The organism is Microcoleus sp. Pol1C5 (genome assembly GCF_036701115.1).
Taxonomy (GTDB): domain Bacteria; phylum Cyanobacteriota; class Cyanobacteriia; order Cyanobacteriales; family Microcoleaceae; genus Microcoleus.
The window spans coordinates 1-57,671 of record NZ_JAUBQE010000007.1 but is presented as its reverse complement, the minus strand read 5'-3'; the positions used below and the strand labels follow the sequence as shown (position 1 = coordinate 57,671).

Here is a 57,671-nt window from a genome sequence, read left to right as displayed (position 1 = left end):
TACCCCGCCGGAGCAACCAATTAGATTCATCAGTGTCGGTCGTCTCTTACACTGGAAAGGGGTGCACTTAGGACTCCGTGCATTTGCGGAGGCGAATCTGGAACAATCGGAATACTGGATTGTCGGAGACGGTCCGGAAAGGCAGCGCTTGGAAACTTTGGTAAGAGAATTGGGACTGGCAAATAAAGTATTTTTTTGGGGAACTTTATCTCGCACTGAAACTCTTTCTAAAATGGGGGAGTCTCACGTTCTCCTCCATCCGAGTTTGCATGACTCTGGAGGTTTTGTGTGTACGGAAATGATGGGTGTTGGCCGTCCGACGATTTGTTTGGATTTGGGCGGACCTGCTACTCAAGTGACGGAGCAAACGGGAATTAAAGTGGCTGCTACTGATCCCGATCGCACTGTGCAGGGTCTAGCAGAAGCTATAGTGTGTTTAGCCAAAGATCGTGAATTGCGATCGCGCTTGGGTCGATCGGGTCAAACCCGCGTCAGGGAAATCTATGATTGGGATGTTAAAGGTCTATTCTTCGCCCAATTGTGCGAAGATGTATTCGATGGAAAATCAGGATAACTTCTGATTTGTTCGATCGCGCAAAACAAAGAAAACTATATTTTTTCAGGCGGTGAAACGTGGGCGTTGCAATCATTACTGGCTCGGCGGGTTTAATTGGCTCTGAGGCGTGTAAGTTCTTTGCCAAACAAGGCTTAGATATAGTTGGAATCGACAATAATATGCGCCAGTTCTTTTTTGGTGCTGATGGTTCTACAAACTGGAATCGCCAACTTCTCGAAAAGTCTTTGGGTACCAAGTATTATCACTTAGATGTGGACATTCGCGACTATGAAGCGATTACCAATATCTTTCAGCGGTACGGCGAGTCAATCGAATTAGTAATTCACACAGCAGCCCAGCCCAGCCATGATTGGGCTTCCCGTGCTCCGAAAATAGACTTTACCGTCAATGCCAACGGCACTCTCAATCTTCTAGAAGTAACTCGTCTGTACTGTCCCAAAGCTGTTTTTATTTTCACTTCTACAAACAAAGTATATGGCGATACGCCTAACAGTTTGCCTTTAATTGAATTAGAACACAGGTGGGAAATTGAACCCGGGCATACTTACGAAGGCGGCATTCGGGAAGATATGTCAATAGATCAGTGCTTGCACAGTTTGTTTGGTGCTTCTAAGGTAGCTGCTGACGTTTTAGTTCAAGAATACGGTCGATATTTTAATATGAACACCGCTTGTTTTCGCGGCGGCTGTTTGACTGGTCCAAATCACTCAGGAGCTCAATTGCACGGTTTCCTCGCCTACTTGATGAAGTGTGCTGTCACGGGAACTCCTTACACTGTGTTTGGCTACAAAGGCAAGCAAGTCCGCGATAACATTCACAGCGCGGATTTAATTTCGGCATTTTATGAATTTTATAAAGCTCCCAGAAGTGCCCAAGTTTATAATACAGGAGGAGGCAGGTACAGCAATTGTTCGATGTTAGAAGCTATCCAAATGTGCGAGGCAATTGCGGAACGCAAGTTTAATTGGACTTATGCTGAAGGGAATCGAATTGGCGATCACATTTGGTGGATTAGCGATAATTCAAAATTTTCCAGTCACTATCCCAACTGGAAAATGAAATATGACGTTAAACAAATCTTACAGGAGATTTATGAATGTAACCGCGAGCGTTGGCTGAAAGAGGATTCCAATGATTGAGCGGGGCAAACAGAATGTGCTGGGAATTTAGGTAAACGATTGAAGAATACAAAGTTAAACAAATCTTAGGGGAGATTTATGGCTGTAACCGCGAGCGTTGGCTTAAAGAGGTGTTCCATGATTGATAAAGGGAAAAAGAATGTACTCGGCATATTAGTAAATGCCGTTAATTATGAAGCGGCTGTTAGCAAAATTATTGCGGCAGCCAGCGCCGGAAAACCAATGTCAGTTTCTGCTCTCGCTGTTCACGGGGTAATGACTGGGGTTCTCGACAGCACTCATCGTTATCGGATTAATCACATTGACTTAGTATTGCCAGACGGACAGCCGGTGAGGTGGGCGTTAAATTGGCTATACCATACGGAATTGCCCGATAGAGTTTGCGGGCCGAATGCGATGTTACAAATCTGCGAACGTGCGGCAGAAGAAGGATTACCTATCTATTTGTACGGCTCTCAAGCTTCTGTACTCGAGGCTTTATGTTGCAATCTCTGCCAGCGTTTTCCCAAGTTAATTATTGCTGGAACTCAGCCTTCTAAATTTAGACAAGTTTCGCCCCAAGAGAAGCAAGAAATTGCACAGCAAATTCGCAACAGCGGTGCAGCAATTACTTTTGTCGGTTTGGGGTGTCCGCGACAAGAAGTCTGGGCTTACGAATACCGGGATGACTTATCAATGCCGCTGATTGCTGTAGGTGCTGCTTACGATTTTCATGCCGGTAATTTAGCTAAATCTCCTGAGTTTTTATCTAAGATAGGTTTGGAATGGCTGTTTCGGATGATGAAAGAACCTCGGCGCCTTTGGCAGCGGTATGTTTTTTTGAATCCGCTTTATATCTGGCTGTTTTTGCTACAAGCTTTAAAAATCAAAAAGTTCGACCCCACAGACGCGACGGCGCCTGTAGAAGAAGTATTATATGGTTGAAATTTAAAAGTTTCTTGTGCATTATGGGTGCTCACAAGAAAAAAGTAAAAAAGCAAACACATCGTAACTAATCGTTTTGAGGTGCAACTGCGATCGCATATTCAAGAAAACTTATATCAAATCCGGTGGCATCGGAATTATAGTGGGATATCTTAAGCTCGCTACCCAAATCGCGAGCTTAAGATATCCCACTGACATGATCCAAATATATTATGCCGATGCAACCGCAAACGATATTACGCCAGAAAGCAATTTTTACATTATCTATGCAGTAAGCTGCGGACTGCACACCTTACATACAAAGTTGGTGTATCAGTCTCGATCGAGTCAGGTGGATTGCTGGGTCAATAGTCGCATTTGGTGTGACTGTACTCCTGGCATGGGCGACGCTCTCAGGGGATAGCCAAAGTATGGCGAGTGTGTAACCAAACTTGATAATCAAACCAAAAATTTATTGCCCTTACCTCGATCGAGCTATGGTTTTTGGGCCACAATCCGGATCGAATCGTACTTGTTTTCATCAGCAGCAAAAATTGTTTTCAGCAGTAGCTTCCAAGCTTGGACTTTACTGTTTTCTTTGGGCTTTACTATCTGATGAGATGCCATTGAATCGAACAGACGGAAAATTTTTCTTTCATCATTGATCCAAGTGTTGTCGAATTGGCGATAGTAGCCATTAAATTGGGTAGAAATTATCTCAAATCCTACTTTTTCACAGATAGCGCGAAAGCTCTGCGGTGTGAAAAAATACAAATGCCTTGGTACATCTAGATGCATCCATGTAATCCCTGATAATTTCAGCCCAATACAAGAGTTATTTGGTACTTCCATCACCAATTTGCCACCATGCACGAGCAACTGCATGGCATTGCGGAGTGCAAGTAAAGGATCTCTGGTATGTTCGAGTACATGGTTCATCACAATTATGTCGTACTGTCTAGACTGGACTTCCGGGGGCAAAGATTCCGCAGTACCATAAAATACATTAAGGCCTCGCTGCTGCTGGGCCAAAACCAAAGCTTGTCGATCGGGTTCTACGCCCCAGACTTTGTGACCATCTGCTTGCAGTTCTTGCAGCAGATGTCCGTTGGCGCAACCAATTTCTAAGATCGACGAGGAAGCAGTCCCGAACTGTTGCTTCCACCATTTACTTGTGACATCTACTCCGCGATCCAAACGCCAAGCTAGATGGGTACGCAATTTATCGAAGAAAGAAATAGAAGAGGCAGATACAAAGCCTGTAAAGTCTATATGATGAGTATAATACTCATCGATGTCGTAGAAGCTGGCGATTTTGTTGAGTTCGGGTAGAGGATGAATGCATCCAAGTTGTGATTTTTCGCACCAGTACAATTGAAATGACTCTTTATTTCTAGGTCTGCGCCAATCACCGGGTATAAATAGCCACGGTTTCATACTCTGTCCCGATATCGGACAGGTGAGGGTAGGGCTTAAGCACTGTTGACTTTGCTGCATTTTAGTTTGCCTTACTTAGGTAATGGACTTACTAATAACCAATTATGTTAGATCAATCCGGGAGATTATGTGTGAGTGATAATTGGGGGATACTAAACACAGCAGATGAATACCTAAAACTTATGAAGTTTTAGGAATAAAATTGCTAAGGTGGGGTTTTCAAGTAACATCCAATTTAAGCTAACGCATTTAACTTACTCTATCAGTTTTTATAAAAAAATATACCTTCTACTAGCTGGGTGTGAGTAAGTTTTTATGTTGTCAATAATTAAGCACTAATTTAAGGATATATTAAGTTATCAACATGGTAGGTGTCTAGGCTATGATACTAATAAAAGCAGTTGTGCATATACGTAAATAATGAAGCCGTTAATTTAACAAGATTTCAACTCAAAGCACTGTTACTTTTGCCAGTTCCAGTGGAAAGGAAAATGAGTTGGTTGCTCAATGGTTTAGGGTTGCTATGGGATCTGGTAGTTGGTCAGACAATGTAGCCCGTTAAATGAGATTTAAAAACCTATGGAAGAAGTGCGATCGCCCAGTCGAGTTTGATGCTATTAAGTTTGAAAAAAACATCTAAATCTAATGGCGATCGCTCACCTCAAACATTGCGTTTACGATACCTCCAATTTCCGTGGCTACCTTAATGAAGCCTGTCTCAATCATAGGCCGAAGATTCTTAAGGCAGTTGACTGTACGCCAAAACCATATCTGGAGCATCACTTACTTGACTTTCGGTGACTTGATTAGGCAGCTTTGAATAGGCAATAGCCTGCATATGTTTTATGCGCGCTTGAAAAGTCTTCTCAAATGTGTGCTGTTGAGCAAACTTCAGCGACTTGAACGACATCGATTTAATTTCTTCCCGGTTGTGGCTGAGTTCTGCAATTTTCTTAGCCATCTGTTTAGGCTGATTCATTGGCACGACCCATCCTGTCTCCGACATTTCTGAAATTCCCTGGAAGGCCTCGTTACCATACCCAACAATCGGCACGCCAGCAGCCATAGTTTCTATGTAAGTACAAGAAGGATCGCCCTGCCGGTGACAGCAAACAAACAAATCAATATTGTTCTTAACAAAGGGGAAAAAATCTGTTTTAAAGTCAGGCACTCCGAGCATTTTCACGCAATCATTAAGTTGATTTGCAGCTATTTGCTGGTGCATCATCTCTTCTAAGTCACCAATACCACTGATGAACATTTCAAATTTCACATTCAGTTGTTTGAGTTCTCTAGCGACCTCAAGTAAATGATCGGCCCCTTTCATCTTAATTAGGCGACCTGAGAATACTAGCCGGAGAGGCATATCTTGAGAGCGGTTTTCAGTGCGCCGTTCAATGTCAGCTTCTGTTGCTAACATATCCTCTCTAATCCGCGTGTCCAAGAACAACTGTGGGTTGCGATTGAGATGCTTGTATTCTTGGTAGGTAGGGGTGCCGTTGCACTGCAATCCCTCTGCCATTGCGATCGCCTTGCGCTGCTTATATTCCTGACTGTAAGTCCAGATTATTCTCCGCAAGCGGATCAGGGGATTTTTCGTACTGACATTCACGATCTGTTTGCGAGTTTTCAGACTGTATTCGGAAACGTAAATACACGGTACTCCCGCTATTTTACACACTTTACTGATATGGTTTTGTCTGTATTCCGGGGCTGCCAATACCAGCGTACTCTGATGCTGATGTAGTAAAGCTGGGGTGATTTGATCAAAAGAAATTATTTCCAGTTTGAATGGCAATTCATTAAGTTTGAATATTTTTGCATCCATCTGGTCGTTGTCTTCTTTCGTTTCTTCCATCATCACAGTAATTGAACCAGACCAATACGTGGCTAACTCACCAACTGCTTCTATCAACTTACGGGTCAGTAAAACTTCACTGTTTGGCAAAAACTTGGCTTTTAGTGGCTGTACGATTGTCAGATTGTTGTTAGTAAGCATAGGGTAGGTAGTTCCTGGTTTGAAGTTTTTACTGATGCGGTAGTGAATCTTTGCTGTACTTGGCAAGGGCTGTTGATCTATATATATAACAGACATCTACCGAATTTAAATTTCGCCGCCTGATACAAGCAACATTTCAGACTCTGTTTGGGAGATATCTAATACTTAAGATGGAGGCAGCAACTGGATTAGACCTTTATTATTCAAGGTAAGGTCTGTTTGATATGTCGCTATCATCTGCGATCTACGTATAACTGTCAATAACCTTTTACCAGCTTTACTCAATCTTTATAATTGAGCGGTCAATTATAAAGAAAAGCGCAATTATAGGGTAAATATGGTTAAAACAAGGGCTGTTACAAGTGTTTATACTTAAATGAAATTATCTAACCGCTTCTAGCTAGCAAGAATGAGCGCGAGTTGCGACTACGGCGAGGCAAATGCTTTAAGTAAGTCGGCGCGAAAAAACGCCCCTAGGTAAATGAGGGCCAAGTCTCCAAATGCTCTCTACTGGCTGATTTAAGCCTGTTTACATAGTGTTACATTATGCGGTTTAGTCCCGCCTACCTACTTACTGGCTGACTTAAACCTGTTTACATAGTGTTACATTATGCGGTTTAATCCCACCTACCTACTTAAACCATAAACTTATAAGAAATTTATTAAAACTTTACATAAATAGATATGTTGTAAAATAATAATATTTCTTTACAATTAGCAATGGAAAGCAGAAGGAATAAAAAAAAGAAATTTTACCCTTCTGTCTTCGCTAATGCGAAGCCTTGATGCTGAACTTTTCTTTAATAAACCGGATATAAAGGTGTTTGAAAGCCGACTTCACCACGCGGGGCATACCGAAGTCGATCGCCATCATGCTTTCCGGCAACTTCCAATCCAAAACCTTGAGAGTTTCCGGCTGCAAAAGCGGAAAATCAAGATCCTCTAAATTCGAGCACAGTCCCAATCTCATCGCCGCAGCTACAGTCGGAACCGCCGCCGGATCGGCATTAATAATTTCAACTAAAGTTCTGTCCAAAGCAAACACATCATCAGAGGCGGCCAAAATTCCCAAAAACTTAGGTTCGCCGCCGCTTGGCCCGTTACCTTCGTGACCGATAATGCCATCCAAAATTGTCAAATTTGGGTTAATTGCCCGGGCAGTTTCTACAAGCATTTCACCGAATCGGGCGCTATCTTTGCCAGCTTCCATGTGCCACCAAGCCTTCATTTTGCCGGGGACGCAGCCAAACAAATTCTTCACGCCCATTGTCACGGTCAATTGAACGTGAGATTTGAGTTTTGGCAAATTAATCACTACATCTGCTTCCATTGCTTCTTTGCAAATTCGCAGATGATTGAAATCTTCGCTGACTGTTTCGTAGCGTTTTCCTTGAAACTCAACTACTGGCAAATTCAGTTCTTCCAACAGCGGCAAATAACCGTTTGCTTTGGCTACACCCATAGCGCTACCAAAAGCTGGACTATCGCCTAAAAAGGGTTTTCCTCCCGCTTCAATGACCATTTTAGCGACGCAGTAAACCACTTCTGGGCGGGTGACGCATTCTTTTGTAGGGCGAGAACCGGTGAGGAGATTGGGTTTGAGTAAAACCCGATCGCCCGATTTGACAAAAGCCGAGATTCCGCCCAAGGGTGCCAGCAAACTTTCTAAAGATGCTTGCAAGATTTGGCGATCGTATGAATTGGCACGAATTAAACTAACAGCAGACATAATTATGAATTAATTGGTAATTGGTTATCGAGCGGGAATAATCTAAATCTAACGCACGCGCGGAAAACCCTAAGCAGGGTGATCTGCGCGTGCGTTACATTGAATCATCTCAATACAAACGAACCCTAACTATTCATCGGCAATCTACCAACAGCAGCCCGCTGCATGGTACTAACTCGCAGCGAGTTAGAGAATATTCCTTGGCCTTGCAGGTCAGGAAGCGCGGGTTTTACTTCTACTTTTACCAACCGGGCCGTACAAATAAAGACCGTTTGATCGGCTAAATGGAAAGTCAACCAAGGTTGACTTAACAAAGTCAGCACTTCCTCTTGGAATTCTTGTGCAGGCATTGGAATAGTAAACGTTTCTGTGTGACCTTCCACATAATGAAATGTCACTTGAGTTGTGTTCTCTTTATCTTGAGTTAATTTTGCAAAAGAACCTGCGCGCATAAATCTTGCTCCCAAACTTTAGACTATAAAAAAAATCAGAATTAATTCTAAAAAAATTGAATTCTGAATTGTTTAACTTTAACCTGTGACAGCCTTTAGGCATAACTCAGAAGGCAGAAGCCAGACTTAAATCGAGTTCAGCCTTCTAGTTTCTAGCTGATACCTGCGAGATCCTAAACGTTAGCAGAAGATACCGGCATCGCACTCATTTTCTCTAAATCTAGAACTTTTGCCAAGTCTTCTGCACTCATTAAACCCCGTTCTAGCACAATTTGCCGCAAAGATTTGCCCGTTTCTAAGGATTCTTTGGCGACGGCGGCGGCGTTGAGATAGCCGATGTGAGTGTTGAGGGCGGTAACGAGGGCGAGACTGCCTTCTGCGTAAGCGAGACATCGATCGCCCTTAGCTTCAATTTTGGCGAGGCATTGTGTAGTCAAAGCGCTGATGGTATTGCCCAAAATTTCGATGCTGTGAATGAGATTGTAGGCAATCAGGGGCATCATCACGTTCAATTCTAATTGTCCTGCTTGGGCTGCCAGGGCGATCGCGCTATCATAACCCATAACTTGAAAACACACCATCGATGTCATTTCTGCCATCACAGGGTTGTATTTTCCCGGCATAATTGACGAACCCGGTTGCACAGGAGGCAGTTGAATTTCTTTCAAACCCGTTTTCGGCCCGGAGTCCATCAAACGCAGGTCGTGGGAGATTTTAACGCAATCCTGAGCGAGATTTCGCAGTGCACCGGACACATTTACAAACGGTGCCATACTCTGCATAGCAGCCATTAAATGCCTTGCTGGTTTCAGGGGGTGGTCGATTAATTCGGAGAGGATTTCAGCAACTTTTTGACAGTATTCAGGGTGAGTATTTAACCCTGTTCCGGCCGCACTTCCCCCCAATCCCAGGGATGTCAAATCATCGGATGCCCTGTCAATTCTCAAGGTATGTTCTCTGAGAATTTGCGCCCAAGCGCCGAAGGTGTCGCCAAGTCGAACCGGTACGGCATCTTGCATATGAGTGCGGCCGGATTTAACAATATCTTTGAATTCTTCTGCTTTGTTTTCTAGGGCGACTACGGCATCCGACAAAGCCGGAAACAGAGTTTTTTCTAACGCCAACAATCCGCCGATCCGAATTGCAGTCGGAATCACATCATTTGTCGATTGACCGTAGTTTACGTGGTCGTTAGGACTGACGCTCTTGTAGTTGCCTTTTTCATCGCCCATAATTTCCAAAGCGCGATTTGAAAGAACTTCATTAACATTCATGTGGTGAGAAGTTCCGGCGCCGGCTTGGTAGACATCAACTACAAATTGATCGCGCAATTTGCCAGCTAGGATTTCATCTGCTGCTTGGACAATGGCTTGACTGATGTCTTGGGGAATGCAGCCGAGTTCGCCATTGGCGATCGCCGTTGCTTTCTTAATTAAAACACAAGCATCAACGTATGTTGATAAAGGCTTAATGCCGCTAATCGGGAAATTTTCAACTGCGCGCAGGGTTTGGATGCCGTAGTAGACATTAGATGGGATTTGTTTGTCTCCCATCGAGTCGCTTTCGGTGCGATAGGTTGCGGTTGGCTTTTGAGTCATATCGTCTGGTTTGTAATAATTAGGAATTGTGCAAACAGAACTTAGGCACAGTTGGTCAGAAACCGGGTTTCTTGTCGGGTAATCTCTTTGAAAGTGTAGTTTTTTGTCAAGGAACCCGGTTTCTGAAGGTTTTTGTGCGTCCTGGACTGGCAATTTTTTTGGTAACACGGCTGACGGGCGATCTTACTTTTCCGCGCGCGCCGGCAACTTTACAGTAATGCGTAAGTCCCGATCGTACAAAATTATCCCACATCTTAGGCTTCAATCTAAAATTTCAAATCTCAAATCGATTGACAGTTTGCAAAAGCTAAAATTAGTCGATCGGTAAGGGCGATCGCATACAGACAAGGTGAGTCAGCTATAATCATACAAGTAAATCCATTTTACAAGAGTGTTAAACTACTATGAACAAACCCGCAAAAATTTTCAAACATCCGCTAAATATTTCGATAATCGGCTTAAGTGCCTATGCGATTTTTCCGGCTTCAGTAAAAGCTATATCCAGCATTGTTCCCACAGCATCCATCCCGGAAAAACCGGCGATTTTAATGAGTCAGCGCCAGCAGGAGATTCAGTTTAAGCGCGATGCTAGTTCAGCGGAAGTCAAAGGAGGAGTAGCGCGCGGCGAAGTCATGATTTATCTGATTAACGCCAAAGAAGGTCAAACCATGGATGTTGAGATCCAATCAGTTGAGGGAAATGCTGTTTTTAAGGTGGTCGATCCCAATACAAATGCCGTAGCTGAAGGACAAAAAAGCTGGTCTGGAGAATTGCCCCAGACGGGTAAATATCAGATAGTTGTCGGTACGGAACGAGGAGGAGACAGTTACACTCTGTCAGTTTCGATCGACTAATTGTATGGTGCGTCGCCACGAAATATTGAAGCTGCTTGGAGATTGTGGGTAGCGACGCACTCTACCTTCTGTCTCGCGTGGGCAATTTTGCCGTCGATTTACCCGATGCCGATGTGTTGATTCAAGTATCGGGAAAGTATGGTTCTCGCCAAGAAGAAGCGCAGCGCCTCGGACGAATTCTCCGCCCGAAATCCGATGGACATACTGCGAGTTTTTATACATTAGTATCGCTACAAACTTGCGAGGAAGATTTTGCGCGACACCGGCAACTCTTCCTCACCGAACAGGGCTACAACTATCGCATAGAAGTTCAAAAAGATGTTTAGTCAGCGATCGATAAATTCTTGGTAAAACTGCTCATGCAAACCTAAGAAATTATCCATCCCCTCCTTTGTCAGATACCCGCTATTCTTACCAGTGTGCGGGTTTCTTACGTAGCTATAAATGGTTTTTGAAACATTAGGATTCTCGCTCCACCTAATGTTGAACGCTGCATACTTTGGGAAAAAGGTCATTTCTGCATAAGCATCAATGTTGTCATGTATCCACCATGCCAATGCTGTCCAATCTTGAGTGCGTTCATAGTAAGGGATGAATGATGTAACAATAATACATACTGTTGCTCCCATATACCCCTCTGAATCTTTTACGTCCCAGATATGTTCTGCATAGTTGGCCTCATTACTGGCACAGTTGTACTGATTTTTATTCTCTGCTCCTTTGGCGTTCACCGCACAAGAACGATAGGCTGAGCGGATACTAATCCGACCAAGCGCATCTTGAATTGGTTCAAGCACCCTCTCACACAAATTCTTTCCTGCTGCGATCGCCAAGTCAGGATCGCTAGGAATGTTAGGGATACCTTCAATTTGAGAGATTTCTGAATAAAGAAACTCACGCATGAAAAAACTCTTAGAGAGTTGAACCCGTCCTAGATCTTCCAAAGCTTTAACAGTTTGTGGCTTTCTCATAGAATGAACTCCAGCAATTAGAGGTGAATAGCTTAATGTTAAACACTGACAGATAATTTAGAAGCATTGTTTCAGCCAAAAGCAACGTTCCGGTTGAGTGGCTAGAAATAACTTTTGCATCACCACCAATATCTTTCGGTAGTTCGATCCAACCGGGTTGTTAGACCGGCGCGATCGCCAGTTGACGCTGTTATTGTCCGCGTCCCGGTTTGCAATCTGCAAAACCTAATGCCTCTGTGTCAAGGAAACTAGCGATCGCCATCTCAATGACTGCTTCAATTGGATATTCAATTTCAGCAGCACGAGCAATTAGGGCAGCACGAATTCGTTCAGGAAAACGTCCTAAAATAACTTCGGCATCAGCGAGGGAAAGTTGGTCTTGAAGTTTGGCTGGCATGGCTTTACATCTCAGTTGGAATTTGGACGTTGTAAGGGGGTTCAGTAGCTCTTAGAATGATGGCTTCTAGCTCCAATAGTAACGCAGGGTTCTGCCAGTGAGAAATTGTCTGTACTGCAATGCGTATGTCTTCATCGCTATATTTATCGAGCCATGCCCACAAAAAAGCTTTGTCCCCACCACTGAAGCGACCTCGTAAGCTCTTGGTTTTACCTATGTAGAGCAATCCATCAGTTTTGTGCCTGATTGCATAAATGCCAGGACGCGCAGGAATGCTCTCAAACCCACGGGTCAAGGGTTGACATTGCTCAAAAGGAATGAAAGCAATCGCGTCTAGAATTCTTCGCGCTTGGATTTGTAGGTCAGAATCATTCGTTGGCATGAAGGCAAGAAGGCTAATTGCACAGAAATCATAATCCCACAAATTCTCTTACAACCATCATAAACTAGGGATGGTTTCCTGCGCGATCGCACAGAGAAGGCGATCGATCCCGAGCTGATTTGAGCCTTGGCCGTGCCTGTGTTTTTCTAGGATATGGGAAAGGGGCGAGCGAGCGATCAAAGTTGCGGGCAATCGGGTTTCACCTGTCGAGAAAAAAGGTAACGGTGAAAGCCACTTGGGACTAGAGAGCTTAGTAGAATTGCCGTCAGGTGCAGCGCCTTGTTAGATTTCTTTAAGTTTTTGCTGTAGCTCATAGCTATTATCAAAAATAGATTTAATCTGTGTTTGTGTAAAACCCAGCACCTGGAGCAAGTGAATCTGGAAAATTGCTTCCATCTTGAGGCAGAGAGAAAATAAATCTTTATCACTAGCAGCTACTGACTCTAACGAGTTGTCATAATGAGTTAGATAGTTTCTCGTATCTACAATAGTTGTTATTAATTTATTTCGTTCCTTGCTTGTTCCAAGAAATTCCTTAAATGGCTCGATGATGAGCTTTATTCTCCGGCGGAGGTTCACTTCATTTCCATACTTTAGTCTTCCAGATAGCCACTCTTTGTTTTCCTCGGGGCATTGCTTGATTAAGTTTTCAGTTAGTTCTTTAAAAACAGCTTCATCCATTAATTTTTCATTCGAGGTTCTACGATGGTAGGTTTCAAGCCCCTGAGCTAGTGCTAAGAACTGGCTCTCCAAGTATTTGTGCGCTCCTGTCTTTGTAGAGAAATACAGATTCAATGCTGGAGCAATCTTATCATAAGCATCAAACCAGTTATTAACTATGCGCTGAGCATCTTCTCGAATTTGCTCAAATCTAAATAGCATTCTATGCCTGTTAATTTTTGGTTCAATTTTTGTGTAAGGGACGCTTGCATAGTAAAGTAATATAGAAACTGGTATAGTTTTTCCGTGCCCAATATCTTGGCATATTGCGTTAGAAGTTGCTGATACCTTTTCTATACAGACAGTTTTATCGATAGCAAATCCGAGGAGGGTAGTAATTTTATAAGCGGCTGATTTAAAGTCGTTTAGTTGGATTTCCTGTTCGGATGTAAGTTTAAAATATGTCTTTTGTGTGATTTTTGCTTCTGTTGTAATCGGAAACCCAGGGAGAGTATATGAAAACGTGACCAACAGTTTCATCCCGTTATTGAGATTTATCAATACTTGTTCTGGTGGCGAGTATGTTATTAATGCTATTCCATTTTCTTGATTTTCAAAATTTATTCCACTCAATCCAACCCATTCATCAATGCCTTCAATCGAGAATTGGAACGTATTTAACAAGACAAGTTCTTTGTCATCATAAGCTACGCCAATGAGAGCGTTGTTAACAAAGATAGAGGACTTGGAAATACCAGGAACAGAAATAGTTTGGTTTTTATAAAAACAATCATCCAGTGTAACCAAGCCGTGGTTTTCAATATGCCCTATAATTCTTGCTAATTTATCATTGTTATCGAACACTCCAAATAGTTCAAGCTCAATGTTCCCTCCATCAGTGATAGTAAGCGTGCCAGGTATTATTCTCTCTGGAGATGAGGGAAGCCAAAAATAGCCAGACTTTTTGAATTCTTCTTTTATACGCAACTTGGTCTCCGTGAAATCTTACTTATAATTGTGTCGCAGATATTGTGTTGGAGATGCGATCCAATAAATTATATAACCACAAAATACCACAATTAGCTCATGTATGTCAACTCTTTCTTATTTATCTTTCCTAACCTGGATTCTGGAATATCGAATGTCTAGACGCGATAATTTATATTTCTCCCTGCGTCGCACCCTCGAAAAAGACGGGTGGACAATTAAAGCCCTTCGATCGACAATTGTTATGCTGAAACAAAGCATCTGTCCTTTCAGCACTATGCAACATACATCATTAAAACGATCGAATTGGAAGTCTACAATTGGGTGAATACTCGCGATCACCCCTCAACTCCCCCGTTCGAGCCCCAACCCCGCACAATACTTAATAAAAACTTTACAAAACTTACCCGATCGCCCAACATGGGTTAGAGTTATCCTATAAAATCCAGCAATCCTGCAAAGCGTCAACCTTCTCGTCACTTATCCAGTGGTTCGATGACTCAAACCCAAAGCACTAAGACCGCCACCCCAACTGCAATTTATTCCTTGACAATTGCTCCCGCCTGTGTATTACGAGGTCGATCGGCCATCGCACAAGCCGGAGATGCGATCGCCCGTTTCGGAAAGCGGCCGCTAATCGTCGGCGGCAGCAACTCCCTCGCCGCCGCCCAACCCTACCTGCAACCAATCCTCGAACAGCAGCAGTTAAAATCCGCCGAAACAGCATACGGCAAGGATTGCAGCGAAACCAGCCTCGAAACCCTCCGCGCAGCAGCCCAAACCCATCAAGCCGACTTCATCATCGGTGTAGGCGGCGGCAAAGCCTTAGACGCAGCAAAACTCGTCGCCCATCAGTGCAAAATCCCGATCGTCACAATACCCACATCAGCCGCCACCTGTGCCGCTTGGACAGCCCTTTCTAACATTTATTCAGAACAAGGTGCATTCCAATACGATGTCACATTAGCCAGATGTCCCGACTTATTAATACTCGACTACGGCTTAATTCAAACCGCACCGCAGCGGACATTAGTAGCAGGAATTGGAGATGCGATCGCCAAATGGTACGAAGCATCAGTCAGCAGCGGACACTCCGAACAAACCCTGATAATTTCGGCAGTTCAACAAGCTAGAATACTGCGCGATATATTATTCCAAAAATCAGCCGCCGCCCTCAAAGAACCCGGTAGCGAAACCTGGCAAGAAGTCACAGATGCAGCCGTATTGCTAGCAGGAGTAATCGGCGGAATTGGCGGTGCCCAATGCCGCACCGTCGCCGCGCACGCCGTCCACAACGGCCTAACTCATCTATTAGCAAGTCACGGCACATTGCACGGCGAAAAAGTCGCCTACGGCATTTTAGTACAACTGCGGTTAGAAGAAATGCTGCAAAACAATCAACTCGCCGCTAGCGCCAGACAGCAATTGCTAAAATTCTACGCCGAAATTGGATTGCCCCAAACTTTAGACAACCTCGGACTCGGAGACATTACCATCACAGAATTGCAGCGCGCCGCCGATATCGCCTGCAATCCCAATTCCGACATCCACCGACTGCCTTTTAAAGTTGTTCCCCAACAATTAATGGCAGCGATGGTTTCTACCACCGCACCTGTGGGAGAATTAAAGATTAAGAATTAAAACAGTTTGTAGTAAGGACTAAAGTCCTGAAAAGGCTGTGCTAGCAAGGACGAAAGTCCTTACTACAAACCAGGAAAACTGACAACTGACAAAAAATAAATGACCTTGGATTGGATTACCCCTGCTGACAGGTTGCAAAAACTACCGCCCTACGTATTTGCCCGTCTCGACGAACTCAAAGCCCGCGCCCGCGAACAAGGACTCGATTTAATAGACTTAGGAATGGGAAACCCCGACGGTGCCACTCCTCAACCAGTAGTAGAAGCCGCTGTCGCAGCCATCCAAAATACTGCCAATCACGGCTATCCACCCTTTGAAGGAACTGCCAGTTTCCGCCGTACTATTACTAAATGGTACAGCCGCCGCTACAACGTTGAACTCGATCCAGAAAGCGAAGCATTGCCTTTGTTGGGTTCTAAAGAAGGTTTAGCACATTTTGCGATCGCCTATATCAATCCAGGGGACGTAATATTAGTACCAAGTCCCGCTTATCCCGTATTATTTCGGGGCCCGATTATCGCCGGTGCAAAAGTTCACAACATCATCCTCAAACCAGAAAACGACTGGGTAATTGACTTAGCCGACATTCCCGACAGCGTAGCCGAACAAGCCAAAATACTTTATTTCAATTATCCCAGTAATCCGACTGGAGCAACAGCACCCCGCGAATTTTACAAAGATATTGTGGCTTTCGCACACAAACATCAAATCTTGCTGGTTCACGATTTGTGTTATGCGGAATTAGCCTTTGACGGCTATCAACCAACAAGTTTATTAGAAATTCCCGGCGGTAAAGAAATCGGCGTCGAATTTCACACCATGTCCAAAACCTACAATATGGCCGGCTGGCGCGTCGGTTTTGTAGTAGGAAATAGCAAAATTATCCAAGGTTTGCGGACATTAAAAACTAACCTAGATTACGGTATATTTTCCGCTTTGCAAACAGCAGCCGAAACAGCACTGCAATTGCCGGACAGTTACTTGCACGAAGTGCAGAATCGTTACAGGACTCGCCGGGATTTCATGGTGGAAGGATTGGCCGAATTAGGGTGGAATATTCCTAAGCCTCTGGCTGCAATGTATCTTTGGGTTCCCTGCACTCCGGGGATGAGTTCGACTGATTTTGCCCTGAATGTTTTGCAGCAAACGGGTGTTGTGGTGACTCCTGGCAATGCTTTTGGGCCGGGCGGCGAAGGATATGTGAGAATTAGTTTAATTGCAGATTGCGATCGGCTGGGAGAAGCCCTGCGACGATTGAAACAAGCAAATATTCGCTATCAATAGTCATGATTATTAGTCATTAGTCATTGGTCATTAGTTAGTAGTTAACAGCTAACAACTAATAACTATTTAATCAAGATTGAGGACAAATGAAATCAGCTAATAAGGGTAAAGTGCTAAAACCAGGGGCTTCCCGATCGTTCTTCAGTGATATTCGGCGCAGCCTAAAAATAGGTAAGTTGCGCCTAATATCACCATACAAATGACTGATAACTATAACGTTTGAATTTGCTCAATCACCCAATCAAAAGTTTCCATAACTTGCTTGAGGGCAGATTCGTCTTGCAAAGTAAACAAAGCCAGACTCGGCGACCTTCTCTCACCCGGTTCTATAGGCAGCGACAGACCGATCGAACTCAGCTTACTTCTCAATTCCAGCCAATTTTGTTCCGCATTAAAAGGCGGCTGGGAACCATAATTATCAGCAGAAATCTCCATTCTGCCAGCAATATCTACAGTGAATAACTGATAGGGTTTTCTTCCCTTTTGAGGCAATTGTGCGGCGAAACCGCCGTAGGCATCCCCCGTTCCCCAGTGGATTTTAACTTCGGGTTCTTGACTTTTTGCCCACAAGTAAATTGCTTTTGCCATTTGCGCCTCGTCTGCGCCTCGTCTAGCTTTGATTTCCGCAAAAAATGAAGATTCATCCCAGCGCCTTCTTTCGCGCGTTGCGCTGGATTTTTTCTGCTGTGCTTCGGCCGTCTGACCGATCACTCTGGGAACCAGCGTTTTTAAACCGTCTTCACTTACATACTGCTTAATTTCCAGCGCCAAAACTTCAACCGGGTCCATTTGTTCGTTGAGAAATTCCACAACTCGGCGCATTTCAGCGGAAATCTCGTCAGCTACAAACACTAAGCGAACTTTACCGGCTTGCAAATTAGTTTTAACTTTCTGCCAAAATAGGTCTTCGTTAGCATTTGCACCGAGAAACTCTTCAAAAATATGTTCAGGATCGCGACCCCGATCGCGACAATTAGCTTCAAACAGAGCAATAATTGAATCGATGGGCCAGTAAAACAACGCATTAGCAGCATAGTCGATCGACTGACCCAAAACTTTTTGCCGCAGTTCAGCATTAGGAGTTCGCCGCACATCCACCAAAGTAGGAACGGCATTTTGGTCGAGAAACAAATGATCCAGCGACCACTGCACCGCTGTTTCCTCATCGCTGGGTGCAGCTTCCCGCGAAATTAACAGCCACCTCCGCGCCGTAGCCCGATCGATTTGGTCTCCCGCGATCAAATTAGGATAAGTTACTAGCAAATCTTGTAACTGGTCTTCCGAGTCGTAGGGCTGTTCCATCATTTCTACCAGCCTGTCGTCGTCCTGAATGAGATAAATACCTCCAGCCATGCAAGCCCACCTACTTAATTTTAGATTTTAGATTTTAGATTTTAGATTTTAGATTTCAGGCTTAGTTATTAGTCTTCAGTCTTCAGTCCGCAGCCAATAATTTGTGAAGGCAGAAGGCCTTGGTCAGAATTCAATAAAAATTTTGAATTCAATAGTTTTTATTGTTTGTTCATTCAACAAAAAAAAACTTCTGACCAGTCACTAATAACTAATAACTGATGACTGATGACTGATGACTAATGACTAATCACTCATAGAACCAGTAAATACTCGCTGTGCCGGCCCGATCATGTAAATCCGCCCCGAAACTTCTGCCCATTCGATTTCCAAAACGCCGCCGGGGAGTTCAACCGCAGTTACCCGATCGCACTTCCCTACCAACACCCCAGCTACCACAGCAGCACAAGCACCAGTCCCACAAGCTAGAGTAACACCCGCGCCTCTTTCCCACACCCGCATTTTTACATAGTCTGAACGTATCACTTGAATAAATTCCGTATTGGTACGCTGCGGGAATGCTTTGTTGTGCTCGAATTGAGGCCCGACAGTTTCTAGAGCAACAGCCGCAACATCCTCTACAAACGTAATGCAGTGAGGATTACCCATGCTGACACAGGTAACAGACCAAGATTTATCAGCAACTTCGATCGGCACATCTATAGCTTTGGCATCCGCTGCAGCCAAAGTTGTCGGAATTTCCGCCGCCAGCAGCCGGGGAACCCCCATATCCACCTTCACCTGACCGTCCGATCGCAATTCCGGGGTAATCACACCAGCCAGAGTGTGGATGCGGTACTGAGTTTTCGCCTCTGACCCTTCCAAATCGGCGATAAACTTAGCCAAACAGCGAATCCCGTTGCCGCACATTTCCGGTTCCGAACCGTCGGAGTTAAAAATCCGCATCGTATAGTCAGTGTCGTTTTGACCCGGAAGAGCAAATATCACACCGTCTGCGCCAATCCCGAAATGTCGATCGCACAAATCCACAGCTTGTTCTGGCGTGATCACCGGTTCTGACGAGTGGCGGTTGTCAATCAGAATAAAATCATTTCCCAGTCCGTGATACTTCGCAAACTCGATCGGCATAAAAACAAACCTCTTTTGGTTAAAACTGATTAGATAATTTGATGACCAAATTACCCATTTCCCACTATTATAAAACTTTATGCAATTTATAGTCCTTTCTCGTCAAATATCAACAAATATAATATTTATAACTCTACAGGGATATCTAATTAATGCTGATGTCAATGGCTGAATGAATATCGGTAGAAAAGTAACCGCCAATGGGTTTATGCCTCATCGCGTAGACGCGCTTGTAGTTGCGGCAGTAAGGGTTAAACGGTATAAACAGAAGAATATGGTTTAAGGTAATATTTGACTATATTTTTCTGAACTATGCCTGAATTTGAAACCGGATTGCCCAGCGTTCGCTTAATACAAAGCTACATCAAAGACAAACAACAGGTGGAGATCAAACTCCTGACCGGCGACTTAGTAGCTGGCAGAATTTTTTGGCAGGATAATAGCTGCATTTGCCTCCTCGATGCCTCAGAAACACAAATTCTGATCTCGCGACCAGCAATTGCTTATCTCAAACCCAACGGCTGAGAGTGGGGGAGTGGGGGAGTGGGGGAGTGGGAGAGTGGGAGAGGGGAGATGGGAAAAATCTTCCCTCTTCCCTCGAACCTCTTCCAACTTCGGTCTTCCTGACCTCCGTTACATCCGTTACAGAATCCGTTGCCGAACTTCCCTAATCACTAAACAGCTTTTCGATGACTTGGGCCTTGACCAAAGGCACCTTTAAAGCAGGTTGCGGCACCGGTGGTGAGGCCGTCCGCTGCATCAAGCCGAGCTCGTAGAAGCCGCCGCACAGCAGCAAACGATCGCCTTCTTGCAAATTCGTAGTTCCGTCGGGCCAGCGAGTAAATTTCCCTTCCCGGCGGATCGCCCGTACCTGTACCCCGTACTGAGTCAGCAATTCTACCTCTGACAGTTTTTTGCCGGCCCAAGGGCTCTTTGCTGGCAACCTCAGCCACTGGCAAGAACTGTCGCCCTGCGGTACTGCAACTTCCCCCTTCGCCAGCAACTCAAAACTGATGAGTTCTTCCGGTTCTCCTACTACAAAAAGTCGATCGCCCGAGTGCAAAGCTGTCTTGCCGTTAGGATAATCAATTTCCTCGCCATTCTCGCGGACGATCGCCATCACGCTGACCCCTGTCAACTGGCGCAGGTTAGTTTCTTCCAGAGTCATGCTGGCAATGGGAGAACCCGACGGCAAGCTGTACCACTCGCTGTTCATATCTCGAACCGCCACTTTCAAATCCCGCGAAATCGCCAAAGGTTCGCGCGGTGGCCGCAATTCCAGATAGCGGCTGCTGCGAATTTGCTGCACTTCCCGCCCGATCGCCATTGCCGAGATCCCAATACTAGCCAACAAGTGGGCAGACAGTTCTAAACTCGCCTCAAACTCCGGCTGCACGACTTCCCAGGCCCCCAGTTGGTAAAGCAGTTCGATGTCTTTATCTTGGTTGGCCCGCACCACAATATCCAAATCCGGGACTAATTCTAAAGCCCGCTTCAGACACAAGCGAGTGCTCATGGGATCGGGAAGGGCGATCGCCATTGCTTTTGCCCGTTCCACCCGGGCGGCTTCCAATACGTGCAAGCTGGCAGCATTCCCGTAAATGTAAGGAATTCCTTGGACTCTACACTCTTGAATTCTACTTTCTGACTCGTCGATCACCACAACTGAACAGTTGCGACTTTGCAGCATTTTGACTAAAATTCTGCCGACTCGCCCGTAGCCGCAAACCACAACATAATTTTGTTCCGGCAAAGTTTCAGCTATTTCCACAGGCTGGGATGTTTCGTCAAAATAGCGCTGCAAAGGTCCGAAATTTTCCGCCCATTTCAATAACTGCGGCACGCTTCTCAACACAAACGGAGTTAGCACGAGGGTAACGGCTGTCGTCCCTAAAATTAACAGGTAAACGTTCCGCGAAACCAGCCCCATAACTTGGCCCGAACTAGCGAGAACAAAGGAGAATTCTCCTATTTGAGCTAAGCCCAAACCTGCGATTAATGCTGTTTTTAGCGGATAGCCAAATAGCCGGACGATCGGCGCAATGATCAAGAATTTGCCGACAAATACTAGAAATACCAGTCCCAGAATTAATTCTAGATGGTTCCACAGAAACATCGGATCGATTAACATTCCGATGGTGACAAAAAATAAGGATGCAAAAATATCTCGCAAAGGCTCGACATAAGTTAGAGTTTGGTCGGCATATTCCACCTCCGAAATCATTAAACCCGCCACAAATGCGCCCATCTCGATCGAAAAACCCAAATATTCTGTCAGCAGCGCAATCCCTAAAGCCAAAACCACAACTCCCAGCAAAAACAGTTCTCGACTTTCTGTTTTCGCGAGGTATCGCAGCAACTGCGGTACCATCCAAATGCCGGCGACTACAGCACCGATCGCAAATAACCCGATCCGCACTAGGGCCCACGCTACCGTCATGCCGATCTCTTCTGCTGGCTGATTGAGTGCCGGCAAAACTGCTAGCATTAGCCCCAAGGCTAAATCTTGAACTACTAATATTCCCAGCATGACTTGACCGTGGGAAGTACCGGATTCATTGCGCTCCATCAAGCATTTCAGTACGACTGCTGTCGAGGAAAGCGACAGAATCGCTCCTAAAAACACGCCTTGAGCGGGCGATTCTACCCAGCCTACAGCCAAGGAAATTGCAGTAGTAATGGCGATCGTCAGCACAATTTGCAAGCCGCCCCCGCCCAAACTAATGGCTTTTACTTTCTGGAGTTCGGCGAAGGAAAATTCCACTCCCAAGGCAAACAACAGAAAGGCAACCCCAAATTCAGCCAGGGTGTCTACCTGAATTAATTCTTTAATCAGCCCCAAACCTGCCGGCCCAACTACGATCCCTCCCAGGAGATACCCGAGAATTACCGGCTGTCGCAATAGCGATGCAAAGAGTCCTCCTGCTGCGGCAGCAGCGAGAACTAGAACTAAGTCAACGATCAGTCGGAAGTCTTCTTGCACAACTTTATGAAAAAAGTATAAAGTTATATTATAGTGTCTAATGTGTTGACTCTGTTTAGTGCGTAGACTATAGTTGGGGAGCCAGGGCAACTGCCGCTCTTGAACAAGGTATTTTCTGATGACACAGAGTTCAACTCCTCACAAAAAGCTTAACCTCTTGCAAGTTTATCGAGGCATAGCCGCTGTATTAGTGGTAATGTTTCACCTCAACCTGATGAGCGTGGAGAGATTAAATCAAGTTACTTTTTTTAATTTATTTCAGGCTGGGTCGAGCGGGGTAGATTACTTTTTTGTATTAAGCGGTTTTATCATGGTGTACGTTCACCGATCGGCGATCGGTAAAAAAGACCAGTTAAAATCGTTTTTAGTTAAGCGCGGCGTGCGAATTTACCCCATCTACTGGATAATTACTCTAACAGTTTTGTGTTTCTTTCTAGTAATTCCCGGTTTTGCTAACAATAAAGATATAAGCTTGGGAAAGGTAATTGTGTCGCTACTCTTGATTCCTCAAAACGACAAGCCGATTCTGGATGTAGGTTGGACTTTAATTTACGAAATATATTTTTATGTATTGTTCAGCATAGCTATTTGGCTGAAACCTAAACATTCTGTGCCTTTTTTTTCGGCTTGGTTATTGGTAACCCTTTTACATTTTGGTAAGATTATAACTTTCCCCAAATCTTTTTGGGTGATGAAGACAGTATTTGGGAATATGAATCTCGAATTTGTTTTGGGCTGTTTGGCTGCGTATATTGTGATTAAATATAACAATAAGATCGGTAAGTACAGGTGGATATTGTTTGGGATAGCAAATTTAGGATATGTTATTTTACTAATGCTCGTCGCATGGAGAAACATAGAGTTTGAGCGCGTCACTACTTTTGCAGTGCTAGCAGCTCTGTTAATCATTGCTGCCACCTCGATAGACCTCAAGGATTCCCCGAAGATTCCTTATATTTTAATTTTTTTGGGAGATGCCTCATACTCGATATTCTTGACCCACGGACCTCTGATTTCAGCAAGTACAAAAATTCTCCAAAAGGCGAAATTAGAAAAATATTTTGACGGTTTCTTTGCTCCGGCTATACTGGCAGTGTTCGCCGTAGTTTTCGGGTGCATATTCTACTCTTTGATAGAAAAACCCTTGACAGTTCTTCTGCGGAAAAATATTGTTGAAAAAATGTTTCCTCCCAACGCAGAGATCCGAATTTAAAAAATCCGAAGGTTTGCCGCTTTGGGAAGTTAAGAATCACGATACTGTCTGCTGTGAAATTAATCTCCTTCTAACGGGTTATTGTTACTTTCGGACTCCCAAGCCTAAACTGTGATTTTATTCCTCAAAAACGCACTCAGTCGAGATATGTGAGCTGTATACTGACAAGCCCTCGGAGATTCCAGATTATGGGGATTATGGACAGCCATCTCTATGCACTCGCGATCGAGTCAATTGCCATTGAACCTCTGATTGTGTCTAGCCAGGGGAGTCAAAGTGACGAGGATTAGGTGAAAGCTGCAGTAGCACCTGTAAAGACTTCACTAGAGGCGATCGAGTCCCTAACTTTAGGACACCCGTATTTGCTAGGTCACGAACTGAGCATTGCCGATTTCTACCTAATTCCGGTCTTCACCTACCTATCGCAGACCCCAGAGTACGAAGCAACGATCGCGCAAACTTCAAAGCTTCGGACTTGGTGGAATGAAGTCAGTCAACTTCCCAGTGTGAAGAAAGTCTGTACTTGACATCTGTGCATTTATATAACTCACGGGTTTACAACTATGTCGCATTTATTTGAGCCATTGGATCAACGTGGCGTTACCTTCCGAAATCGCATTGCAGTTTCTCCCATGTGCCAATATTCAAGCGTTGATGGATTCGCGAATGATTGGCATCTGGTTCATCTCGTCAGTCGAGCCGTAGGAGGGGCAGGCCTGGTGATGACTGAAGCAGCGGCTGTCGAGCCTGAAGGACGAATTACGCCGCAAGATTTGGGAATGTGGCAAGATCCTCACATTGAAATGTGGGCGCGAATCGTCGAGTTAATTCACCGCAACGGTGCGGTTGCGGGAATTCAACTTGCTCATGCAGGTCGAAAAGCCAGTACAGCACCTCCGTGGGATGGTGGCGAGGTGCTTTCGGAATCTCAAGGAGGATGGACTTCGATCGCCCCTAGCGCCATTCCATTTGAACCCGATAGCCCCGCCCCGATCGCTCTGAGTATGGAAGACATTCAAAAGTTGACGGTATCCTTTGTCAAGGCAGCTCAACGCGCCCTCGAAGCCGGATTTGACCTAATAGAGATTCATGCGGCTCACGGCTACCTACTGCATGAATTTATGTCTCCCTTGAGCAATCAACGGACAGATGATTATGGTGGCACTTTTGAGAATCGCATCCGGTTTTTATGTGAAGTCGTAGAAGCGGTGCGAAATGTTTTGCCGGATCGAACACCGCTTTGGGTTCGCATCTCTGCAACCGATTGGGTTCCAAATGGTTGGGACATTGAACAAAGTATTGTACTCAGCTATAAATTAAAGTCACTGGGCGTTGATTTAATCGATTGTTCATCAGGCGCAATTGTACCGGGTGAAAAGATTCCGACGGGTGCAGGTTATCAAACTATTTTTGCCGATCGCATTCGACGCTCCGCGAACATCGCCACCGGAGCAGTTGGTATGATTACTGCACCCGCGCAGGCCGACCACATCATCCGTACAGGTCAAGCAGATATGATATTACTTGCCAGAGAAATGCTGCGCGATCCTTATTGGCCGATGCGGGCTGCGAAGCAACTACGTCAATCAGTGCCTGCTCCAATTCAATACGCTCGCGCTTGGTAATTAAGCGAATTTGCGATCGCCCGGGCGATTGCCTGTGCCATCGAGCAGCCCGGTGATGTGGATGTCAACGAAACGATCATCCGTCCGACTCGTCAGCAGTTGTAAAGTGGGGCGCATGAAAGTCGAGCGACTCAACTGAATTTAACCCAATGGCTCAACGGGAGACCGAATGGCTGGTGAAATGCACTACATTCGAGGTTGCACAGGTAAGCCGTTGCTGCTGATTAATAGTTGGGCGGGAAGCTGGCGATCGGGGCATCCCATCCTCAACGAGCTCGCTGCTAAACGCGATCGGCTTGCTTACGGAGAAATCAGCAAAGTTTGTCGGTGGGTTCGATCGCACATCGCCTCGCGATCGGTTGGCACTTACAATCTGTTTGTCGGAGGGCGTGGTGGTGTCGATCGCACCTTCCCCCGTCAAACCCAACAATCTAATCAATCTCGCAACCATAATATCGGATAATTGTAAAGCAATTAACCAAGCTAACAGCATGAGTATTGACCAATTAAACACAGACTACGGCATTGCCGGCCACCTCACCTTCGCCACGGGAAACGGTGGTTTCCCGATGATTCACATCGACAACGGTCAAGCCAAAGCCTTAATTTCTGTGTATTCCGGTCAAGTGCTGTCCTTTCAACCCGCCGCCGAAACCACAGACTTGATGTTCGTCAGCGAAAAAGCCTACTACGCCGAAGGCAAAGCCATCAAAGGCGGTATACCCATCTGTTGGCCCTGGTTTGGCCCAGATCCCGAAGCCTTGGGGCGTCCGAGTCATGGGTTTGTGCGGAATCGCCTCTGGAATGTGCTAGAAACCGCCACAACCCCAGACGGCGCCACCAAAGTCACTCTAGGACTCAAGGATACCGATGAAACTAGAGCAATTTGGCCCCAAGCCTTTGAACTGGCGATCGTGATTACGATCGGCATCAACCTCACGGTAGAATTAATCACCCGCAATCTAGGCGACAAAGCATTTCCCCTCACGCAAGCTTTGCACACCTATTTCCAAATCGGCGATATCAACCGCGTGCAGGTTTTAGGCTTAGAAAATAGCCAGTATCTTGATAAAGCGGATGGTGGTGTCGAAAAAACTCAAGTGGGTGCAGTGGTAGTAACAGGTGAAGTCGATCGCATTTATCTCGATGTCACCAATGAATTAGTCATTGACGATAGCGCCCTCAATCGTCGGATTCGCATTAAATCATCGGGTAGTAAATCCGTCGTAGTGTGGAATCCCTGGGTGACAATTTCTGCAAATATGGCCGACCTTGATGATGCAGATTATCAGCGTTTACTCTGCGTAGAAACGACCAATGCAGCTACAGATATTGTGGAAGTTCCCCCTCATGGTGAGTTCCGCTTGCAGGCAATTTACAGCGTTGAACGCGACTAAGGAATTAGAGCTTAATTTTAGCGGTGATGGAGCCAAAATTCCCAGTAAGCTGTTCAACATTGCAATTGGATATTTTGGGCCTTGCTCAAATCCCACCCACAAGACTGGGATTGTTTCTTTAAATACAACTTAAATGCCGATTAGCTGATTGAATTGAAAAACTCTGTCACCCTAATGACTAATAATACCAAATCCAACATTTCTCCCCGGTTTATTTCTTAGTCCGCGAAAGAGGCTCGGCGAATCTGACTCGAACTGTCTAGCCACAGACGAAAGTTTGTACGATCGGTTTCAACCGCCGACTCCGATATTTTTACTTACCATCAATTATTATGCAAATCTTCAACTGGACAAAACTTCAAAATGGATCAGACATTCGCGGTATCGCCCTCGAAGGCGTTCCCAATGAACAAGTCAACCTAACGCCCGAAATTGCGACAATCTTAGGTAAATCCTTTGTCAGTTGGGTGGTGCAAAAAGTCAAGAAACCAGCGGCCGAATTAACGATCGCGATCGGGCGTGACAGTCGCCTATCAGGGCCAACCTTAATGCAAGCAGTCATGGAGGGAATCGCCTCAATGGGTGCAACCGTGTACGACTTTGAAATGGCCTCAACCCCCGCCATGTTTATGAGTACCATTACCCCTGGTTTTGATTGCGACGGCGCGATTATGCTCACTGCTAGCCATTTGCCATTTAATCGAAACGGCTTAAAGTTTTTCACTGCCAAAGGTGGATTACAAAAGCAGGATATTACAGATATCTTAATACTAGCCCAAAGCAATTACTTTGAGCCAGCCTCATCGCCCGGTAAGATTACAAAGCATGATTTTATCTCAGTTTATGCTAACCAATTTGTCACAAAAATTCGGGAAGCAGTCAATCATCCCGATAACTTTGAGCAGCCGCTGAAAGGATTAAAAATTGTTGTGGATGCAGGGAATGGTGCTGGCGGTTTTTATGTTGATAAAGTCTTAAAACCTTTAGGTGCAGACACCACGGGAAGTCAGTTTTTAGAACCCGATGGTACTTTCCCCAATCATGTGCCAAATCCCGAAGATAAACAAGCAATGCAGTCAATTTGTCAAGCGGTAATTGAACATCAAGCTGATTTTGGGATTATTTTTGATACCGATGTCGATCGCAGTGCGGCTGTCGATCAAGTTGGCAAGGAACTCAATCGCAATCGCTTAATTGCGTTGATTTCTGCGATCGTATTAAAAGAACACCCAGGCTCTACCATTGTTACCGATTCTATCACCTCCGATGGCTTGACACAATTCATCGAACAGGATCTAAAAGGGATTCACCATCGCTTTAAACGTGGCTATAAAAATGTGATTGACGAGTCGATACGCCTCAATGAAGCCGGACAGGAATCATGGCTGGCGATTGAAACCTCTGGACATGGAGCTTTGAAAGAAAATTACTTTTTGGATGATGGCGCTTATTTGGTCAGCAAATTATTGATTGAATTGGCTAAGTCAAAACTAGCAAACCAATCTTTGCCAGATTTAATTGCGAATTTAAAAGAGCCCGAAGAAAGTGTAGAATTTCGGATTAAACTTGGTGTAGATGATTTCAAGGCTCACGGATCTCGCGTTATTGAGCAACTGCAAGAATTTGTCTCAACGCAAGCCGACTGGAAAATAGTTCCCAACAACTACGAAGGTCTGCGAATTTCCTGCACGTCAGCTAGCGAATCCGGCTGGTTTCTGTTACGATTATCACTCCACGATCCGGTGATGCCTTTGAATGTTGAGTCTAATGTTAAGGGTGGTGTTGCTCACATAATCGCTCGGCTTTTAGCTTTTTTCCAAACCACCGAATTCCTTGATTTTTCGGCACTATCGATCTAAGTTTTACTGGTGTCAGACTATTACTAAACCCAACCCAAGGAGGAATTTAATCATGTGGCTTTTAATCATAAAATGTTCTGCAGAAAGCTGGGAGATCCATTCCAAAGCTTTCAAAGCCATCGCGACAAAATATCCTGCCACACCTTCCTCTTCCAAAAAGATGAAAGGCGATGGTCAACGCATCATGGAATATCAGCTTGAGAATGTCAATGATGTAGAGGAATTTATGGAAGAATGCTTAACCTTAGATGGTTTCACCGCTACCTTTGAATCTCTATAATTCTAGGCGATCAGATTATCGCAAGTCTCAATTTTTATCTCATACCATTTTAGAGGTGAGATTTTAAAATTGGGAATCAATACTATTTTGCCAAAAACAGGCTACAATAACTAGAGAGTTTGAGGAAGGTTCTCGGAAAGTAAACGGCAAAGAAAGAATTGATTTAACTGCTCTTGAGTTAAAAATAATTTTGTTGTAGCGCCGTGAACTATAACTAATACCAATTGTTAAAAACAATGTAATAGTACCTAGGACTGATAAAATATAATCATCCGGTTATAGATGAAGAGTGTTTCTGTTGAAACTTGGGTTCTCCTATATTTGTAATGGAAACTGTAGTGTGAGCGTCTGCCTCAAGCGGGCTTTCCTCCCCGCACTATGGGAATTTTTATTATTCTTATCACCTCAAGTTAAGTATTTATTTAAGTTAGTCTCTCATCTCCAAATCTTTGACCAAGCTTTTTACATAAGGCTTTTTCTCTCGACTTATTGCGGATTGCTATAGTTAGTCTAGATAGTTAAAAATATATCAGCGAGACAAAGATTAAGGACACCTAGTGATGATAATGACTGTGATTCGAGGCAACGGCGGGCTAAGTGCCGAAATAGTTACGGGTCGGATTTGGCGGTGGCGGCAGTTGAAAGCAAACAAGCTAACCGCCACTTCGATCTGGGGAATTGTTGCTGGCATTCTAAGTTTTACCCTGCCGGTGCAAGCTTTGCAGGTAGTTGTGACGCCGACAAATCCCGAACTGGGAGATACGCTGTCAGTAATGATTCAGGTTGACGGTAACGGCGGGGAAACTCCCAAAGTTTCTCTACAACAAAAAAACTACCCCGCGTTTCCCATCGGCAACGGCCGCTTTCGGGCCTTGCTGCCGACGACGCCGGTAGAGAAACCCGGTGCCCGCCAAATCCAAGTCACAGGTGATGGACAAGTGCAGAAGTTGAGCGTACAAGTGCGCGATCGAAATTTTCCCACTCAATCTATCTGGCTACCCCCTGGGAAAGACGAGGAAGGTACAGATGCCGAATTCGATCGCGTAGACGCATTTAAAGCACTGGTGACACCCGAAAAATTTTGGGACGGCAAATTGTTGCGCCCCAACTCCGGCGAAATTACTACTATTTACGGGGTGCGACGTTATTATAATGGGGTATTTGCTCAAGACTACTACCACCGGGGCGTTGATTACGCGGGTGCTTACGGTTCCCCTGTAGTCGCACCCGCAGCAGGTCGGGTGTCTCTAGTGGGACGCGAATCTCAAGGCTTCAAAATCCACGGGAACGTCGTTGGTATCGACCACGGTCAGGGGGTAGCAAGTATTTTGATGCACCTCAGCCGGATTGATGTTAAGGAAGGCGATGTCGTGAAAGCTGGTCAAGTAATCGGTGCTCTGGGGTCAACGGGGGCTTCCACAGGTCCTCACCTGCATTGGGGACTTTACGTGCACGGGCAGTCCGTCGATCCTGTACCTTGGCGGCTTCAGGGAGTTGAGTAGGAGTTTTTACAGGTTTTGACGGATTTATCAGTCAATTATGGGGTAAGTTTGTGGCTGGGGTGTGCAGATAACTGTTATGGGTTATCTGTAATTGAGTTAGGATTTGTATAAAATTTCTCAACTTAACCCTCACAACTCAAATCTCAAGACGCTAACCATCGCGTCTTCACAAAACTTTATTAATGATGCCGTTGAGCGGGGACGCATATATGAGTATTGAAAAAATTGTTGAACAGGCTTTGCAGGATGGTTATTTAACGCCGTCTATGGAAGCTGAGGTGGGACGGATCTGCAATACGGCTTCGGAATTGTCGATCGAAGAGTACATGGCTCTCGATCGTCTGATGGGATCTTTGTTGACTGGCGAAGTTGTGGTTCTGCCACGAAAACAGTTCATCAACGTTATGGAAGAGTTGGTACTCAGCGATGCGATCGCTAGGGTGGCTGAAATTGAGGCGACGAGCGACCTAAGTCTGGATGTGGGAGATATTGCAGCTTATGCTTTAAATAGGCTGCCACCTCTGTACGCTACGACGGAAGAGGGAGCTCACTTTCAAAGGGCTAGGGCTAAAGAGCAACTTCACGATTTGATTTCCAAAGAAGTCAACGCAGCGATCGCCCGCAACTTGGACAGGCCCGACACCCCAAACCCCACAGCTTTGGGCAAGTCTTCGGGAAACGAAGTTCTTTCACAGCTAAGCACTTGGCTGCAAGCTAACGCCACTAATTTTGAGCCACAGCCTTAGTACCACCCCAACAGCTCTATTTCAGTTAAGTCGATCCCGCTCAATTCAGAAAGCGGGATTTTTAGTTTCTGAGTCAGCAAGATTCATCTGAAGACCGAAGCCAGAAGGCACAAGACCGAAGCCAGAATTCAAGAAAACAAATTAAATTTTAAGAGTTTTCTTTATTTCTTACATCAAATAAAAAATTCCCTCTTCCTTCTTCCTTCTTCCTTCTTCCTCCTTCCTTCAAACGATTAATTGTTGTTGTCAGAAGAGTCTGCCGAGGGGCCAGCGGTAACTTTTGTTTCTCGCTTTTCGCGTTTTTTCCGTTCCGCTTGGATGACATCTTGAAGCACTATTCGCGCTTGAGCCATTTTTTCTAAATTACTGCGGTACAAATCTAAATCTTTGCTAACTTTGTCTTCTGGCAGGTGCAAGGCCGCACTGACTTTAGCGATCGCATCGTTTCGCGTTTCTTGGTCTTTTACTAAGTTAGGGTCAGCTTTTTCTAACAGCGAGAACAAACCGATCGCGAACAAGCGGCTGTACTTAAATTGAGGGTTGCTGGCTATCGCCCCTAAAGACGCTTGCAAATCCGCTGTATCTTCAAAGCTGGTCGAGCGATCGAGCCACGAGAGCAACTCTTGCCCGGAAAGTCTATCCGCCAAGCTTTCCAATCGCTGAGCGTCTTGCTTGTAGCGCTCTGGATCGTCTTCTAGGGACTTGCACAAAGCGTTAAAAATCGAAACTCTGTCTGCTTCTGGGGCGTACCCAAGCATGAATCGATCGAAAGCTGTCACTACACCCAAAGCATAAATCGGGTCGTATTGAAAATCGGCATTCGCCGAAAGCAAGTGCATTTCTACCATCAACTCTTCCACCACTCGACGGTAAATTGAGTTGATCGGTCGAGTGTGAATCGTATAGAAACTTCGCTTAGTATCTGAAACAGTACGGTTATTGTTCACCTGAGTCTTATAGATAAATAATTTTGCCGTAGCGGGCGTGCCAGCGCGGCGTGAGTAAAGTCGGGGAGTCAATTCTGCGATCGGGCTGACAAAAATTGCCAGTTTTTTAAGCGTTGCCGCCTCCTTGCGAGAAAAAATTTTATCAAAAATATTTTACGCGCGATCGGCAGCAACAATTAATATGTCGCAATAGGAGGGAAAAACCCCAGTATCTTTACAATCATAGCTTAGCTGGGATCGCTCATAAATCTAATCTTCTGACTTGCCCAGCCTAGATATGGCCTTGCTTATCACAATTAATTTTTCTTGTCAACCCCTTATCGTGAAAAATCAAACATGACAATTTCTCCTGAATTAATAGCTTTAGCCCAGTACATGGCGGGCGAATTTGACAACCGGGAACAAGCGCTAGCAGAGCCGACGTGGCACGTCCACCTTCGTTTGTGGCAAAGACCACTACCGGTTCGTTTATTTTCCGAACCCAGCATTGCGCTGTTTGCCGAACAAGCCAACATCCTGGAATTAGATAAGCCATACCGCCCCCGCATCGTGCAACTGAGGCACTCACAGATAGCGCCGGGACTTATCGAAGCTCAGTATTATATGTTCCACGACATTACAGCCGTCAAAGGAGCCGGTTGCAACCCCGACTTGCTTGGAAAGCTAACGAAGGAACAAATCCAACTCCTCCCCGGCTGCACCCTGTCGGTTGCAGTGCAAAATTTAGCCTCAAACAGCTATCGCTTTCGGGCATCTTTGCCGGAGGGCACTCGCTGCGGCTTTGCCTACGGGGGGCAAAATTACCAAGTAGACTTGGGATTTGAAGCCGCAGGCGAGGAATTTCTCAGCTACGACAAAGGAATAAACCCCACGACAGGCAAGGCTATCTGGGGAGCTTTAATGGGCCCTTTTAGATTTGTCAAGCGTCAGGATTTTGCTGCTGAGATATTGGTTTGAAGCAAGAAGCAACAAGAAACAAGGAAGAAAGATTTAGCTATCTAGGATAGAAGGCAAGACTTTACCTTGACCTATTCTTCTACTTTAGTGTTTTGGTGAACCCCTCAACCTCTCAAGAAAGGAAGAAAGCATAAGGAAGCTGGCAAGAATTTACCTGCTTCCTGTTCTTGTGCAGGGTTCCGGCGCATTTTGTGAGCCTCAAGCTTAAATTGCGCTTACACCGCAACCGATGCAAGCGGGAGTGGTCAACTTGCGCGCGGCACCCCCTCTAGAGCTTCTTCTTCCGTTTCAAAGATTTCAAACACAGAATCCATCATGGTGACTTCAAACACCAGTTTGGCTTCGGGATGAACATTGCAAATGCGGAAACTTCCCTTAACTTTATCCGCATCCCGCATACCTGCTACAAGTGAGGTCAGGCCAGAGCTATCGATAAAGTTAACCTGACCAAGATTCACTACAACATGGCGGCTAAGTTTGGAAATACACTCTTGCAACTTGAGGCGGAATTGCCAAGCTGTAGTGATGTCCAACCGTCCTGTCGGTGCTAAGACGATAACTGTTGTACCGTCTTGAAGCGTGTGGGTTTTTTGATCAATATGAATCACTGACCCTTCCCTCAAATTTATTATCTATCGCGGTGGTTACTGTCCCAGTAGTTTAACTCAGGTCGGTGACTGCTGAGGCATCCAATTCGCCCAATCTTGCGGTTTTAAGAACTTCGAGTAGAGTTCGGCTTCGGGAGAGTTGGGTTCTGGCTCGTAAGAGTATTCCCAGCGTACCAAAGGTGGCAGGGACATTAAAATCGATTCGGTGCGTCCGTTGGTCTGCAAGCCAAAGGTCGTGCCTCGATCGTACACCAAGTTAAATTCAACGTAACGGCCGCGGCGGTAAAGTTGGAAATTACGCTCGCGCTCGCCGTATTCTTTCGATCGGTGCTTTTCAATAATAGGGGTGTAAGCCGGCAAAAAGGCCCGGCCGCAATCCTGTACGAAGGCGAACAGCGACTCCCAAGTTCTAGGTTCAGGCACGCCGATGTTGTTGCTGCACTCAGCGGCTTTGCCTTTGACATGATGGTCGCGGTAAAGCGCGCCTTGAGCGCTTTGGTAGTCAAAAAACAGGCCGCCCACGCCGCGGGTTTCTTGGCGGTGCGGGAGGTAGAAATATTCGTCGCACCAAAGTTTAAATGTCGGATAATATCCGGGATGGTGGCGATCGCAAACTGCTTTCAAAGTTTTGTGAAAATGAGCTGCATCCTCAGCCAACGGGTAATAAGGAGTCAAATCCACACCGCCGCCAAACCACCAAATCGGGCCGGCCTCAAAATAGCGGTAATTCAGGTGAACCGTAGGCAAGTAGGGATTGCGGGGGTGCAGCACCATCGAAGTGCCCGTTGCATAGAAATCGTGACCAGCAGCTTCTGGGTGCTTTGCCAGAATCAAAGCCGGCAAACTTTCGCCCCACACTTGGGAAAAATTGACTCCCCCTTGTTCAAACACGTCGCCTTCGCGCATGACGCGAGAACGTCCGCCGCCACCTTCGGACCTTTCCCAAGAGTCCTCCTTAAATTTGCCAAGACCATCGAGCTGTTCGAGGGATTGACAAATTTCGTCTTGTAGGCTTTTCATAAATTGGCTGACTCTAGCTCTAGAGTCAGCGGGCGGCAAAAAGGGGGAAGTGGCTGTTTTAAGTGTTGTAGAAACTGTCATAAAATTTTCTGTTGTCAGATTTGAGTCTTAGATGGGCGATGAATCCCAAATCCAGTCGTCATGTAATTATGCCACCGCAGGTCTGCAAATGATCGCTATGAAGTTACATTAAAAAATAGCAATAAAAATATACTTAAACCTGCGATCGAAAATTCGCTAACCCAATTGCAGAGCTATGGTGGAGAACACAATGCCCAATACACTCGATGTTAGTTCAGTCTTAGAAATCCTGCGACCCGTGCAAGACCCCGAACTGCAAAAGAGTTTGGTGGAATTGAACATGATTCGTAACATAAAAATTGACGGCGGTGTCGTCAGTTTTACTTTAGTGCTGACAACGCCTGCTTGCCCGCTGCGAGAATTTATTGTCGAAGATTGCCAAAAAGCGGTCAAACAGTTGCCAGGAGTCGAAAAAGTGGCGGTGGAGGTGACAGCCGAGACTCCCCAGCAAAAGGGAGTGGTCGATCGCCAAGGCATTGAAGGAGTGAAAAATATTATCGCAATTTCCAGCGGCAAAGGCGGCGTCGGCAAAAGCACAGTGGCGGTAAACGTGGCAGTAGCGCTGGCGCAAACCGGCGCCAAGGTGGGTTTGCTGGATGCGGATATCTATGGGCCCAACGACCCGACAATGTTGGGTTTGGGGGACGCGAAAGTGATGGTTAGGGACGGGAAAAGCGGGGAAAGCCTCGAACCTGCCTTCAACTACGGGGTCAAATTAGTGTCGATGGCGTTTTTAATTGACAAAGACCAACCCGTGATTTGGCGCGGCCCGATGTTGAACGGGATCATCCGGCAGTTCCTCTATCAGGTGAATTGGGGGGATTTAGACTATTTGATTGTCGATATGCCTCCGGGTACTGGAGACGCGCAGTTGACAATGGCGCAAGCGGTGCCGATGGCTGGTGTGGTGATCGTGACGACCCCGCAGACTGTGGCATTGTTGGACTCTCGCAAGGGGTTAAAGATGTTCCAGCAGTTGGGAGTTTCCGTGCTGGGAATTGTGGAAAACATGAGCTATTTTGTGCCGCCGGATATGCCCGATAAGCAATACGATATTTTCGGTTCCGGTGGCGGGGAAAAGACTGCTGCTGAGTTGGGAGTGCCGCTGTTAGGCCGCATTCCGCTGGAAATTCCGTTGCGGGAAGGTGGCGATTCGGGGGTGCCGATAGTGGTCGGGCAACCGGGTTCTGCTTCAGCTAGGGAGTTGCGGGCGATCGCGGGCCGCATTGCCGGTAAAGTTTCCGTAGCAGCCTTAGCCTAACAAACTCTCGTTTCTGGGCTTTGCCTCCCGTCTTCCTGTAAACGAAGATTTGCCTAGTTCTCAGGCTCTGCTTGGGAACTAGAAACGAGAAAAGGTAAGCTATAAAGAGCCAACTTAACATTCACAGAATTATGATTTTTCCAGGTTCGGCAGTTCGAGTTAAAGATAAGGGTGAGATTTACTACGCCTTTCAAGGACAAGTTCAGCGAGTTAGTGATGGAAAGGTCGCGGTACTGTTTGAAGGCGGCAATTGGGACAAGCTGATCACGTTCCGGCTGTCGCAGTTGGAACTTGTCGATGCTACGGCTGGTCGCGTGAAATAGTCAGCAGTCATTAGTCACTGGTAAGGGGTAAGGTGTAATTTGTAATTGGTAAAGTACCCAAGACCAGGCTACTAAATGAAAACCCTTGACTAATGACTAATGACTAATGACTGATAACTAATGACTAATCACTAAAACTATGCGTTTACCTTTACCCCAATTTGCTACAAAAGAGCGCCATCCCGATCGCATTGCTGAGGTAATCGAGACGGCAACGTCGGAGTTTTTGGCTCAATGTTTGGAACCGGAAGACTTAAGTTTTCCCGTGATGCCGCCTTTTGGGAGTTGGGTGAAGGCCGAGGATGAAGAGTCAAAAAATCAAATTTACGGTGTGGTTTATTACGCTACGACTAGCCCGATCGACTCGGTGCACAGAGCTCGCGCTTTGGGTTTGTCGCTGGAAGAGTTGCGGGAAGAACAACCGCAGATTTTTGCTATGCTCAAAACCGAGTTTCGAGTGGCGATTGTTGGGTATGAGGCTGCGCCGGAAAGGTTGAACGGTCACGGCCCATCGAGGGGTAAAATTTATCAGTATTTGCCGCCGCGCCCGCCGCAAATTCACCAGGCGGTTTACCGCTGCGAACCGGATGAGGTGATTGATTTTACCGTGCAGTTGGATTTTTTGAGGACGCTGCTGGGGGTGGCTAATGCGCCGGTGGAGGCGCTGACGGCGGCGGCGATTCGGGAGATTTATCAGTTGCGGATGCGCGATCGATCTTGGTTGGTGGAAGCGGGGAGGAGTTTGAGTGTTTTGTTGAAGGATGATTATGACAGGTTGAGAGTGATTTTGAGTCAGATTCATCCGTAGGGAAAAGCTGGAATAAGATAATCTGGACTTACGCAAAAAGTGGTTTGACACGCTACGGATAGCAGTAAGGTGTGCAATGTGCACCCTAGATAATTAGGTTCTGCGTCAGTCCAGATCAGGTTTTTTGGAGGCAAAATATTTTATGTGGGTAGAGATAACAGGGCTAAATCAAGTTCCCGAATGTGGTGTCTTGAAGGTAAAAGTTGACGAAACTTCAGTGATTTTGAATCGTCAAGGCATGAATGTCACTTGTTACCGTAATGCTTGCACTCATTTAGAATATCCGATCGACATGGGTAAGGTAAGCAGCGGTATCATTACCTGTCCGTTTCATAAATATCAGTACCAATTAGATACGGGTAAGTGTTTGAATGCACCCAGCGATTCTCTGGAATCTTATCCGGTAAAGATTGAGGGCGATCGCGTTTTTGTAGAAATAGATTAGTTATTCGTTATTTGTTAAGTCCGACAGGGGTTTAAACCCCTGTCTCATAGCTAAAGTCGTCTGAAGACGACTGTAGATTAATATTTGATATCAAGTCCGGCTTAAATACCCCCTCACTCTCTTTGTCTGCGGAGGCAGACTTTGTTTGACAAGGAGCTGTTTCAACCGCCGAATCATTGAGGGAGTAGCCAACCCTGATTTACTTTCAACCTACCGTTTTCGCGCGTCGCTGACGGAGGAAAATCACCAAAAGCCCGATCGCACCTACCACCAAAAGCAGCCATTCTTCCGGTTCAGGAACCCCCGAAACATTAAGAGGATTATTCGGCTTAGTTAACTCCTCCTTACCCGATTCTACCTCCCGTTCAAATCGATCGCTCTTAGCTTCCGCTGCTTTTAGCTGCTCCCTTTGCGCGTCATTAACTAACACAATCATCGAAGAATAAGGCGTCACCACTTTGAAATTTTTAGCTACAGCGTGCATCGCATCCAGTTGCGTCAGTTGATTGGAACTTTTCTGCTTGCTAAGTGCAGTTATCAACTGGCGCGCAGCTATCGGTTTAAAGCCTTCATTGCCGGCATTTTTTGACTCTGCGACTGCCGCCGATTTTGCGGTTTTTTTCGACTGCGGGGTTTTGGCATAACTCCAAGCATAGCCGTCAACAACGCTAACTGTAGATTTGCCCGAAGCTGCTGTTGTTGCTACTCGCTGCATCGCCTCTTTCATATCCGTAGCAACTCCGCCGCCGCTATCTTGAATCACCTTTAAAGTTGCGTCGTCGTAGCCGGGGGGCAAACCTCCCAAATGCACTGTCCATAGAGGTGAAGAGATGGAAAGTTTAAGTTTGCGATCGTCTGACAATTCGTAACTGTGGCGATCGCTTACCAAAAATACAGTATCGTAACTTTTATCGCCCTGCAACTGTGCAAACTGTTGCAGCATATCTTTGAGCTGGATTGTACCGTAAAATGTCACCTTTGCCACATCGAAACTGCGTAAATCTTCCACAAACTTAGGTGGCATTCCCGCAGCGCTGGCGACATACAAATCAACAGCATTTTTGCCTGCTGCATTAGTTTTCAACCATTCAAAAGTCTCTTTTACTTCCTTACTTTCCGCCGCCATGCTGCGTGAAGTATCCAGAATAACTGCAAATTTCTTGCCTTGCGGTAGCGAGTAATTTGCATCAGCCAGCGGCTTAGCAGAAATGATATTTCCTCCCGGTAGAATCGCCTGCTGCGCTGTTATAGGTTGCTGTGCGACTGCGGGCAAAAAGGGTGGTAGCCAAGTTTCTCTGGCTTCTTCCCCGCTGTATTTTACCTCTTTTCCGGCGATCTTGCGGCGAGTATTTTGATCCCAAAAAATGTTGCGTTTTTCAGCCAAAACAGGCATCGCCCAACCCTGCGGCTGGCGCATGACTTTGTAAGTCAGCCACAGGTGCATTTCCGTTGGCCCCTCAGTTTGGGTGAATTCTCGTTTAGCCGGGATTGGAAAAGCCCGCAAACGGTATTGTTTGGGGCCAATTTGTTCTAGCAAAGCCGGATCGACTCTTTCTACTACCTGTTGGTTGTAAACTTGCTGTGCGGCACCGCGAGGCGATACCGTAAATACAAAACGTTTGTTTAAATCTCCAGTATCTCCTAGCCAAACTCCTGTAACTGCGGCGCTTTCGGGCAGGGAAAAGTAATAAAATACTTCTTGTAAGTTCGGCGTTTGATTTTTGTAAACTTCGTAGAGTTGAACGTCAGCCCAATCGCCATTTTCTTTGACTGTTACTTCTTGCGACTGCAACCATACTTTTTCATCGCTGACATTCAGCAAACCGGCTTTTGCTTCTTCGCGATTTGATGTTGACTGCACCGCGTGTTTTACTGCTTCTGTGTCGCCTTTTTGCAGTTCCGTATCGAAGAATTCGCCGTAGAGTTTTTCGGCTTTTTCCACATCAGCACTAGAGCCTTGATACAAAAACGGCGACATTAAAAAATTATAGCTGTTCTGCACCGTTTGAGCTGCTCCGTCAGGCAAATTCAAACTATTTTTATACATCTCATAAATGTGGTTGTTTTCTCCCACAGTGCTGAGGTAGCGGTAAGGAGACAAATAAGCGTTAACTAACCCCGATCGAATCGCATCAGATTTGGCTAATAAAGTTTGGCGAACCGTGTCATTTGCGGGGGGAGTTGCCAACATTTTCAGTGCTGCAACTTGTGGCTGCTGCTGCAAAGCGGAGAAAATAGCCAGCCAAGCTGCTATTACTCCTAAACTTCCGATTATCGCTTTATTTTTCCCGTATTGTGCAGCAAAACTCTGCCATATTTTCCGCCCGGAATGAATGTATAGAAAGCCGTACAGCGAAGGCATGACCACGAACAAGCTACAGGTTAAACCAAACAATATAAACGATAGCGGTATCCAAATTAAACCCCAGATCCACTCCCCGTATCTAAAGATATCCCACAATGCTGATATCCATGTAAATTTGAAAAATTCAATGACTACAGTGAAGAATCCATAAAGTGTATACAATGCCACAGGTACAGCGTAATACATCAGCAATGTTGCCGCCCAAAGGCCAACTACTAGCATTAAACTGTGGCATCCTAATTGCAACCACGCAGTTCGCTTTTCTCCGATTAGCCAGAAAAAACGAGGCTGTTTATTATGGAAATTCTGGGAATCTGAGAGATTTTGAACATTTTCTTTTTTACCCAGATATCCGTACAGCATTTCCACTAAAAATGCTGCAATGCACAAAGCAATAGTCGCGATGATTTGATAACTAGCTGGGGTGAGTTCTCGCAGCAGGAACAAGCGGAGCAAACACAGCAAAAATAGCGGTGCTTCTACGCCGTAAAACCAGCGCATTAGCTGTAGGGGTTGCTTGCTAAAACGCCTAGCTCCTATTACTGTACATACAGTGGGTACTGCGATCGTAGCTGCCATCGTCAAAGAAAACTCTAGCGGGATAATGCCATCGATTGTCGCTTTAATTAATGGCACTCCTATAATCGGCAAAATTCCCACGTAAACAATCGATAAAAAAGTTAAATTCCACACCCAAAAGATTGTTTGAAAAAGTCTATTAAATACCTGTTTAATTTTCATTTATTTCTCCTGTTAAGCTTTGGCTAACGGTATCGTATACATTGCTAGCAAACTTTTTTACTTCATAATTTTCTGATTGTAGCGAACTGTTAAATAAAATGGAAACTAGCACCCAAGTATGGTTTTTGTGAGTGAGATCGCTGCCGATACGCGACAAGAAGTTATCGGTAGTTTGCTGTGCAGATTGCAGCCAGTATGTAGCGGATAGTTGGTTGTCTTTGAGAGACAGCCAGCGCGCCGTTACAGCAGGAGTTAGCTGTTTTATCTCTATTCGATTGACGGGAATGCCACTGGCTACAAAACACAGTTCCGGTGCGTGATAAGTCTGCCAAGATGTGCTGGCTACTGTGAGCATGGAACCGCGCAAGTTGCCTGACACAAATCTCTTTTTCTCTGTTTGGGTGCCGGGGTAATTGCCAAAGAATTTTTGTTCGCTGGGATTCAGCGGGATTGATTCGGACACAATTGATTCGGGAAATTTTAGGGGGGCGATCGCTAATTTTTCACTTTCTACATGATACAATTGAGAAATTGCACCCAAAACCGCCACCGCCACAATTAGTCCCGGTTTGGCCAAAGGCTGATTTTTTAGTATTTCTAAATCCCGTTGCGAGTTAAAATCAATTTCTTTTGTTTCTTGAAATTTCGGAACTTTTTGCAGCATTAACCAACTTAAAAAGCAAGCGCCGATTAAACCCACAATTCCTAGCGGTACGTGCAGCATTGCTGCATAATTTGGCTGTTGGAAAACTTGGGCAACCAGCACTAGCACGGCAACCCGCAAAGCGTTAGCAGACACCAACATTAAAAAGTTAGCAGCGCATACCGCCAGCCATTTTAAACTTAATTTGCGGATTTCTAACCAGGTAGCAGTTAGCAAAAATAGCGTTCCCACTAAGAGGGTTTTAATGCCGCTACAAGGCACGTCAACGTGAGCGATGCCGTTTTCCAAAACGATAATATCGTAAGAAGAAATAGCCCCAATGTGCAGCAGAGAGAGCAACTGTTCTACTACCTGAGCAGTCAGCACTCGCGCCGGCAAACCTAAGCCACTATTCAACTGACTGTTAAATGGTAAAATACAAGCCAGTAAGCCCGCAACTGGTAAGTTTTTTCGCCAAAAGTTCGGCTCCACCAATAAGCCGCACAGCCCATAAGTTCCGAGGATAAATAGCAGGACAGTAATTTGTTTGATATCAATTATGCACTGAAGGGCGATCGAGCAAATACCCGCACCCAACATCAACAGCAGCGGATATCGCCTCAAAACGAAATTGGGTGAAAATCCCGGCGGGCGATCCTCTTCGAGGGCTGCGCTAACGGAGTTCCCGCTCGATCGCACTACTAATGCTACAATCAAAAAACCAATTACTATCTTGTACAGTGTGGGTATCTCAACAAACGAGGATAACAGCCACTTAACTGCCGAGATATTGGCCCAAAACCAAGCAAGCGCCAGTAAAAAAGGAGCCAGCCAAACCCAATTAACCGCAGGATGAGGAGTAACAGAATCTGGAATTGCAGAATCAGTGATATTGGTGCGCTGCATTATACCGCTTGACATTCACGTTGGTGACATCTTAGCTCAGCCAAATTGGTAATGTCTAGACCGATTATTTAAGTTTTGTCAAGCTTCGATTTTCTCTACAGAGAAGCTAGCGTTATAATAATTAATTTTAGCGGAGGTAAAAATGAGCGAAAAAAGCCCAGGATACAAAATTGTTAGCGATAACCGACAAGCGCGCCACCTCTATGAAATTATAGAGACATACCAAGTGGGCATAGAGTTGAAGGGAACCGAAGTCAAATCAATTAGGGAAGGAAAAGCCAATTTGCGGGACGGATATGGTTTAGTTCGGAACGGGGAACTGTGGCTCATCAACGTTCACATTTCGCCTTGGAGAAGCGCTAGCAACTATTTTAATCACGAACCCCGCCGCACCCGTAAATTGCTGATGCACAAGCAGGAAATTCGCAAATTAATCGGCAAAGTCGAAGAAAAAGGTTTGACTTTAGTCCCGTTAAAAATGTATTTGAAAGGTGGCTGGGTAAAACTGGATATCGGTTTGGGTAAAGGGAAAAAACTGTACGACAAGCGCGAAGATTTGAAGAAACGCGAAGACAAGCGAGATATGGAAAGAGCGATGAAGCAATTTTAGTCATCCGTCATTAGACATCTCCGAAAAAGAAACTGAAACCTTTGCTACTCAAAGGGTGAAATTTAATTTCGGAAGATGTTTATTAGTCAGGAGTAATTAGTAATTAGTGATTAGTGATTGTCCCTAGGGATGGATTATTTTAGCTCGCGTTTGGTTAATTACTTATCATAATATTTCTCAATATATCCCCTTTAGGATTTTGAGGACTTTCATCGTCACTACAAACTTAATTAGAGTTATTTCACCGGAGTCCATCCCATCGGCTCTCCTGGGGTTGTCCTGGAAACGGTACTGTGAGCGCCTCCCTCACCCAGGCTTTCGGACTCCTACCACAAGAAGTTTTATTTTTATAATCGCCTAAAACTCAGGCGAGCCATCTTATCTCCTAATACAGTCGCATATGGACGATCCTCGCCTCGCAAGTAAGTATTATTACTTATCGATCGCCAACAGTCGTGCCTTCTTCAGGGTTCCGGCTTCCCGGTTCTTTTTTTTTGAAAATATCCGGATGGCTTGTGGAGCCCCATGAATGATTAACCTATGCTCGAATACATCTGGGTAATGGGGCATTACCCAAGCATTTGGCTGTGGACTGACAAACTCTTATGAGAAATCGGCTCAAACCTGAGTCATTTCGTAAGATTATGACGCCATTAGGGTGGCAATTAAATCTGGCAAACAAAATATCGCCCAACTCTCAAGTTAAAAAATGCTAAAAATCACACCATTAGCTAACCTTTTCAATGCCATGAAAGAGCCAGCAAAAAAGCATCATAACTCCAAGTGGGGAGCCTTCTTGCTGATGCTAGCAGTAGGCTTTGGCGGCTGGAAAATTGCTTTGCCGGAACTGGCATCTTTTTTTAATAATATTGCGTTTGAAAATTACAAAGCCAATCGATTGGCGGATACTCAAAAAGCATATGAGTTAGCCCTCTGGGTAGATCCAAAAAGCCGAACAGCTCTTTACAATTTAGGATGGCTTTGCGAAGAGGTGCAAGATTTACAGTGCGCCAGGGGAAAATATCTGCAAGCTGCAAAACTCGGTCTACCTGCTGCTTACAGCAATCTGGCTAGATTATATATAGTTGATCAAAAAAACTATCCGGCTGCGGTTCATTTCTTGTGGCTAGGTTTGAAATTAGCTGAGGACGATCGAGTAAAATATTCTTTACTCAAAAACTTGGGATGGGCTCGCCTGGAACAGGGTCGATATTCAGAGGCATTGCAACATCTGGATGCAGCGATTAAACTTGATAGTGAAATACCAGCAAGCTACTGCTTAAAAGCGCAAGTCCTAGAAAAGATGAAAAATACGAAGGAAGCGCTACCGCAGTGGAAAATTTGTCTAAAGTATGCGGATTCTCAAGAATTCGATGAGGATATATGGATAGGGATGGCACGTCAACGATTAAACGAGGAAAAAACAAATAAATGAAACGCACAGTTTTGTTTTCATCAACCATACTGGCAATTATAACGGTACTGGAGCTAAGTCAAGCCTCAACAGCACTGCCAACTCCTTCGACTGTTAAAATTACCGTTAATGAATCAGTCGAAACGCCGTTCGACTCTAATCAAGCCAGGAGGAGGGGGTGCAGAGATAGAGATGGTGGAAAATATCCGTGTCCCAGATTCATCATGCCTTCGGAGAGCGAAGAATAAGAGTTATTTTCAATAAATTTTGTAGAGTGTACCATCACCACTTTACAGCAACAGGTATGTAGTATGTATTAGTAGTATGCAGGGTGCGCCCTCCGCACCTTATAGCATTTGAGATTTGAGATTAATAATTGAAGAATTGGAAATAACTTATGGCTATAATGGTTTGCAGCTTGCATAAAGCTGCATTCTTTTTTGGCACTGATATAACTCTTTATCATTGCTGTATCGGCTATTGCTGGAATCCGCACCGGGCGGGGAGAGAAATCCCCGCCAGCAATTCTATCTACTCGCCCTCCGTCAAAGCTGAATCTTGCTGTTGGTGCGAGTTGCTGTAAAAACTAGCAATAATCGCTACCATCAACCACCAAAGCATATTAACTTCCGGCCGGTACCAAACTGTATCGACAAAACCGTGGGCCATCATGCCGGCTAAAGTTGCGATCGCCCCTATCAACCAAAACCCCTGATTCGATTTGAGATTTTGGATTTGAGATTCTTTCTCTAAAGTAGAGATTTTAAATTGTGAATCCCGCAAATGTTTGATCTGCAACAAACCTTGATTGACGGTGACAGTCATCAGCCAAAGGAAACACATTAAACCGATAAAACCGGTTTCCACCGCAATTTCCAGCAGCACGGAATAAGCGCTCAAAGCAGTGAATTTCGGCCTCATATAAAGCGGATAAACTTTATTAAAAGCAGTGTTTCCCGGCCCAATTCCGAGAATTGGTCGATCGCGAATCATGTCAATCACCGCCGTCCAAACATTAATCCGAAAATTGTTGCTGCTGTCACCTCTGCCGATAAACATACTCAAAACTCGATCGCGCAGAGGCTCCACTAAAGCCACTCCCAAAATTAAGGCTCCCGCCAAACCTCCTAACCCTAACGGCAGCGCCCAATTTCGCCAGAACCGAGGCATCAAAGGGCTGTACCAGTACCACAGCAGCACTAAAAATACCACCAGTAGAGCCACAAAACCGATCCAAGCACCCCGGCTGTCCGTGTAGCGCAAACACGCGCAATTCACCACCAGCATCGTCAGCGCTAAAACTTTTGTTCCCCATCCTTTCCACACAAAAAGTGCGGCGGCGCTCAATGCAATAGCCGGCAGTAAATAGGAACCAAGCAAGTTAGGATTTCCCAGAAAGCTGTAAACTCGCGTGACATTGGCTTGAGTAGAAGTCGGATCGTTCCAAGTAGCTAATGGTGGCACTTTATCAATCCACTGCCGCACGCCGTAGAAACTGACAATTAAAGAGACGTTCAAAAATACGGCAATTAACCACGATCGCCAACGGGGCGATCGCAATATCCGAGCCATCAGCGCAAAAAACAGCAAATACAGCGTTAGCTTGCTCCAACCAGTAGCAGCGGCGACTTTCACCGGCGACATCGCCGTTGCGACAGTGGCTATGCCCCAGTACAGCAGAACCAGCAAATGAATCGGCGTGAAGGGGATCTCGCGATCGTCCGAAACAGTCAGCAGCACCCAAAATGCAGCGCTAGCCGCCATCAACACCCCCACCAAGGCATTGTTTACAAACGGCGCCAAACCGAAAGTCAAGCCCAGCAAAACAAAACCCAAGGGTTCAGCCCACTGCATCAGCCAGCTACTCTGCCGCCAACTGCGTAAAGAGCCGATCGCCAAATTGAATAAATAACTTCTACTTTGCCACTGAGAGAGCGGCAAATTTGCCAGAGTTAACTGTTGCCAAACTGAATTCATTTTTAGATTGATTATTGGTAATTGGGAATTGGGAATTGGGAATTGGGAATTGAGTCTAAAAGCATGGACAATTGGTAGTAACTCTTATCTTGCGCCATTCTTCCTTAAGGCTTTTCTGGTCGGCTCCACAAAGAATAAATTTCTTGTGGCGGGAACGCGAGGCCGCGCATAAAAGCCTTATTGAGAATGGTGCAACATCTCAGTATTAATTAACAAATGACTTGTTTCTTCTTCCTTCTTCTTTCCATCCGTTACATCCGTTAGAAAATCCGTTGCCGAACTTCCTTCTTCCTTCTTTAGCCTTCCAACAATTCCGTAGCATTGGTGCAGGGAAGCCAGAGCACGTAGCGATATCCAGATTCCGGAGATCCTTGAATTGAGAGTTGACCGCCTTGAAGTTCCACCAATTGACAGCAAAGCAGCAGCCCCAAGCGTTCCCGCGCCCCGTAACCAGCTAACACCGGTGCGGTATCCTCGGCATTCTGGGCCACCAAAGCAGCCAACTCAGAAAACGCCAACGTTAATCGCTGCGAACCCTGTGTCGGGAGTTGCGCTTCGAGTCCGAGGGAGTCGGTTTCGGAGTGCGATGGCGAACCGCTACCAGATCCGGCCTTCAACAAGTAGTCGGTGTAGAGTTTAGCATGGGGCAAACTTTCCCCTAACCAAGGATGAAAAACCCAAACTCCGAAGTTGATACCCTCTTCTTTCCGAGAAACGTGGACTCGAATCACGCTGCCTGCCCCAGCAGATTGAATAATGCTAAAAATTAAGTGGTGCAGCATTTGCTGAACCTTATCTTTATCTACCAGCCAGATGCGCGACCCGGGCCCCATCGACAAATTAATTTCTTGCTCTCGTCTACTTGCCACCGACGACAGAATTGTCACAACCTGCTGGCACAAAGTTTCTATATCGACTGCGGTTCGCTTCAAGGTGAAAGCGGAATCATCTAGTTCTGACAGTTCCAAAATTTCTTCAACTAGCGATCGCAAAGAGCGGCTGCTGTCTTGGATCACGTCAATATATTCTTTTTGCTTGCTCGTTAAGGGGCCATAAATTTCTTGTTTCAACACGCTTGCCATGCCGAGGACAGAAGTGAGCGGTGTGAGCAATTCCTGCGCTAAATTATTCAGCAGTTTTACTTTAATTGAGTTAGTAGACAAATCGATAGGTTTGTTAGTCATCGCTAATTTTTATTGGTTCATTGTCGAGCGAGCGTTTGCGGTTCATTAGACCTATTCCAAAAGTTTATAACAATCTGTTTATAATTCACCACAAAAAAACGTAGTGAATAAAAATATATATTCCTTCTTCCCTAGAAGCTCTTCCTTCTCTGACTAATTAAGATTTAATCATTGCTTCTAAAGCTGATTGCAAGTCTTGAGTGAGTTCGGCAACTGCTAACCTGCGGCTGGTTTGATATCGATCCCAACGATCGCTCACTGATATGGGTTCGCCCACGGTCATTTGTACCTGCTGTTTGCCCAACTTCGGTCTGCCGAAAGGATTTCCCCCTTTGATGCGAGCCAGTACGTCCCACAGCAGTAAAGTTGTTTCTGCCAAACGTTCTGCTGTCAGTTGTTCTGCGACGTACCTGCCCGTGACGGACACGAAACTTTCTACAAGTCTCATGTGCCACATCCGAAGACTTGCTTCTTCAGCGAGGCGATCGGCTAATCCTCTTTCTAAGGGAGAAAGTGCTGCAATATCTTTAATATCTTCTCGATAAATATAATCCCATCCTGCTTGTTCCACACGGCGGCAGCGGTCTATTAAACTGCCTTTGGGCTTTAAGTTAAAATATTCTTCTGCTACTTGCAAACCCACGTCTAACAGGGCTTTCAGTCGAGCCATCATTACTTCATTTCCTGAATCATTTCCCGTTTTTTCTGGTAGCGATAATGATGTTAAAATAGATGTTTCAGGCTGTAAGTTTTTATGATAAAAACGGCTGTAAAACTCTTCCATTACTGCTAATAAATGGCTGCCCAGTCGAATCAGACGCAGATATTGGAATTTGTGATTGTGGTTTTCGGAATCGGGATTTGCGGTCTCTAAATTAGCGAGATCGGTGCGTTCTAAGGGTGGCAGTCGGCAATCGATTTCTAATTGAGTTAAAAGTTTTTCTAGGGGTTGCCAAGGTGGGTTGACATAGCGGTATTGAATGCCGATCGGCACAATTAAAACTTTTTCAGTGCGTCCGGCTTTGAGCAAATCTTCAACGCACCAGAAACCCATTTGAGCAATTCCCGGTTCGAGGGGACTGACTATTTCATTGTGACCGTTGGTGGCGCCTTCTGGGGCGGCGGCGATCGGGAATTGGCTGTTGGCAAATAAATTGCGGGCAGATCGCAATCCGACGCGATCGATCTTCCCGCGAACAATCGGAGTGCCACCGAGTTGGGAATACAACCAGCCGACGCCCGCACCGGCCCAGAGGGGAATGCCGCGATCGTAGATAAAGTGGGAATGTACCGGGAATTGCAGGGGAATGCCTTTGGCGCGCGCTGCCTGGGGAACGAGTTTCCAAATTAGTTGTCCCAAACAGTAGGGATCGTCTGAGTTGGGGTGGCGGAAGGCTAGCAAGAAGCGAACTTTCTGATTTTGAAATTGGTGGAATAGTTCGGCGAGGGTTTCGACGTTTTCGGCTTGAACCTGGCTGATACTCGTCCGAAATCGCAGCCACCAGGGGAATATTTGCTTACAACCTTGCATCACTAGAGGGTTGTAGGCTGGGGGTATGAATTCCAGCGGCGGCTGAACTTGGCTAATTGAATTGGGCATTTGGGGATTTTAAATTTTAAATTTTAGATTACTAGGTGGGGGTAAAAACTTCCAATTTTTACAATGCTGAAGTTTTTTTATTAACCGCAGAGGACACAGAGGACACGGAGGAAGAGAGGAGATAGCAAAGCGTGTCAATTTAACGTCAAAAGTATTACCCGTCTTGGATCGGATATGATGTCGAGTCGATCGACCCCAATATTTTGGTCGGGGCGGGTTTACGGGATGCCTGGCTTATATTACAGATCGTGGGTGAACTAGCCCTGACAAGAATTACGATTATTTTACAGGACTAGATATGAAACCATCATATTTTTTACCCCCCTGTCCTTGACAAGGGGGATGCGAGGGGGTCACAAACTCGATTAAAAACGAGATTTATCCTCAGTTTCCGCCTTCAACACAAATTTTTGCCATCCAAAATCTAAAATCTAAAATCCTATTGTGCGGCTTCAAATATCATTTCTTGGAAGTTAATGACATCCGATCGCGGATCGCAGTGGGTGACTTTGACTTCTAGCCGATCGCCTATTTCGACCGATCGACCAAATCGCATTGCCAATTCTAAACCCAACTCTTCCAATAAAATCAATCCCAGATTGCTGTCTTCCCTCAACCAGCGCAGCATTAAAGCTTCCCACACTTCGTCTGGGTTGCGCCGCAAATATTCCAATCCCCAATAGCGGTTAGTTTGGCGTTCGACGGTAGAGGCTTCTTTAACTGCGGTGCCGAGACACATCACAATGTCCTGTATTTCTTCAGCGGAAAAAGGCAGGGGTTCGCCCCGCAGGTGGGCTTTGATTTGGAAGTGAGTCAGCAAGTCGGTATAGCGACGGATCGGGGAAGTAACTTGAGTGTATAATTCCAAACCCAAGCCGGCGTGGCGTCCGGGGGTAAGGCCCATTTCGCTGCGGGGCATACACCGACGCACGGCGCAAGCGCGGGCGGGGCCTGCAGGTACAGCTAGCAGTTCTTCATCGGGAGGGAGTTCGGGCTGTGGCTGATAACGGTAGGGTATTGGTAGGCTGTGAGCTTGACCGTAGCGGGCGGCTAGTTCGCCTGCTAAAATCATCATTTCGGCTACTAGCATCCGGGCTGTGGAGTCGTCGATGACGTGGATTTTGATATCGTCGCCGTTGACTTTGATGACGGATTCGGGCATGAAAATGCTGATTGCGCCTTGGGCTTCCCGCCATTTTTGGCGCAGTTTTGCTGCTGAGGCGATCGCTGCTATTTCGGGTTCTGCTTCGATTCCCAACTCCAGCATTTCGTCTACGTCATCGTAGGTCAAGCGGTAGGTGGGTTTGATGGTGCTGATGTGGATGCTGTAATCTTGAGCCGCGCCGATTTCGTCTAAGGTGACACTGAAGCTGAGGGCGCTGCACTCTTTGCCTTGAATTAAACTCATCGGCCCGGTTGCCAAAGCTGGGGGAAACATGGGGATCATTCCCGTGGGCAGGTAAACCGTAGTGGTGCGCTTTCTGGCTTCGAGGTCGAGTTCGTCTCCGGGGGAAAGCAGGCGGGTGGGATCGGCGATGTGTATCCACAGGCGCTGCTGGCCGTTTTCGAGGAATTCTAAGCTGAGGCCGTCGTCGATTTCCGTGGTGCTTTCGTCGTCGATCGTGTAAACCTTGAGGTGAGTTAAATCGAGACGATTTGTGTCGGAGTCGGTTGGGGGATTTTCTAGGCAGCGTTGGGCCACTTCTAATACCTTTGCGGAGAATTGTAGGGGAATTTGGCTGCGCCGCAAAAACAGGTTTTCGTGGGTACTCCACAGGCCGAGATCGACTAGGAGGCCAAATGCTGCTTCGGGGTTTTCGGATCGTTGCAAGCTGGCTAAAGTTTCTAAGGCTGGGGTGCGGTGCGTTGCTTCTTCTCCGAGGAGGGCAAAGCGTTCTAGGGCATCGAGGCGAGTTCGATCGCTGTGTTCCCAATCTACATTTTCCCCTGCCAGCCGCTGTTTGACTCGATCCCAAAATCCTTGGGATTCTTGGTGTCGCTGCTGTTCTACTTCTTGCTGGTGTTTGATTTCGGCTACTTGGGCTGCCGGTCGCGGTTCGTAGCGATCGCCCTTTTGTTTGAAATACAGTTTGTCTGTTGATAGCAAACAGTAAGCCGCGTAACACTGGGCCGGACTGCGTTCCGAAAATAGCAGCATTGCCAGGGCTTCGGGATCTGTCGTTTCTCCGTCGCCGACTAAAAGTTCCCAAGCTACTTCCAAACTCGACGGATCTGAGTAGGCTTCTACTTCTTTGAGAAATTTGGGAATATCGGAGGGTTTGTAAGTTTCTCCGACTACTTCGTAGGTGATTTGTTTGGGCGGTATGCTGTGCGGTTGACCGTTTTCGTCTACCACGACCCAGTTTTTCTTGCCGTCGGGGCGATCGGCAACTGCCAGACGGCGGTCGCCGTGCACTCTAAATTCTACTAACGTTCCCTTCTCCACTTGCCAGCTTTATATTTGAGATTTTGGATTTTTACAGTAGCCACTTATCGAGTTTCGAGCTTGCGATTTTAGATTTTGGATATTGGCAATTTTTCTGGTCAATTGTGAAAGTTAAAATCTAAAAAGTTGTTTTTTCTTCTTGCTTTTTTTTAACTTCTGACTTGTGATTAAGACTTGCGCTGCGGCTACTCTTAACCCTTTTTCGCGATTATTTCGCTGCATTCTTGCTGCACTATTAATGACAGAAAGACGTTTTTTTCGCGCAAGTCTTATTCCCAGTCCAAAATCTAAAACCCAAAATCCCAAATCCTGTTAACCTTCTTGGTTTACGAAGGGCATCAAAGCTACAATTCTTGCTCTTTTGATGCTTCTGGTCAGGTCTCGCTGCTGTTTAGCCGTCAAACCGGTAATCCGGCGGGGCAAAATTTTACCGCGTTCTGTGACGTATTTTTTGAGCAAATCGACATCTTTGTAGTCGATCGGGTCTCCTGGTTTGATGGGCGAAACGCGCCGGCGAAAGTAAGTCATGGTTTGTTGTTTGTTGACTGTTGTTTGTTGACTGTTGATTGTGAGTTTTTAGTTATTAGCCGTTAGTTGCTAGCCGTCAGGAAAGCATTGGTTAGTTATTTGCTTTTCACGGATCAATATCAATTGCCAACAACTGATTACTGATGACTAAGGACTAATGACTAATCACTAATCACTACTTGATCTCTTTGTGGGCCGTGTGCTGGTTGCAGTGGGGGCAGAACTTTTTGAGTTCCAGCCGCGCCGTCGTGTTGCGACGGTTCTTGGTGGTGGTGTACCGAGACACGCCTTTGGAGCGTTTGCTTACGTTTGTACGGCACTCAGTACACTCTAGAGTAATTATGATGCGGACGCCTTTAGCCATAATTCTAAATAAATTTCGACTAATTTAAACACAATTTATTATCTTCTCACATTGCTCTGCACTTGGTCAAGCAATCTTCTAACTTTGATGTCGAGGGAGTAGCCACGGCGGGCTCCGACGACGATCGTCCCGCCGATGCGATCGTGGAAAGCTTGGGGAAACCTTTCGGCGGAGGTGAGGGCAACGCTACAGTCGATCGCCAGGGGCAGGATCAGCAGCAAGACGGCAGCGTTGGTAGATGTGATCCCAGCTATACCTGCGAAGGCTAAGGCGGCGCAAAAGCCCAGTAAGGCCTCGCGCTTGCAGAGTTCTTGCACTCCCGGAGTCCGGTGGAATCTGGTATCGGCAATTTTCATGTCCAAGGCCCAGCGCCCCAGACTTTGACCTTGGTTTTTCCTGACGATGGCTACGCGCAGGATCAGCCACAGCAGGACAAAAAATATGGTTTGGACGATCGCATTATTGCCCAGAAGCAAACTGGGCAGCCAAACTGCGATTCCGTCGATGCAGAGGGCCGCAGCGCGGCGGCCGACGGATACTTTGGGAAGGAGGGGTACTAAATCGGAACTCATAGGCAAAAAGCTCGATCGCCACTAGCTACTTTTCCATCTTAAGCTGTGGATTAATCGATCGGCATCAATGGCGCGTAACTCAACTTCCAAGCCAACCGCTAATTATTCAAGCTGAAAAGGGATTTTCGCCAATTCCCAACTGCTTTTTCGAGTTTTCCACCTCTTCCCAAAGTTGTTGTATTTGAGTAAATGCCTGTTCCACAGAGATTTTACCGTTAGATGTCAAGGAACTGATGTAACCCACTCGCTGAGAAAACTCTTGTAAATTCGCATTAAATACCAAATTCTCTGGCTTTACTTCACCGTAATAGCGATTTTGAGGATATAAAAAGTTTGAATTTGCTACCATTGCTTTAACCTCGCATGAAAACTTGTTTCCTGAACTAATAAATATTATAAACCGCGATGACCTTCTAAAGTTGTGTTGTAAGTAGCAGAAGTCATGTGACATTTGGCGAACTTTTTTGTGATGGCTATTACACCGACAGATCGGGGGAACAAAAACCTCAGTAATTTCACTTGTACAATTTACGCAGGCGGGGTCAACAACTAAGTTTCTGCCTTAAGGCTTATAACTTGGGATTTGCCGTCCCAACCAGGTTTTTGTTAGTGCAGGACTGAGTTATTGAAATAAGTGACAAAAAAACCAAAAATGGATAATATTATTGCAGACATCAATAGTTAGATTTTTAGTAAAAAACTGCATAATGTCTGCAAATGCGCGTCATAAGAGCATGGTAGTGGTTGAAAACTTAACTTTTATTTGCGGTCTGCTTTCCACCCTGTCCACTTTACGTCAAGTTGCTCGGCTCAATATCAAGGTTGAAAATGCAATGACACAATGCACTAACAAGGCATTAGACAGTAATTCGCAGGAGGTTTTATGGCAATGGTTGACTACTCGCTTTTCACATTGAAGCTTTTCTCGGCACTAGGCTGCGGGCTGATGGCTGGAGTCTTCTTCGCCTTCTCGACGTTTGTGATGAAAGCCCTTGCCCGACTCCAACCAGCACAGGGTATTGCCGCTATGCAAGCCATCAATATAACGGCGATCGCTCCGTTATTTATGACGGCGCTATTCGGAACGGCTGCAGCTTGCATCTTTCTGGCTATCTCCTCGCTGTTAAAGTGGCATCAACCCGGTGCCTCTTACTTACTCCTTGGCAGCCTGCTCTATCTTGTCGGTACTGTAGGAGTGACGATCGCGTTCAATGTGCCGCTAAATGATGCGCTGGCGACTGTCGATCCAAGCAGCACTGAGGGTGCGAGCCTATGGGCTAGATACTTGAGCGACTGGACGTTCTGGAATCATGTTCGGACGGCTGCGGCGCTTGCGGCATCGGCTTCGCTTACCATTGCGCTCTGTTATCGAGCGGTACAATTTTAATTTTACATTTTTAATTTTGATCGATCGCGCGATAGATGCGATCGCAAAAACGCAATTTATTGAGGAGGGTAATTATATGGTTGTGCTGATGGGCGGTCATATTGATGCCTATCGTAGCGGTCTTTATTTGAATTAAAAGAAGTAAACCAAAAAAACATTATTATCAGTGCTATGATACATCCACACCCAGACGAAGTATTGTCTTGAGAAGGATCATCCTGTAATTGATTTGGGTTTTCGGTATTATATTCAATGTTTTGAGTAATATTTTGGGTATTATATTCAATATTATCTAGGAGTAAATAGGCACATAGGATGCAGCGATCGCACATTGTCATAACTTTAATTTCATTTTTTTTGCAAATTTGGATCTTCGCGACAAGTGGAGAGGGGTAATGCTTCACCGCCTTGAATCGTGATAATCCTCATCCGATTGGTATCTGTTGCTACATCTAAACAAGCACAACCATATCCATAATAACCATTGGTTCTGACATATTCCTTTTCATCACTGGGAATATTATCCATTCCTTCGGCTTAATATCCCCCTTGCCTGGAAATAACCCAAGTGCCATTTGTGTCTCTTAAATACCAATTTCCAGGTGTGGCATTTTGCAACCATCCACACCTAGTTTCTGTAGCCTTAACAGGCCAAGCTATGACAGAAATAAAGGAGATGATACCCAGCATAAGCAAGCTTCTTTTCATAACTCTAATCATTTCATCACCTCTTTGGTAAAGTATCACTACAACCAGCTTTTTTAAATTGTTGAAGCAACCGATTTCTATCCGCTGGGGGAAGGGAACTCATTAATTTAGCTGGAGCGACTAGCGGTTTAGGCCAAGCGTATTCGAGCATACCAGGTTCATTATTTTTAATCTGAATAAAAACGACTCCTAAATAGTTGCCTTGTTGAATGAGACTCGCAAAATTAGTGGTTTTGATGGATTTTCCAGAGATAGTTCCTTGAGCAAAACTTATCCCCATGTCATTTCCTCTGGGAATAAAAGTTTCTATAATACAAACTTTACCTTTAAGAGTTGAAGGGTAAATATTTTGAGTTTCTTTTTTTAGTGCCGTCCATTGACCGAGAAAAGGTGCTACATCAGGATTAACTGGCAACCAAGATCTAACAAACGCTTTCAATTTCTGATTCTCAGTTTCATTACGACGATCTCGAATATAAAAATCATGATTTCTCGGCGGCGGCGAAGCCACAAAATTGCGAAACAGATTCATTAATGGCTGCAATTCATTCTCAGTTGGGTATCGTTTAGATTGTTGTGCAATAATGGGTAAACACGAACCCAAAATTATTAAATTGACCATCAAGGCTACTACCCGGCATTTTCTCATAAGTAATACTCTCAAATTCTGTTAACCCTTAATTTACCAGCAAATCAGCACATCTCCTCCTTGCTCATAAAACCTATGTATAAACCACCACTCCCACAACCCCAACTCGATCGCGCACCAATCACCTGCGATCGCACTGTGCTAAGTAAAACATACGCGATCGCCAAAAAAGCAGAGCGTCACAATTTGGCAAAACTAATGACCTGTGCGATTATATTACTGCCTGCAAACCTAGCTTTTTCTGCTTCTACTTACTTAGGTAGCGAACCTAATGCTGAGGCTGACAGCGCTAAATTTACTCAAAAGGTTAACATCATCCTGGCTCAAAATAGCACCCAGGTTCCGCTGAGCATTCGGTATGGTGGGACAGAAGCTAAGGGAGGCTTTGTCCTCATGCAGCTTACTGCACCCAATCGAGATACAACTCAACCGGCTTACGGTGGCAAGCTTCGTCTCTACGATGTTCATCTTGCCAAAATATTTGAAACTTCCCATTTTTTGTGCTAGCAATTTAGAGGCGTTTCCGGTTATGAATGGGTTTATTCAGCAGGTAATGGAAGTATTCGCATGGGAAACTTTAGAATTCCCTGTAGTTTAGCTAGCGAAATGGCTTCAACCTACGGCTTAGGTAAGCCAGAACGCACAAGCATTGCCAAAGATACCGAGGGCGGCCCTCCTGAATCAGATGTCTATTCTATTCCGATTTTAGACATCACCGGTTCTAAGGTTCAGCGGTGGATGAATTTTGTGCAAAATTTTAAACCAACTAGCAGGGATATGTAGCCACCTGCGAGACTAAACGCTCAAACCTGCAATAAGCGTCATTTCTCAGCGTTCGACTGAGCACAACTCGACTGATATCGCCTAACGTCTCACGCTGAAGTCCAGGATTGTTTGCAACTATAGCGAAATTGATGGCTCCCTCTCAGCAGACTCAGGCTACAATATACGATTAAGGTAAAGACACGCATCAAATAGGCTCTTTTTCATTCTTCCTTCTTTTTTATGTCTCCCAATGCGCGTCAAGCGAAGCTATCCCGAAGGGAATCGCCCCGTCCCAAACCCCGGCTGAAGAAAGTTTTAATTAGAGTTGCCATCGCCGTAATTGCTGCTATTATCGCCTTCAACATTCCTCACTCCTTAATTCCCGTGTTTAGAGAATCCCTATCCGAAGCAACGCCGCCACCAGAAATCCAGAACGTGCTCGCCGGCAAGCGCAAAATTGTGACAGTGGGCGACAGCATCACCGAGGCTGGGAAATACCCCGGAGGTTACGTTTGGCTGCTGCAACGCTATCTGAATGCCCTTTATCCCGATCGCAAAATCGAAATCGTCAACGCCGGAATCTCCGGTAACAGGGCGACGGATATGCAAGCCCGCTTCCAGAAAGATGCGATTGACCAAAAGCCAGATTTAGTGATGATTAATGTCGGAGTCAACGACGTTTGGCACGCTTTCTTCGACTTCCAAAACCGTCAGTTTTATCCCCAAGGCAAATTGCCCAAGGGAGTGCCACTGGCAGAATATCGGGAGAAAATAACTCAAATGGTGTTGGCGGCGAAAGCCGCAGGAATTCGAGTTGTACTGCTTTCTCCTACTCCTATCGGCGAAATTCTCGACGGCCCAGAAAATCGCAGGTTGCAAGAGTATATTGCCGCGATGCGAGAAATTGCGTTGCAGAATCAGTGCTTGTTTATCGATTTGAATGGGCCTTGTCGGGAAGTTATCGGCACGTATCAAAAACACGCGGGCAAGACTCTGAATTTGTTAGCCGCAGATGGAGTTCATCCCAATCCGTCGGGATATCGAATTATTGCTTTTACTATCTTGCGCGGTTTGGGCGTACCTGCAAAGGATATTGAGAATTTAGAAGTCAAAAATTGAATCTTGGAATTTAGTTAGCTGTTGACTGTTGACTGTTAATTTAAAGTATGCAGGCTACAAGCCCCTTGATTTATCTCTGGGGTGAATTTTTCGGCGTTGCTGAATACAGATACTGGGGGGGTGACAAGGCGGTCAGGAGCTAGATAGAATCTGGGCGAGAGCCTTCATCCCCCGTTGATAAAAATGGCG

The 57,671-nt window shown here is 45.6% G+C and carries 57 protein-coding genes and 1 pseudogene (1 of these 58 running past the window's edge); 31 read left to right on the top strand and 27 right to left on the bottom strand.

Annotated features, from left to right (window positions below; all coding sequences use genetic code 11):
- From QUA23_RS05890 to QUA23_RS05875, 4 genes are all read left to right on the top strand, one after another.
- Window positions 1-574, top strand: partial view of a glycosyltransferase gene (locus QUA23_RS05890; protein WP_333074298.1) — the end only. 656 nt of this gene lie to the left of the window's left edge; 574 of the gene's 1,230 nt are visible here — the last part of the coding sequence; its start codon lies beyond the left edge, outside the window; its stop codon occupies window positions 572-574.
- A 59-nt stretch (window positions 575-633) separates the two neighbouring features.
- Window positions 634-1,716 (top strand): NAD-dependent epimerase/dehydratase family protein, encoded by a 1,083-nt coding sequence (locus QUA23_RS05885; RefSeq protein ID WP_333074297.1) that lies wholly within the window; start codon window positions 634-636, stop codon window positions 1,714-1,716.
- 78 nt (window positions 1,717-1,794) lie between these two features.
- Window positions 1,795-2,640: a WecB/TagA/CpsF family glycosyltransferase gene (locus QUA23_RS05880; protein WP_333074295.1), complete on the top strand. Its 846-nt coding sequence runs from the start codon at window positions 1,795-1,797 to the stop codon at window positions 2,638-2,640.
- A gap of 196 nt (window positions 2,641-2,836) precedes the next feature.
- Entirely contained in the window at window positions 2,837-3,043 is a 207-nt protein-coding gene (locus QUA23_RS05875; protein WP_333110321.1) for a hypothetical protein, read from the top strand.
- 71 nt (window positions 3,044-3,114) lie between these two features.
- On the opposite strand, the gene QUA23_RS05870 is transcribed toward QUA23_RS05875, so the two are convergent.
- From QUA23_RS05870 to QUA23_RS05850, 5 genes are all read right to left on the bottom strand, one after another.
- On the bottom strand, window positions 3,115-4,116 hold the full coding sequence (locus QUA23_RS05870) for a class I SAM-dependent methyltransferase (RefSeq protein ID WP_333074293.1): 1,002 nt from the start codon (window positions 4,114-4,116) through the stop codon (window positions 3,115-3,117).
- Window positions 4,117-4,795: 679 nt separating this feature from the next.
- Window positions 4,796-6,055: a glycosyltransferase gene (locus tag QUA23_RS05865; protein ID WP_333074291.1), complete on the bottom strand. Its 1,260-nt coding sequence runs from the start codon at window positions 6,053-6,055 to the stop codon at window positions 4,796-4,798.
- Window positions 6,056-6,824: 769 nt separating this feature from the next.
- Entirely contained in the window at window positions 6,825-7,784 is a 960-nt protein-coding gene (locus QUA23_RS05860; RefSeq protein WP_333074289.1) for a DUF362 domain-containing protein, read from the bottom strand.
- A gap of 125 nt (window positions 7,785-7,909) precedes the next feature.
- Window positions 7,910-8,236 carry a hypothetical protein gene (locus tag QUA23_RS05855; RefSeq protein ID WP_333060807.1) on the bottom strand — a complete coding sequence of 109 codons (327 nt, stop codon included), beginning with the start codon at window positions 8,234-8,236 and terminating at the stop codon, window positions 7,910-7,912.
- Between the two features lie 173 nt (window positions 8,237-8,409).
- Window positions 8,410-9,834, bottom strand: a complete 1,425-nt coding sequence (locus QUA23_RS05850; RefSeq protein WP_333074288.1) for an aspartate ammonia-lyase — start codon at window positions 9,832-9,834, stop codon at window positions 8,410-8,412.
- Between the two features lie 404 nt (window positions 9,835-10,238).
- On the opposite strand from QUA23_RS05850, the gene QUA23_RS05845 reads away from it, so the two are divergent.
- Together QUA23_RS05845 and QUA23_RS05840 are read left to right on the top strand one after the other, a co-directional pair.
- A complete protein-coding gene (locus QUA23_RS05845) occupies window positions 10,239-10,688 on the top strand; it encodes a hypothetical protein (protein WP_333074285.1) in 450 nt (149 codons plus the stop codon).
- 44 nt (window positions 10,689-10,732) lie between these two features.
- Complete coding sequence (locus QUA23_RS05840; protein WP_333074284.1) at window positions 10,733-11,014, top strand: hypothetical protein; 282 nt, start codon at window positions 10,733-10,735, stop codon at window positions 11,012-11,014.
- On the opposite strand, the gene QUA23_RS05835 is transcribed toward QUA23_RS05840, so the two are convergent.
- From QUA23_RS05835 to QUA23_RS05820, 4 genes are all read right to left on the bottom strand, one after another.
- Window positions 11,015-11,659 (bottom strand): peptidase M15, encoded by a 645-nt coding sequence (locus QUA23_RS05835; RefSeq protein WP_333074283.1) that lies wholly within the window; start codon window positions 11,657-11,659, stop codon window positions 11,015-11,017. It lies immediately after the preceding gene.
- Window positions 11,660-11,849: 190 nt separating this feature from the next.
- Window positions 11,850-12,056 (bottom strand): hypothetical protein, encoded by a 207-nt coding sequence (locus QUA23_RS05830; protein WP_333074282.1) that lies wholly within the window; start codon window positions 12,054-12,056, stop codon window positions 11,850-11,852.
- A gap of 4 nt (window positions 12,057-12,060) precedes the next feature.
- Window positions 12,061-12,480 carry a GIY-YIG nuclease family protein gene (locus QUA23_RS05825; protein WP_333074281.1) on the bottom strand — a complete coding sequence of 140 codons (420 nt, stop codon included), beginning with the start codon at window positions 12,478-12,480 and terminating at the stop codon, window positions 12,061-12,063.
- Window positions 12,481-12,720: 240 nt separating this feature from the next.
- On the bottom strand, window positions 12,721-14,085 hold the full coding sequence (locus tag QUA23_RS05820; RefSeq protein WP_333074280.1) for an ApeA N-terminal domain 1-containing protein: 1,365 nt from the start codon (window positions 14,083-14,085) through the stop codon (window positions 12,721-12,723).
- Window positions 14,086-14,239: 154 nt separating this feature from the next.
- Here QUA23_RS05820 and QUA23_RS05815 point away from each other — a divergent pair, with 154 nt between their 5' ends.
- The 3 genes from QUA23_RS05815 (at window position 14,240) to QUA23_RS05805 (ending at window position 17,010) form a co-directional block, all read left to right on the top strand.
- Window positions 14,240-14,413 carry a hypothetical protein gene (locus QUA23_RS05815; protein WP_333074279.1) on the top strand — a complete coding sequence of 58 codons (174 nt, stop codon included), beginning with the start codon at window positions 14,240-14,242 and terminating at the stop codon, window positions 14,411-14,413.
- Between the two features lie 167 nt (window positions 14,414-14,580).
- The gene (locus QUA23_RS05810) at window positions 14,581-15,726 is read left to right on the top strand and encodes an iron-containing alcohol dehydrogenase family protein (protein ID WP_333039969.1); all 1,146 of its coding nucleotides are present in this window, start codon (window positions 14,581-14,583) and stop codon (window positions 15,724-15,726) included.
- Window positions 15,727-15,825: 99 nt separating this feature from the next.
- Entirely contained in the window at window positions 15,826-17,010 is a 1,185-nt protein-coding gene (locus QUA23_RS05805; protein ID WP_333074277.1) for an aspartate aminotransferase, read from the top strand.
- Between the two features lie 210 nt (window positions 17,011-17,220).
- On the opposite strand, the gene QUA23_RS05800 is transcribed toward QUA23_RS05805, so the two are convergent.
- Window positions 17,221-18,363: a hypothetical protein gene (locus QUA23_RS05800; RefSeq protein ID WP_333074276.1), complete on the bottom strand. Its 1,143-nt coding sequence runs from the start codon at window positions 18,361-18,363 to the stop codon at window positions 17,221-17,223.
- A 243-nt stretch (window positions 18,364-18,606) separates the two neighbouring features.
- The gene (gene dapF, locus QUA23_RS05795; protein WP_333074275.1) at window positions 18,607-19,449 is read right to left on the bottom strand and encodes a diaminopimelate epimerase; all 843 of its coding nucleotides are present in this window, start codon (window positions 19,447-19,449) and stop codon (window positions 18,607-18,609) included.
- A 312-nt stretch (window positions 19,450-19,761) separates the two neighbouring features.
- Here dapF and QUA23_RS05790 point away from each other — a divergent pair, with 312 nt between their 5' ends.
- On the top strand, window positions 19,762-19,974 hold the full coding sequence (locus QUA23_RS05790; RefSeq protein ID WP_333074274.1) for an Hfq-related RNA-binding protein: 213 nt from the start codon (window positions 19,762-19,764) through the stop codon (window positions 19,972-19,974).
- Window positions 19,975-20,116: 142 nt separating this feature from the next.
- On the opposite strand, the gene QUA23_RS05785 is transcribed toward QUA23_RS05790, so the two are convergent.
- Window positions 20,117-22,432: a cation:proton antiporter domain-containing protein gene (locus QUA23_RS05785; RefSeq protein WP_333074272.1), complete on the bottom strand. Its 2,316-nt coding sequence runs from the start codon at window positions 22,430-22,432 to the stop codon at window positions 20,117-20,119.
- Window positions 22,433-22,550: 118 nt separating this feature from the next.
- Between QUA23_RS05785 and QUA23_RS05780 the strand changes: the two genes are divergently transcribed.
- From QUA23_RS05780 to QUA23_RS05740, 9 genes are all read left to right on the top strand, one after another.
- Window positions 22,551-23,645, top strand: a complete 1,095-nt coding sequence (locus QUA23_RS05780; protein WP_333074271.1) for an acyltransferase — start codon at window positions 22,551-22,553, stop codon at window positions 23,643-23,645.
- Window positions 23,646-23,935: 290 nt separating this feature from the next.
- Window positions 23,936-24,172, top strand: a complete 237-nt coding sequence (locus tag QUA23_RS05775; RefSeq protein ID WP_333074269.1) for a glutathione S-transferase domain-containing protein — start codon at window positions 23,936-23,938, stop codon at window positions 24,170-24,172.
- Between the two features lie 36 nt (window positions 24,173-24,208).
- A complete protein-coding gene (locus QUA23_RS05770; protein ID WP_333074268.1) occupies window positions 24,209-25,270 on the top strand; it encodes an NADH:flavin oxidoreductase/NADH oxidase in 1,062 nt (353 codons plus the stop codon).
- Between the two features lie 169 nt (window positions 25,271-25,439).
- Complete coding sequence (locus tag QUA23_RS05765) at window positions 25,440-25,733, top strand: hypothetical protein (RefSeq protein WP_333074266.1); 294 nt, start codon at window positions 25,440-25,442, stop codon at window positions 25,731-25,733.
- Window positions 25,734-25,761: 28 nt separating this feature from the next.
- Window positions 25,762-26,667, top strand: coding sequence for a D-hexose-6-phosphate mutarotase (locus tag QUA23_RS05760; protein WP_333074265.1), 906 nt, complete (start codon window positions 25,762-25,764; stop codon window positions 26,665-26,667).
- Window positions 26,668-26,999: 332 nt separating this feature from the next.
- Entirely contained in the window at window positions 27,000-28,526 is a 1,527-nt protein-coding gene (locus tag QUA23_RS05755) for a phosphomannomutase/phosphoglucomutase (RefSeq protein ID WP_333074263.1), read from the top strand.
- Window positions 28,527-28,578: 52 nt separating this feature from the next.
- The gene (locus tag QUA23_RS05750) at window positions 28,579-28,806 is read left to right on the top strand and encodes a hypothetical protein (protein WP_333074261.1); all 228 of its coding nucleotides are present in this window, start codon (window positions 28,579-28,581) and stop codon (window positions 28,804-28,806) included.
- Window positions 28,807-29,366: 560 nt separating this feature from the next.
- The gene (locus QUA23_RS05745; RefSeq protein ID WP_333074462.1) at window positions 29,367-30,308 is read left to right on the top strand and encodes a M23 family metallopeptidase; all 942 of its coding nucleotides are present in this window, start codon (window positions 29,367-29,369) and stop codon (window positions 30,306-30,308) included.
- A gap of 209 nt (window positions 30,309-30,517) precedes the next feature.
- Window positions 30,518-31,054 (top strand): late competence development ComFB family protein, encoded by a 537-nt coding sequence (locus QUA23_RS05740; RefSeq protein ID WP_006631395.1) that lies wholly within the window; start codon window positions 30,518-30,520, stop codon window positions 31,052-31,054.
- Window positions 31,055-31,287: 233 nt separating this feature from the next.
- Here QUA23_RS05740 and psb29 read toward each other — a convergent pair whose 3' ends face one another.
- A complete protein-coding gene (gene psb29, locus QUA23_RS05735) occupies window positions 31,288-32,001 on the bottom strand; it encodes a photosystem II biogenesis protein Psp29 (RefSeq protein WP_333074259.1) in 714 nt (237 codons plus the stop codon).
- A gap of 336 nt (window positions 32,002-32,337) precedes the next feature.
- On the opposite strand from psb29, the gene QUA23_RS05730 reads away from it, so the two are divergent.
- Window positions 32,338-32,958 (top strand): chromophore lyase CpcT/CpeT, encoded by a 621-nt coding sequence (locus QUA23_RS05730; RefSeq protein ID WP_333074258.1) that lies wholly within the window; start codon window positions 32,338-32,340, stop codon window positions 32,956-32,958.
- Between the two features lie 245 nt (window positions 32,959-33,203).
- Here QUA23_RS05730 and QUA23_RS05725 read toward each other — a convergent pair whose 3' ends face one another.
- Both QUA23_RS05725 and hemF read right to left on the bottom strand, forming a co-directional pair.
- Window positions 33,204-33,566, bottom strand: coding sequence for an STAS domain-containing protein (locus QUA23_RS05725; protein WP_006631392.1), 363 nt, complete (start codon window positions 33,564-33,566; stop codon window positions 33,204-33,206).
- A gap of 57 nt (window positions 33,567-33,623) precedes the next feature.
- Window positions 33,624-34,667, bottom strand: coding sequence for an oxygen-dependent coproporphyrinogen oxidase (gene hemF / locus QUA23_RS05720; protein WP_333061314.1), 1,044 nt, complete (start codon window positions 34,665-34,667; stop codon window positions 33,624-33,626).
- Between the two features lie 190 nt (window positions 34,668-34,857).
- Between hemF and QUA23_RS05715 the strand changes: the two genes are divergently transcribed.
- The 4 genes from QUA23_RS05715 (at window position 34,858) to QUA23_RS05700 (ending at window position 37,504) form a co-directional block, all read left to right on the top strand.
- Window positions 34,858-35,928 carry an Mrp/NBP35 family ATP-binding protein gene (locus QUA23_RS05715; RefSeq protein WP_006631390.1) on the top strand — a complete coding sequence of 357 codons (1,071 nt, stop codon included), beginning with the start codon at window positions 34,858-34,860 and terminating at the stop codon, window positions 35,926-35,928.
- Window positions 35,929-36,059: 131 nt separating this feature from the next.
- Window positions 36,060-36,251 carry an NAD(P)H dehydrogenase subunit NdhS gene (locus QUA23_RS05710; protein ID WP_006631389.1) on the top strand — a complete coding sequence of 64 codons (192 nt, stop codon included), beginning with the start codon at window positions 36,060-36,062 and terminating at the stop codon, window positions 36,249-36,251.
- Window positions 36,252-36,390: 139 nt separating this feature from the next.
- Complete coding sequence (locus tag QUA23_RS05705; protein WP_333061313.1) at window positions 36,391-37,059, top strand: HAS-barrel domain-containing protein; 669 nt, start codon at window positions 36,391-36,393, stop codon at window positions 37,057-37,059.
- 142 nt (window positions 37,060-37,201) lie between these two features.
- Entirely contained in the window at window positions 37,202-37,504 is a 303-nt protein-coding gene (locus tag QUA23_RS05700) for a Rieske (2Fe-2S) protein (protein ID WP_333040003.1), read from the top strand.
- Window positions 37,505-37,709: 205 nt separating this feature from the next.
- Here the strand turns inward: QUA23_RS05700 and QUA23_RS05695 are convergent, their stop codons facing one another.
- Together QUA23_RS05695 and xrtO are read right to left on the bottom strand one after the other, a co-directional pair.
- On the bottom strand, window positions 37,710-40,610 hold the full coding sequence (locus QUA23_RS05695) for a TIGR02921 family PEP-CTERM protein (protein ID WP_333074256.1): 2,901 nt from the start codon (window positions 40,608-40,610) through the stop codon (window positions 37,710-37,712).
- A complete protein-coding gene (gene xrtO, locus QUA23_RS05690; RefSeq protein ID WP_333074254.1) occupies window positions 40,600-42,174 on the bottom strand; it encodes an exosortase O in 1,575 nt (524 codons plus the stop codon). The genes QUA23_RS05695 and xrtO overlap by 11 nt, the downstream gene beginning before the upstream one ends.
- 127 nt (window positions 42,175-42,301) lie before the next feature.
- Here xrtO and smpB point away from each other — a divergent pair, with 127 nt between their 5' ends.
- The 3 genes from smpB to QUA23_RS05675 all read left to right on the top strand — a co-directional run bounded on the left by smpB (window position 42,302) and on the right by QUA23_RS05675 (window position 44,431).
- Window positions 42,302-42,769 (top strand): SsrA-binding protein SmpB, encoded by a 468-nt coding sequence (gene smpB / locus QUA23_RS05685; RefSeq protein WP_006631384.1) that lies wholly within the window; start codon window positions 42,302-42,304, stop codon window positions 42,767-42,769.
- Window positions 42,770-43,478: 709 nt separating this feature from the next.
- Entirely contained in the window at window positions 43,479-44,204 is a 726-nt protein-coding gene (locus QUA23_RS05680; RefSeq protein WP_333074253.1) for a tetratricopeptide repeat protein, read from the top strand.
- Window positions 44,201-44,431 (top strand): Osc7112_2153 family protein, encoded by a 231-nt coding sequence (locus QUA23_RS05675; protein ID WP_333074252.1) that lies wholly within the window; start codon window positions 44,201-44,203, stop codon window positions 44,429-44,431. Before QUA23_RS05680 ends, QUA23_RS05675 begins: the two co-directional genes overlap by 4 nt.
- Before the next feature lie 283 nt (window positions 44,432-44,714).
- On the opposite strand, the gene QUA23_RS05670 is transcribed toward QUA23_RS05675, so the two are convergent.
- The 8 genes from QUA23_RS05670 to QUA23_RS05635 all read right to left on the bottom strand — a co-directional run bounded on the left by QUA23_RS05670 (window position 44,715) and on the right by QUA23_RS05635 (window position 53,203).
- Window positions 44,715-46,160 (bottom strand): IctB family putative bicarbonate transporter, encoded by a 1,446-nt coding sequence (locus QUA23_RS05670; RefSeq protein ID WP_333074249.1) that lies wholly within the window; start codon window positions 46,158-46,160, stop codon window positions 44,715-44,717.
- A gap of 296 nt (window positions 46,161-46,456) precedes the next feature.
- On the bottom strand, window positions 46,457-47,344 hold the full coding sequence (locus QUA23_RS05665) for a HAMP domain-containing sensor histidine kinase (protein WP_333074248.1): 888 nt from the start codon (window positions 47,342-47,344) through the stop codon (window positions 46,457-46,459).
- Between the two features lie 157 nt (window positions 47,345-47,501).
- Entirely contained in the window at window positions 47,502-48,944 is a 1,443-nt protein-coding gene (locus QUA23_RS05660) for a 1-acyl-sn-glycerol-3-phosphate acyltransferase (RefSeq protein WP_333074246.1), read from the bottom strand.
- Between the two features lie 439 nt (window positions 48,945-49,383).
- Window positions 49,384-51,390 (bottom strand): ribonuclease R family protein, encoded by a 2,007-nt coding sequence (locus QUA23_RS05655; protein ID WP_333074245.1) that lies wholly within the window; start codon window positions 51,388-51,390, stop codon window positions 49,384-49,386.
- 312 nt (window positions 51,391-51,702) lie between these two features.
- On the bottom strand, window positions 51,703-51,918 hold the full coding sequence (gene rpsR, locus QUA23_RS05650; protein WP_006631377.1) for a 30S ribosomal protein S18: 216 nt from the start codon (window positions 51,916-51,918) through the stop codon (window positions 51,703-51,705).
- Window positions 51,919-52,093: 175 nt separating this feature from the next.
- Complete coding sequence (gene rpmG, locus QUA23_RS05645; RefSeq protein WP_190658616.1) at window positions 52,094-52,282, bottom strand: 50S ribosomal protein L33; 189 nt, start codon at window positions 52,280-52,282, stop codon at window positions 52,094-52,096.
- Between the two features lie 38 nt (window positions 52,283-52,320).
- Window positions 52,321-52,854: an RDD family protein gene (locus QUA23_RS05640; protein ID WP_333074244.1), complete on the bottom strand. Its 534-nt coding sequence runs from the start codon at window positions 52,852-52,854 to the stop codon at window positions 52,321-52,323.
- Between the two features lie 106 nt (window positions 52,855-52,960).
- Window positions 52,961-53,203: a DUF7219 family protein gene (locus QUA23_RS05635; RefSeq protein WP_333074242.1), complete on the bottom strand. Its 243-nt coding sequence runs from the start codon at window positions 53,201-53,203 to the stop codon at window positions 52,961-52,963.
- A gap of 534 nt (window positions 53,204-53,737) precedes the next feature.
- On the opposite strand from QUA23_RS05635, the gene QUA23_RS05630 reads away from it, so the two are divergent.
- The gene (locus QUA23_RS05630; protein WP_333074239.1) at window positions 53,738-54,241 is read left to right on the top strand and encodes an anthrone oxygenase family protein; all 504 of its coding nucleotides are present in this window, start codon (window positions 53,738-53,740) and stop codon (window positions 54,239-54,241) included.
- A gap of 348 nt (window positions 54,242-54,589) precedes the next feature.
- Here QUA23_RS05630 and QUA23_RS05625 read toward each other — a convergent pair.
- Window positions 54,590-54,931: pseudogene (locus tag QUA23_RS05625) on the bottom strand (DUF4087 domain-containing protein).
- A 34-nt stretch (window positions 54,932-54,965) separates the two neighbouring features.
- Window positions 54,966-55,574, bottom strand: coding sequence for a hypothetical protein (locus tag QUA23_RS05620; RefSeq protein ID WP_333110319.1), 609 nt, complete (start codon window positions 55,572-55,574; stop codon window positions 54,966-54,968).
- A gap of 99 nt (window positions 55,575-55,673) precedes the next feature.
- On the opposite strand from QUA23_RS05620, the gene QUA23_RS05615 reads away from it, so the two are divergent.
- The 3 genes from QUA23_RS05615 (at window position 55,674) to QUA23_RS05605 (ending at window position 57,482) form a co-directional block, all read left to right on the top strand.
- Window positions 55,674-56,105 carry a hypothetical protein gene (locus QUA23_RS05615; protein ID WP_333074236.1) on the top strand — a complete coding sequence of 144 codons (432 nt, stop codon included), beginning with the start codon at window positions 55,674-55,676 and terminating at the stop codon, window positions 56,103-56,105.
- A gap of 60 nt (window positions 56,106-56,165) precedes the next feature.
- Window positions 56,166-56,381, top strand: coding sequence for a hypothetical protein (locus QUA23_RS05610; protein ID WP_333074235.1), 216 nt, complete (start codon window positions 56,166-56,168; stop codon window positions 56,379-56,381).
- Window positions 56,382-56,603: 222 nt separating this feature from the next.
- Window positions 56,604-57,482, top strand: coding sequence for an SGNH/GDSL hydrolase family protein (locus QUA23_RS05605; RefSeq protein ID WP_333074233.1), 879 nt, complete (start codon window positions 56,604-56,606; stop codon window positions 57,480-57,482).
- The last annotated feature ends 189 nt before the right edge of the window (window positions 57,483-57,671 follow it).

Bases quoted from the DNA above. Each gene is read 5' to 3' on its own strand.
- QUA23_RS05880 (WP_333074295.1), top strand. From the start codon at position 1,795: ATGGCTGTAACCGCGAGCGTTGGCTTAAAGAGGTGTTCCATGATTGAT.
- QUA23_RS05875 (WP_333110321.1), top strand. From the start codon at position 2,837: ATGATCCAAATATATTATGCCGATGCAACCGCAAACGATATTACGCCA.
- QUA23_RS05870 (WP_333074293.1), bottom strand. From the start codon at position 4,116: ATGCAGCAAAGTCAACAGTGCTTAAGCCCTACCCTCACCTGTCCGATA.
- QUA23_RS05865 (WP_333074291.1), bottom strand. From the start codon at position 6,055: ATGCTTACTAACAACAATCTGACAATCGTACAGCCACTAAAAGCCAAG.
- QUA23_RS05860 (WP_333074289.1), bottom strand. From the start codon at position 7,784: ATGTCTGCTGTTAGTTTAATTCGTGCCAATTCATACGATCGCCAAATC.
- QUA23_RS05855 (WP_333060807.1), bottom strand. From the start codon at position 8,236: ATGCGCGCAGGTTCTTTTGCAAAATTAACTCAAGATAAAGAGAACACA.
- QUA23_RS05850 (WP_333074288.1), bottom strand. From the start codon at position 9,834: ATGACTCAAAAGCCAACCGCAACCTATCGCACCGAAAGCGACTCGATG.
- QUA23_RS05845 (WP_333074285.1), top strand. From the start codon at position 10,239: ATGAACAAACCCGCAAAAATTTTCAAACATCCGCTAAATATTTCGATA.
- QUA23_RS05835 (WP_333074283.1), bottom strand. From the start codon at position 11,659: ATGAGAAAGCCACAAACTGTTAAAGCTTTGGAAGATCTAGGACGGGTT.
- QUA23_RS05830 (WP_333074282.1), bottom strand. From the start codon at position 12,056: ATGCCAGCCAAACTTCAAGACCAACTTTCCCTCGCTGATGCCGAAGTT.
- QUA23_RS05815 (WP_333074279.1), top strand. From the start codon at position 14,240: ATGTCTAGACGCGATAATTTATATTTCTCCCTGCGTCGCACCCTCGAA.
- QUA23_RS05810 (WP_333039969.1), top strand. From the start codon at position 14,581: ATGACTCAAACCCAAAGCACTAAGACCGCCACCCCAACTGCAATTTAT.
- QUA23_RS05805 (WP_333074277.1), top strand. From the start codon at position 15,826: ATGACCTTGGATTGGATTACCCCTGCTGACAGGTTGCAAAAACTACCG.
- QUA23_RS05800 (WP_333074276.1), bottom strand. From the start codon at position 18,363: ATGGCTGGAGGTATTTATCTCATTCAGGACGACGACAGGCTGGTAGAA.
- dapF (WP_333074275.1), bottom strand. From the start codon at position 19,449: ATGCCGATCGAGTTTGCGAAGTATCACGGACTGGGAAATGATTTTATT.
- QUA23_RS05790 (WP_333074274.1), top strand. From the start codon at position 19,762: ATGCCTGAATTTGAAACCGGATTGCCCAGCGTTCGCTTAATACAAAGC.
- QUA23_RS05780 (WP_333074271.1), top strand. From the start codon at position 22,551: ATGACACAGAGTTCAACTCCTCACAAAAAGCTTAACCTCTTGCAAGTT.
- QUA23_RS05770 (WP_333074268.1), top strand. From the start codon at position 24,209: ATGTCGCATTTATTTGAGCCATTGGATCAACGTGGCGTTACCTTCCGA.
- QUA23_RS05765 (WP_333074266.1), top strand. From the start codon at position 25,440: ATGGCTGGTGAAATGCACTACATTCGAGGTTGCACAGGTAAGCCGTTG.
- QUA23_RS05760 (WP_333074265.1), top strand. From the start codon at position 25,762: ATGAGTATTGACCAATTAAACACAGACTACGGCATTGCCGGCCACCTC.
- QUA23_RS05755 (WP_333074263.1), top strand. From the start codon at position 27,000: ATGCAAATCTTCAACTGGACAAAACTTCAAAATGGATCAGACATTCGC.
- QUA23_RS05750 (WP_333074261.1), top strand. From the start codon at position 28,579: ATGTGGCTTTTAATCATAAAATGTTCTGCAGAAAGCTGGGAGATCCAT.
- QUA23_RS05745 (WP_333074462.1), top strand. From the start codon at position 29,367: ATGATAATGACTGTGATTCGAGGCAACGGCGGGCTAAGTGCCGAAATA.
- QUA23_RS05740 (WP_006631395.1), top strand. From the start codon at position 30,518: ATGAGTATTGAAAAAATTGTTGAACAGGCTTTGCAGGATGGTTATTTA.
- QUA23_RS05730 (WP_333074258.1), top strand. From the start codon at position 32,338: ATGACAATTTCTCCTGAATTAATAGCTTTAGCCCAGTACATGGCGGGC.
- hemF (WP_333061314.1), bottom strand. From the start codon at position 34,667: ATGACAGTTTCTACAACACTTAAAACAGCCACTTCCCCCTTTTTGCCG.
- QUA23_RS05715 (WP_006631390.1), top strand. From the start codon at position 34,858: ATGCCCAATACACTCGATGTTAGTTCAGTCTTAGAAATCCTGCGACCC.
- QUA23_RS05710 (WP_006631389.1), top strand. From the start codon at position 36,060: ATGATTTTTCCAGGTTCGGCAGTTCGAGTTAAAGATAAGGGTGAGATT.
- QUA23_RS05705 (WP_333061313.1), top strand. From the start codon at position 36,391: ATGCGTTTACCTTTACCCCAATTTGCTACAAAAGAGCGCCATCCCGAT.
- QUA23_RS05700 (WP_333040003.1), top strand. From the start codon at position 37,202: ATGTGGGTAGAGATAACAGGGCTAAATCAAGTTCCCGAATGTGGTGTC.
- QUA23_RS05695 (WP_333074256.1), bottom strand. From the start codon at position 40,610: ATGAAAATTAAACAGGTATTTAATAGACTTTTTCAAACAATCTTTTGG.
- xrtO (WP_333074254.1), bottom strand. From the start codon at position 42,174: ATGTCAAGCGGTATAATGCAGCGCACCAATATCACTGATTCTGCAATT.
- smpB (WP_006631384.1), top strand. From the start codon at position 42,302: ATGAGCGAAAAAAGCCCAGGATACAAAATTGTTAGCGATAACCGACAA.
- QUA23_RS05680 (WP_333074253.1), top strand. From the start codon at position 43,479: ATGCTAAAAATCACACCATTAGCTAACCTTTTCAATGCCATGAAAGAG.
- QUA23_RS05675 (WP_333074252.1), top strand. From the start codon at position 44,201: ATGAAACGCACAGTTTTGTTTTCATCAACCATACTGGCAATTATAACG.
- QUA23_RS05670 (WP_333074249.1), bottom strand. From the start codon at position 46,160: ATGAATTCAGTTTGGCAACAGTTAACTCTGGCAAATTTGCCGCTCTCT.
- QUA23_RS05665 (WP_333074248.1), bottom strand. From the start codon at position 47,344: ATGACTAACAAACCTATCGATTTGTCTACTAACTCAATTAAAGTAAAA.
- QUA23_RS05660 (WP_333074246.1), bottom strand. From the start codon at position 48,944: ATGCCCAATTCAATTAGCCAAGTTCAGCCGCCGCTGGAATTCATACCC.
- rpsR (WP_006631377.1), bottom strand. From the start codon at position 51,918: ATGACTTACTTTCGCCGGCGCGTTTCGCCCATCAAACCAGGAGACCCG.
- rpmG (WP_190658616.1), bottom strand. From the start codon at position 52,282: ATGGCTAAAGGCGTCCGCATCATAATTACTCTAGAGTGTACTGAGTGC.
- QUA23_RS05640 (WP_333074244.1), bottom strand. From the start codon at position 52,854: ATGAGTTCCGATTTAGTACCCCTCCTTCCCAAAGTATCCGTCGGCCGC.
- QUA23_RS05635 (WP_333074242.1), bottom strand. From the start codon at position 53,203: ATGGTAGCAAATTCAAACTTTTTATATCCTCAAAATCGCTATTACGGT.
- QUA23_RS05630 (WP_333074239.1), top strand. From the start codon at position 53,738: ATGGCAATGGTTGACTACTCGCTTTTCACATTGAAGCTTTTCTCGGCA.
- QUA23_RS05615 (WP_333074236.1), top strand. From the start codon at position 55,674: ATGTATAAACCACCACTCCCACAACCCCAACTCGATCGCGCACCAATC.
- QUA23_RS05610 (WP_333074235.1), top strand. From the start codon at position 56,166: ATGGGAAACTTTAGAATTCCCTGTAGTTTAGCTAGCGAAATGGCTTCA.
- QUA23_RS05605 (WP_333074233.1), top strand. From the start codon at position 56,604: ATGTCTCCCAATGCGCGTCAAGCGAAGCTATCCCGAAGGGAATCGCCC.